The sequence below is a fragment of the Lachnoclostridium sp. An169 genome (genome assembly GCF_002160525.1).
Taxonomy (GTDB): Bacteria; Bacillota; Clostridia; order Lachnospirales; family Lachnospiraceae; genus Mediterraneibacter; species Mediterraneibacter cottocaccae.
On sequence record NZ_NFKT01000008.1, the window covers coordinates 1 to 57,671 of the forward strand.

A 57,671-nucleotide genomic window follows, 5' to 3' on the forward strand; every position below is an offset into this window, starting at 1 on the left:
AAGAACCGTCGGGCCGGCGGGGATAGCCTGTTGATACTTAGCCCGTTGGGGCTGATGAGCAGGAAGCTCCCACTTCAAACCGTCAGGTTAAGTGGCGAGAGGAGGTCACGCAATCAACTCTGTACAAAATCTGATGATAAGGCGACATTTGTACAGAGTTAATTTTCGCCGGACATTGGATTTTGTACAATTCTGTTCTGAAAAATTAAGAATCAGATTGGAGAAAATTCAATGGGAAATTTTAAAAAATACATAGTTTTATGGGTAAGTCAAAGTATCTCGCAGTTGGGCAGTTCCATGACTGCATTTGCTCTCATTTTATGGACATACGAGCAGACGGGTTCAGCTCTTTCGGTTTCGCTCATGTCATTTTGCAACTATGTGCCATATATTTTGATAAGTATATTTGTCGGTGTGTTTGTTGACAGCCATCGGAAAAAAGCCGTTATGCTTGTTTCGGACAGTATCGCTGCACTGGCTTCACTGTTCATTCTGGCATTTGCAACGACAGGAACTCTTTCAGCAGGGCACATTTATGCCTTTAATGCTGTTGCAGGAACAACTACGGCGTTTCAACAGCCGGCATCTTCCGTGGCAATAGCCAGAATTGTGCCGAAGAATAAACTGGCTAATGTAAGCGGAATGAATTCTTTTTCCGGCAATTTGACTGTTGTATTCAGTCCGATGCTGGCAGCCGTGCTTTTCTCCGCAGGTGGTCTGCCGTTGATTTTGCTGTTTGATCTGTTGAGTTTTGCAGCAGCCTTTTGTGTTCTTCTGTTTTTGATCCATATACCGGAACAGATCATAAGGGAGAAGTTCACATCTCCATTTGCGGGAATAATGGCTGGATTTCATTTTTTGAAAAATGAAACCGGGATTTTGCATATCATGCTTACCATGGCAGTGATAAACTTTTTCTCCCGGCTGACCTATGAAAATATATTATCCCCTATGATTTTGGCAAGAAGTTCAGGAAACAATGTTGTGCTGGGAATTGTAAATGCCTGCATGGGCATCGGGGGAATCATTGGCGGTCTGCTTGTTTCTGTAAAAAAAGAAAGCAGGAAAAAAGCAAATATGATCTATATTTCTGCTGCGGTATCCTTTTTACTTGGCGATCTGACAATGGCAGTTGGCAGAAATGTATTTTTCTGGTCATTTGCCGCTTTTGCCGCAAGCTTGCCGATTCCGTTTATTACGGCAGAGCAGAACGTAATACTTTACAAAAAAATCCCTGAAAAAATACAGGGAAGGGTGTTTGCTGTAAGAAATGCCGTCCAATACAGCACGATCCCTTTTGGTATTCTGTTGGGAGGATACTTAGCCGACTATATATTTGAGCCTTTTATGCGCTCTGACACAGGTATAGTGTCCTTTTTAGAAATACTTGTGGGAAACGGTGCGGGCAGCGGCATGGCTGTTATGTTTTTATGCACGGGAGTCTGTGGCTTTGCCATGAGCATTTTGTCTCTGCGCAGCAAAAAAATCCAGAAATTAAATGACTGTTGATATTTCGTATATGATGAAAATATATTGCAGATCAGAATGTTGCCGACAGACTTTCAATGGGCAGAATAAAAAAAGAGGTGAAGGATGATGCAGAAATCAGATTTGATCATGTATACTACAGAAGATGGGTTGACGAAAATTGAGGCAACTTTTGTAAACGATACGGTCTGGCTTTCATTGGATCAGATGGCGGAGCTGTTTCAGAGAGACAGAAGTGTGATAGGAAAGCATGTTCGGAATATTTTTAAAGAGGGAGAACTGATAAAAGAAGCAGTATGGGCAAAATTTGCCCATACTGCTGATGACGGAAAGACCTACCAGGTAGACTACTATAATCTTGATGTGATAATATCTGTGGGATACAGAGTAAAATCACTGCGCGGTACTCAGTTTCGTATCTGGGCTGCAAACATTTTAAAGGAATATATGCAGAAAGGATTTGCTCTGGATGATGAGCGCTTGAAACGATTAGGCGGGGGCAACTATTTTGATGAATTACTGGCCCGTATCAGAGATATACGTTCCTCAGAAAAAGTTTTTTGGAGAAAAGTACTGGAGATTTATGCAACGAGCATTGATTATGATCCCAGAGCAGAAAGTTCCATTATCTTTTTTAAACAGGTCCAGAACAAAATGCATTGGGCAGCTCATAAGCATACTGCGGCAGAAGTGATCTATCAGCGTGCTGATGCAGAAAAAGAACATATGGGACTGACATCCTGGTCGGGAGAGAAGATAAAAAGAACAGATGTAGAGATTGCTAAAAATTATCTGAGTCAGGAAGAACTGGATGCGCTAAATAAAATTGTTACGGCATATTTGGATATTGCAGAGGTGCATGCATTAAACCATGAACCGATGTATATGAAAGACTGGTTGGAGACGATAGATGATTATCTTAGAATGACAAGAAGAGACATTCTAAGGACTAAGGGGACTGTTACCCATAAGCAGGCGCTTGAAAAAGCTCATAGTGAATACGAAAAATATAAGAGAAAGCAGGACGAGCTGCTTTCCCCGGTAGAACAGCATTTTGTCGAATGTATTGAAGAATTAGAAAAACTTCAATCCAAAAAATCCGGATCCCTGTAGCGGGAGGGCGTTATGCCCTCCCATTTTTTGAATGTCGTGCAGAATCCGCTCTCACTGGAAAATCCCGTGGCAAAGGCGATCTCCCGGACTGGCAGATCGGTGGATTTGAGCAGAAAGGCTGCGGCGCGGATCCTTGTGCTGATGAGGTACTGGTGGGGCGTCAGTCCGGTGGCGCGGGCGAAGATGCGGGTAAAATGATAAGGACTGAACCCGGCTTTCTGCGCCATATCGTCAAGGGAAATCTGCTCCTGAAAGTGGTCGCTGATGTAGGCAATACAGTCCGCAATCGTGTCGCTGCAGGAGGGCAGACTGCCATCCTGAACCGTGCGGGATGTGGAAGTCAGCAGGCTGTCGAGTATGGCAGTGATCCGCCGGGACATGTCCGGCTCGGAGACTGCGAGCCCCTGGCGGAAGACATTGCAGATATCCTGAAGCGCAGTGTAAGTGGGGGAGACCGGGCGGGAGGCATCCGGGCAGGAATGCCCCGGAGCCGCCGCCATGGTCAGTACTATGCCGGAACGCTCCGTGATTTCCCGGAAATATGTCCGTGCCAGTATACCGTCGAAGTGGAGCCAGACTGCCGACCATGCTCCTTCATTTCCGTAGGAGTGGGGGCAGTAGCAGTCCAGAAGCACCGTCTGTCCCGCCGATGCGTGAAAGACTTCTCCGTCCGCAGAGATGTCACAGTTCCCCTCTGAGATGTACATGATGAGAAAGCTGTCGAAACTGCTGCGGCTGATCCGGTATCCGGGAAGATAGTGGGACTCCCCGGCAGTGAGCGGATACAGATAGAGTCTGCGGGCGAGATTTCCCGGTACATATACATAATAGTCTGATCTCGGGTCGATCTTGGAATCGTTCGGATGCATAAGGCGGGCTCCTTTCTGGAATTGCGGGGGGGGATCATGTGTTTAAATCATAGCACAGACCGCAATTTTTTTAAATAATACCGCAGAAAAAAGTAATGACCTGCATATGTTTCTGCGCTAGACTGTTAGCAGATAAAAAAGAGCTTCTGGCGAGAAAGAGAGGAAGAAAATAGTCATGGAAACGATAGGAAAAACGATCAGCGCAAAGGACAGGGAGCGATTAAGGAGTCTGGCGCACAGACAGCAGGAATATGCAAACAGCAGGCGGAATGAGGAGATCCTGGAACAGTGGAAAGCGCTGGGGGAGGGGAGAAAGGAGACGCCTACAGTCAGGCTGCTTTTTTCTAATTTCCCGCATGAAGTGATCACGCCGCGGCTGCAGTGTGAGGGGAAAGCAGCGCGAGAGATGGAGGAGCATCTGTTAAGTACGCTGGTGGGAAGAGAACTTTTTGACGATGACACGCCCATCTCCGGGACATATGATCTGACATGGGATACCTGTGTGTCGCCATTTGGGTTAAAGCCGCATATTACAAGGGCTTCCGGGGAGAATGCCATGGGGTATCACATAGACCCGGTGATCAATGACCTGGAGGAAGAGGCGGATAAGCTTCGCGGCGGAGACCTTGGCGTGGACCGCAGAAAAACAGAAGAAAAGGCAGAACTGGCGCAGGAGGTGCTGGGGGATATCCTTCCGGTGCGCATGGTGATGGGAAGTCTGCCCGGAGCGATGACGAATCCTCTGGTAGCGCTCATGGGCATGGAGAATTATTACTGCTCCATGTATGACTGTCCGGAAATGCTGCTTGAGATCATGGATATGGCGTGCAGCGTGTATGAGAGATATTATGACTTTCTGGAAAAGGAAGGTCTCCTGCTTCCGACCAACGGGATCAGCCCGATTTCCCAGGAGAGCTTTGCATTTACCACGGAACTTCCGGCAGATCATGTGACGAAGACCACACAGTGCTGGGGATTCCTGGAGTCCCAGGAGACGACTGCGGTATCGCCGGAGATGTTCGGGGAGTTCGTCTTCCCGTATCAGGACCGCCTGGCGCGGAGGTTCGGACTGCTCTCCTACGGATGCTGTGAGCGTGTGGACGCAATTTGGTCCGACTATCTGTCAAAATGGAAGAACTTGAGAAAACTCTCAGTGTCCCCGTTTAACAATGAAAGACAGGTGGGTGAGTACCTGCGGGGGACCAATGTGATCTATTACAGCAAGCCGAGAGCGGAGTACGTGACAAACCCGGGACCGCTGGATGAAGACGCGCTGAGGAAATATTTCCGGGGAGTGGCGGAAGCGTCCTCCGGATGTCTGCTCGAAGTGGCGCAGAGAGAGGTCGGAACCATATACGGGGATTATAACCGGGGAAAGGAGTATGTGCGGATCGCCAGGGAGACGATCCGTGAGTACTGGAAACCCTGATCCTGAGAATGTTAAATTGTCTTAAAATTCCCCGCTTTTTTTAACAGAAAGAATACATGGATCCAATAAAAACTAAAAGTTCGCCGGATACAATACTCTCGAATCAAAACTTTGGAGGAATATTGAATATGAAAAAGAGATTTGTACTTCTGGCGATGGCGGCTGTGATGGCGATGGGTGCCCTGACAGGCTGCGTGACAAGACAGGGAGAGGAAGCAAAGGCAGCGGGAAACGACGCCGATGAAAATGTACTGAATGTATATACTGCACTGGAAGATGAGCAGGTGACGGACTATCTGGAGGAGTTCAAAGAACTGCACCCGGATGTGACGGTAAATGTAACAAGAGAGTCAACCGGCGTTATTACTTCCAGACTTCTGGCAGAGAAGGACAACCCGGTGGCAGACGTTGTGTGGGGGCTTTCCGCGACCAGCCTTCTCGTCCTGAAGCAGGATGGGATGCTTGAGCCTTACGCACCGGAAGGTGTGGACCGGATCCTGCCTCAGTTTAAAGATACAGACGAGACTCCGTCCTGGGTGGGGATCGATGCATGGGAGACGGCATGGATTGTGAATAAGGATGTTCTGGCAGATCACGGAATTGATACGGTTCCGACTTCCTACCAGGATCTTCTTGACCCGAAATATGAAGGGCTGATCGTTATGTCCAATCCGGCTTCCTCCGGAACAGGACTTCTGACGGTAAACGGTATCCTTTCCCTGTACGGCGAGGAAGAGGGATGGAATTATCTTGACCAGCTTGACAAAAATGTAGCGGTTTACATGCACTCCGGAAGCCAGCCGGCAAAGGAGACTGCGGCAGGAGAGTACGGAATCGGTATCTCCTTCGGATACAGATGCCTGCAGTCCGCGGAGGAAGTGGGAAGTGAGATTTGCGAGGCGGTGTTCCCGGAGGAAGGTTCCGGATGGGACATGGAGGCAAATGCCCTGATTAAGAAGGACAATGAAAAACAGATTGCCAAAGATTTCCTTGACTGGGCGATTTCAGACAATATCATGAAGAAATACGCCACAAACTATCCGATCGTCGCAATCGGCGTGGGCGATGAGATCCCGGAAGGATATTCATCCAATCCGCTTGACCAGCTGATCCCGGATATCGATTTCAACAAGGCGGCACAGAACAGGGATGCGATCCTTGCAGAGTGGTCTGACCGTTACGATGCGAAGAGTGCTCCGGAGGAATAGATATGAGTGTCAGTCTGAAAATAGAAAACGTATCAAAAGTTTATGATAAAACCATCGCACTCAATAATGTGAATCTGGACATCCAGGCAGGCGAATTCGTCTGCCTGCTTGGTCCGTCCGGGTGCGGAAAATCAACGCTGCTCCGGCTGATCGCAGGTCTGGACAGGCCGACGAAGGGCAGAATCTATATCGGGGACCGGGATGTGACGAATCTTCCTCCTTCCAGGAGAAATTTCGGGATTATGTTCCAGTCTTATGCACTGTTCCCAAATCTGACGGCATATGAGAATGTAGCTTACGGACTGCGGAATAAGAAAATGAGAAACAGTGATATCGAGGAGCGGGTCAACCGCCTTTTTGAGATGATCCGTCTCTCCGGCGCCAGGAACCGTCTCCCGGCACAGCTCTCCGGAGGGGAGCAGCAGAGGGTGGCGCTGGCACGCGCCCTGGCGACGGAACCGGATTTCCTGCTCCTTGACGAGCCCCTTTCCGCGCTGGATGCGAAAGTCCGTCTGTCACTGCGCAAAGAGATCTGCAATATCCAGAGGGAAATGAATCTGACCACCATCATGGTGACACATGATCAGGACGAGGCGCTGACCATGGCGGACCGGATCGTGGTTATGAATAAAGCGGTGGTCATGCAGTCCGGAACGCCGGAACAGATCTACGAGAAGCCGGAGAATCCGTTTGTGGCGGATTTCATCGGTTCCATTAATTTCTTTAACGCGGAAAAGGGAACTCCTTACGGAGAACTGAAGGGAAAGACAGCGGCCGTGCGTCCGGAGAAGATCGAGATCACGCGGACAGGCAAAGACGAAGGCAGTACAGAAGATATCCTGAAAGGAATGATCGCCGATATCGAGTTCCGGGGATTTTACTACCGGGTTCTTGTGCAGGCGGAACATGTGCTGCACGGGGAGATTACCCTGGCGGTTGACGTGCCGTTCCAGACGGCGAAAAAACAGAAATTCAAGGTCGGCGAGGCGGTAAGCCTGCGGATTCCGCAGGAGGAAGTACTCCGGTTTGAGACCGCGTGACAGGAAGGGAACAGTGATGAATAAGATACGTGAAAGACTGCAGCGGGTCACAAAGGAGGACTTTGTCCGGGGAGCCGCAATCTACGCAGTTGTAGTTTTTTTACTTGTGTTTCTGGTCTGCCCTCTTGCCACGCTTTTTGTCAAGGCGTTTCAGGATAAGGACGGACTTTTTGTGGGCCTTGCCCAGTTCCGGGAATATTTCACAAGCCGAGCCATGGTGTATTCCATCGGAAATACTTTCGTGGTGGCGATCTGGTCCACAGTGATCTCGGTGGCGCTGGCATTTTTCTTTGCCTACGCGCTGTCGCGGAAAAATGTGCCGTGCAGGAGCTTTTTCCGTTATGTGGGGATGATCCCGATCTTTGCGCCCACTATGCTGCTCGGTATCGCCCTGATCTATCTGTTCGGAAACCAGGGGATCCTCACTTCCCTGGGGATTGAAATTCCGCTGTACGGGAAGGCTGGCATCATTATTGCGGAGAGCATCTACTGCTTTCCGGCGGCGACAACGATCCTGATGGTGGCGTTTTCCGCGGCGGACAACCGGCTTTATGAGGCGGCGGAGACGATGGGGACTTCCGCTTTCCGGAAAATGGTGACGATCACCATACCGAATGTAAAATACGGGCTGATCAATGCCATCTTTGTCTCTTTTACATACAGTTTTACAGACTTCGGAGCGCCCTCGGTTGTGGGCGGAAATTATAATGTTCTGGCAACAGACGTTTACAAACAGGTGGTGGGACAGCAGAACTTCAACATGGGTGCAGTGGTGGGAATGATCCTTCTGTTTCCGGCGATCCTCTCCTTTGTGGTGGACTGGTTTACCAACAAGAAACAGAGCGCGGCGATCAACTCGAAATCCGTGCCCTATCAGATCAAACCACATCCGGCGAGCGATTTTGCCGCTACTTTGTTCTGCATTATCGTCACCCTTGCCATGCTGCTGTTTTTCGCAGTGGCGCTTTTCGCCTCACTGATCAAACTGTGGCCGTACAACCTGACATTTACCCTGGACAATTACAACCTGGCGGAGGCAGGATCGGGAAGCGGGCTGACTGCATTCAGAAACTCCATTTTAATCTCGCTGATTTCCGCTTTCCTGGGGACGTTTATCACCTTTGTGGGGGCATATATGATAGAAAAGACGCAGCAGAAATTCGTGATCAGCAGAAAGATTGCCTACTTCCTGTCCATCACGCCGCTGGCGATCCCGGGAACGGTCGTGGGATTAAGCTTTATCATGTTTTTTAATGCGTCTTCCTTTGCGATTCCGTTTACGGAGTACGCACTTGTGAACCCGCTCCACGGGATTTACGGGACGATCTGGATTATCGTATTTGCCAACCTGATCCATTTCTTTTCCGTGCCTTTCTCTACGGCGACGACGGCGCTGAAAAGACTGGACAAGGAGTTCGAGACCGTGTCGGAATCCCTGTCGGTTCCCTTTTACCGGACCTTCCGGAAGGTGACGGTGCCGCTGTGCTTCCCGGCGATCTGCGAGATGTGGGTTTACTTTTTCGTAAATTCCCTGGTGACCGTTTCAGCAGTAGTATTCCTCTACTCACCCACCGCGCCCATCACATCCGTGATGATCGTGAGCATGCAGGGCGCGGGCCAGACAGCGCCGGCGGCTGCCATGTGTATGCTCCTGCTGTTCATCAATCTGATCGTGCGGCTTCTGTACGAAGGGCTGAGACATTACCTGGAAGCAAGGAAGAAAAGGCAGTAATCACATACGTTACTTTCCGCCTTCCATCCGGAAGATAAGAACAGCCATGACGATCAGTTCTGCCGCAATGGCCGCGGCGGAAGCGGCGGGAAGCCGGATCAGGCAGATCCCGATATCGTAGGACTGGTACGTCTGCAAAGTCGTGAACGCGCTCATGAGCTGTGCCTGGGACAGTGCCGCGATTTTTTCCCAGAGATCGAAGCACTGGTCCGAGAAGGCGAAGCTCTGATTGGGATACCCGGTGATGAGCGTGAACACCAGTCCCAGGGGGAGACTTACTCTCAGTGGCAGCAGACAGGACAGCAGGCAGACAAAGAGTCCGAAGGTTAGTGTGCCGAAATAGCTGAAAACGGTCTGGATCATGTAGTACTGCAGGTTGCTCAGCCCGTAGATGGAAGGGACAGCAAGATACATAACGGTTACATCTGCGCCTTCCAGGCCATAGGCGAGGGCTGCCGTGATCAGTATGGAGAACTGGAAAATCCCCCAGAGGATGGTTGTGATCAGCCAGGCGCGTGCCAGCTTTACGGCAGCCAGTCTGTTTCTTCCCTTTCTTGCAGTGCGCAGAAGCGGGCGCATGGAAAAAGCGCGCTCCGTGGAGAAACTGGTGCACAGAACTGCCAGGAGGGCCAGACCCAGAGTGTAGGGGAGGTTCTGCCCTGCGCAGATCAGTACATCCCACCCGCAGGAGGAACCGGTCACAGGTGTAAAATTTTCAAAAACCGAATCAGCAAGCTGCTCCCGGTCGCTTAACTGCCGCCGGGAGTATCCTGTATTTTCTTCATGTTCCCAGCGATCCCGGAGATAGGCGGGGGCATCCTGGGCGAGCGGAATATAGAAACGGAACGCTTCGTCGAAATACTCCAGACGGTTGGAATAATAGGCATCTTCGTTCAGTACGAGATAAGCATAGGAATAGTTGTAGGGATCTGCGATGACCGATTCATATTCCGGCGCATCTTCCCCTGCGGCGGGACCGCTTTCACCGTACCATTCGTCCATGAAAAGCCGGATCTCTTCGTCTGTCCTGCGGTTTTCATCGACAAAGGTATGATATTCTTCCTGAACCTTCTGTATCCAGGCGCTGTCGATGGTTTCGACTTTGCGGGACAGGACTTCTCTGCGGTATTCTTTATCATTCCAGAATGTATTCAGATTCCATTTCCACTCTGCCATCATTACGATGCCGCCAAAAGCGGACAAGAGGTATATCAATAACAGAGTCAGCACGGCAGCCGCCAGAAAGAGGCGCTGGCGCCGGAATTTGTCAAACTCAAATCGAAACATTTTTTCCTCCTTTTCTTATCCGCAGCCACACGAGAATGGCCGCGAGAGTCAGTTCGGCGGCGGCAGCCTGCCAGGGGCTTAAGCAGATAAAGCTGATCTTTATTACCCGGTAATCGTTCCACATCCAGTTGTTCTGCATCAGGCAGGGGAGAAGCAGCGCGGTCCATGTGTTTTTATAGTTCATGGAGAGGATCAGCGGAAGAACCATGGCTCCCGAGGTGATGACCAGGCTTTTCAGCGGTTGGGCAGAGGAACAGGGCAGGCAGTAAATGAGGCAGAAAATGACTGCCGCCGTGACCTGCCCGGCGGCAAGGCTTACACACAGGACTGCCGTCATTGCCTGCAGCTGGTTCCACACATGGGGAGAAGAGTTGAAAACAAAGTCCTGTATCGCACTGCCGGGGCTCCCCCATCCGCAGCGGAATGTGAGAAATGCCGCAAGGGACAGGTTCGCGGCTGCCCAGACGAGCAGGGCGGATAACTGAAATACGGCAAAGCGGGCGAGGAACAGTCTGCGGCGCCCGTGGCGGGTGACAGAGAGAAGCGGGGCTGCGGCAGAAATGTTTTCCGCTATTGCCTGGCTGCCTGCGAAATACAGCAGGAAGAGGACAAATCCCCAGTTGACCATGGCCTGGTCTCGCATTCCCTCAGCGGCGGGGGAGACGCCGAAGACAAGCTCCCCGTTTTCCGAGGCGGCGCGCAGGCGGGAGTAAGCACGGTCGATCCGGACCGCACCATACCCGGTACTGCCGGAGTGTTCGCTTATCAGGGAAGCAACATGGCTGTCGAGCATCCGGGTAAATTCTTCTGCAGGGATGCTGTCTGCATGGGCGTTGTACTGTTCTGCATATTCGCGGTAATTCGGGTCTGTATTATACGAGACATAGAAAATCTGCGCCAGGCAGACAAAGCCCAGGAAAAGCCGTGCGGTTAAAGGACTCCAGGCTTTGCGCCATTCGGAAGAAAGAAGCATGTGCTGTTCACCTCATTTCAATGACCGGTTTGTGCCGGAACCGCCGGAAAGTGCGGGCCGTTGTCTGGTTCAGCTGCGGCTGCCGGGACTTTCACCGCCGCACAGGGCAAGGTATGCGTCCTCCAGGGTCGGAGCGGCCGGAACGGCACCTCCTTCCGGCTCATCCGGGCAGACGATGCGGAGCTTCACCTGATTCCCTGCGGGCTGTACATTTGTGACCAGATACAGCTGCTGATAAGCTTCGGCCTGACCGGCAGGGACATTCAGGGTAAATACCTGGCCGGAAAAACGGCGGCAGAGTTCTTCGATTGTCTCCTGGGCGAGAATCTTACCATTCTTCATAAGGAGAACCTGGGTGGCGATATGCTCCACGTCTGATACGATATGGGTGGAAAGAAGAACCAGACGGTCCCGGGCAAATCCTGCGATCAGACTGCGGAAACGGATGCGCTCCCGGGGATCCAGTCCGGCAGTGGGTTCGTCCAGAATCAGGATCTTCGGATCGTTCAGAAGAGCCTGGGCAATGCCGATGCGCTGGAGCATGCCGCCGGAGAAGGCGCCGAGCTTCTTCTTCCTTTCCGGGGAGAGTCCTACTCTGTCCAGAAGTTCATCGATTCTGCCGGCAGCCTGTTTCTTATCGAGCCCTTTGAGGACCGCCAGATATGTCAGGTACTTTTCCGCGGTAAACCAGGGATAGAATCCGATTTTCTGGGGAACGTATCCCAGGAGATCCCGGTAGCGCTCCCCCATCAGATGAATCTCTTCTCCGTCCAGAAGAATCCGTCCCCGGTCCGGACGGAGCAGATCGCAGAGCATGCGGATCAGCGTAGTCTTGCCTGCGCCGTTGGGACCGAGAAGCCCTGTGATGCCGGGAGTGAGCTTCAGAGAAATGTGGTCCGCAGCAGCTTTGTCTCCGTAATATTTTGTCAGATCAGAAAGTGTAAGATTCATAACCGGTACTCCTTTTCATGAAAATTCCTGTTTCAAAAGTGACTGCCAGAACCGAGAGCGCGAGCAGCAGAACCACGGCCGGAAGATCCCGGGCTGTCAGATCGGACAGCTGCATCGATACCAGAACTGAGGCAATCAGATAGGCAGCTGCGGCTGAATACGGATTTCCTGCCCGGGGAATCAGACGGACGCCGAAGCCCGCTGCGCAGGAGACGGCAAGCGGCAGGAATATTCCCAGTGTACAGGAGAGCGGCAGGTCAGTGAAAATGCGGGTTATGATCCACACTGCACCGCAGAGTCCCAGAAGGAAGAGCCCCAGACAGAGACAGCGGGAAAGAATGATCCGGCTGAAATGACAGCGGCAGCACCGTTCTGTCTCTGACATACCGCAGGACTGTGCCAGGAGCAGGTGAAGGAGAATAAAAAGTCCGGCTCCCGCGAGAACCGCTCCGGAGTACAGGATGAAGTCAGAGGAAAGAGAGGAGGGCTCTGACACAGCAGCAGGGACAATCAGAAGAAAAACGGCGGCTGCGGCTGCATACATATATCCCGGAAGCATGTGCATCTGCAGGCGGAGCAGAGAGAGGAGACTCTGGCGCACCGGGGCGGCAGGCGGATCCGGCAGAGCTGCAAGACACCGGGACAGAGCACCCTCCGGAGGATTCTCGTACAGATTCTGCCGCAGCAGCGTACTCATTTTTTGGGGATATTTGTCTGTCCTGAAATATTTGTCTGCTCTGAAGTACTTGTCTTTTCTGAAATGCTTCATCATTCTTCCTCCAACCATTTTCTACAGGATTCCAGACCGCGGCGGACGCGGCTTTTTACAGTGGGCACAGGCTCGTCCAGAACCAGGGAGATTTCCCGGCAGGTGAGCCCGTGAAAATAATAGAGCAGGATACATTCTCTCTGTTCCGGCGTCAGGCGTGAGAGCATGGCTTCCACGAGCAGCTTCTCTTCCGTATGATGTGCCGGGTCCTGCAGACGCCGGGCGGATTCTGACAACGGGACGGAAAAGCTGTTTTCCGAAGCTGCCTCTTCCGGGCGGCTGTCCTTTAGCGGAACCGCTGTCCGGCAGGTGCGGTAGTAGTCAATCACCTGATTGTGGGCGATGCGGTAAAGGAAAGCAGAGAAGGAGGCAAGCGGGCGGTAGGATGAGATGCAGGCGGTCAGTTTTACAAACACATCCTGTGTCAGATCCTCCGCTGTTTCCCGGGAGCGTACCCGTTGAAAAATGTAATTGTAGATGGCGTCGTAGTATTGCCGTACAAGGCTTTCCAGAGCGCTGCGGTCGCCCTGCGCCGCCTGTATGGCAAGCAGTTTGTGTCTCATCGGGCCAGGTCCTTTCGTATTCTGGTTCTGGGCATTACAGGGATGAAAAATTACAGTATATATTTTATAACGAAACAGGCGGAAAAAAAGATGCACCGGAGGAAAATATTTTTCCTGTTCTTTTTATTTTTCCAGGAATGGAGAGTTGACAGCAGGGCAAAGAGGCGAGAAAATAAAAAGGCGGCGCAGGAAAATGGATTCCCTGCGCCGCCCTGTCAGCCCGCAAATTTTTCTGATATTTCCGCCCTTTATTTTGTCAGCACTTCAATGCCGTCCTCTTTCACAAGCACCATGTACTCGATCTGTGCGGACAGACCGTCGTCGATGGTGTACACGGTCCAGCCGTTGTCCTCGTCCACGAAGAAGTCCGGGCTTCCCTCGTTGATCATGGGTTCGATGGTGAACATCATGCCGGGTACGAGAAGCATTTCGCTGCCCTTCGGGGTAACATAGCTTACAAACGGATCCTCATGGAAGGCAAGCCCGATTCCGTGCCCGCCGATCTCTTCAACGACAGAGTACCCGTTTGCGCGTGCGTGGGTGTTGATGGCATCTGCAATATCACCCAGGTGCCCCCACGGTTTTGCCGCGGCAAGCCCCAGTTCCACACATTCTTCCGTCACCCGGATCAGGCGCTCTGCCCGGTCTGAGACTTTTCCCATCTTGAACATGCGGGAGGCATCGGAGAAGTATCCGTCCAGGATAGTGGAGACATCCACATTGATAATGTCGCCTTCTTCCAGAATGATGTCCTTATCCGGGATGCCGTGGCAGATCTCATTGTTGAGGGAAGTACACACGCTTTTCGGGAATCCCTGGTAATCCAGGGGCGCGGGAATCCCGCCGTGTTCCGTCGTAAAACGGTAGACGATCTGATCGATTTCTTCCGTACTCATTCCGATATGGATGTGTTTTGCCACTTCGTCCAGCACCGCGGTATTCAGCGCAGCGCTTTTTTTGATCATCTCTATCTGGGCAGGCGTTTTCAAAAGCTTTCTTGTGGGGACAATCTCGCCCCGCTCTGCATGCAGCAGCATTTTCTCCTCAATCGGCATGTGGCATTTCTTATATTTTTTTCCGCTGCCGCACCAACACAGATCATTTCTTTCCATGAGTTACATCTCCTCTTTTCTATTATTTTTATCTCAGTCAGAACAGGTGGATAAACAGACCGCTCCGGAGTTTCGGCTCAAACCAGGTGGACTTCGGCGGCATGAGCATACCTGCATCCGCCACGGCAAGCAGTTCGTCCATGGAAGTCGGATACATGGCAAATGCAGCGCCTCCCGCACGGTCCGCTTCTCTCTCAAGCTCCTTAAGCCCCCGGATACCGCCCACAAAACGGATGCGCGGATCATTTTTCGGGTTGGTTATCCCGAAGACCGGGGCGAGAATATTTTCCTGGAGAACAGAGACATCCAGATCACCTACCGGCGTGCCGGGATACAGACGGGAGTCTGCCCGGAGCAGATACCATTTTCCGCCTCCGTACAGCCCTATCTCTCCCTTGCGCTGCGGTCTGCAGGGACTGTCCTTTTCTGTTATCTCAAATCCATCCTTTATCTTATCAAGAAATTCGTCAAATGTATAGCCATTCATGTCAATAACAACGCGGTTGTAATCATAGATCTTAAGATCATCGGAAGCAAAGAGGACAGAAAGGAAAAAGTTGTACTCTTCCCTGCCGGAAAAGCCCGGATCTTCCGCTCTTCTTTTCAGTCCGACCTTCACTGCCGACGCTGCCCTGTGATGACCGTCGGCAATATAGAGATGCGGAATCCCGGCAAATATCTGAGAAATCTTCTCAATATAGTCCGGGCTGCCGATGCGCCACACCTGATGGCGGATACCGTCATCGCCGGTGAAATCAAAAAGAGACGCCTCTGTTTCCATGATTTCACTGAGAATCTTCTGGAGTCTTTTATCAGCGCGGTAAGCCAGAAAGATCGGTCCGGTCTGGGCGCTGCATGTGTCGATGTGACGGAAACGGTCCAGTTCTTTTTCCTCCAGAGTGTTTTCATGCCGGAGGATGACGCCGTTTTCGTAGTCGTCGATGGATGCGCACCCTACGATACCGGTCTGGGTCCTCCCGTCCATGGTGAGGGCGTAAATATAGTAGCATGGCGTTTCATCCTGGATGAAAGAGCCGTCGGCGATCATCTGGTACAGGGTGTCACGTGCTTTTTCATAGACCTGGTCAGAGTACGGATCAGTCCCTTCCGGGAACTGGGTCTCTGCCCGGTCAATCTTCAGGAAAGAAAGAGGGTTCCTGTCTGTAATCTGCCGCGCCTCGGCGCTGTCGTATACATCATAGGGAAGCGCGGCGATGGACGAAGCAAGATCTGCTGCGGGGAGGACTCCCCGGAACGGGTGTATGATACTCATGCGGATTCTCCTTTTCTGGTGAATGATTTCTTTATTATTACATTTTATTGATACAATCTTCCGTAAACAGTAAGCATTGTAGCACAAATGAGGAGGATTTGCCATGCCTGTTCGGAATCCTTATATGAAAAAATCTGATGATTTATATGTAAGAATAAAGAAAGCGGCAAACTCGGGGCGCAAAAAGGTCTCATTGCGCTACTCCTTAACGGTATCCTGCAAATCATATAAAATTGCCACCATTTGAGATGGAGTTTCCTGATAACCGCGTAAAATCCAGGCCTTGACGATCCCATACAGGGCATAAGCAGTCCACTGCTGTTTATAATAGGAAATAATATTGTCTTCCGGCTTTTCAGGGGTCAAAACTTTTAAATAGGCATCCAGAATGACATTCTGGCGGCCGACCTGATAGAGCAGATCATTAATATCTCGTATGGAAAGGAAAAATTCAAAGAACAGACGTGTACTCGTATAAATATCGCTTCGAAAATCCGTGATATGGTTTTCTTCCAAAAATCGATTCCACAGGCATAATATCTTGAAAGTCAGGACCTCATCCTTTGTTTTGAAGTAACGGAAATAGGTAGAACGTCCAACATCCGCTTTGGAGGTGAAACTGTTTGGATGCTTTAATACTTTCGTGTGGGACCGGAGGCGGACATAACGCCGCAGGGAACGCAGTCACAGAAGAACTCAGGCGTCGTGGCCATCAGGCGGCGATGTTCAATCCATATACGCTGCACAGCGAACATCTGGCTGACAGGATCGACAATTTCTATATAAAGGCCGTTCAAAAAGCGCCGGCTGCATTCGGAGCAGTTTACAGCGCCGGACAGCTATACAGACGGCTGCCGTTCCGTTCTCCTGTATATTTTGCCAATTACGGTATGGTTCCTGTCATGGAGGAGTATCTGGCACGAAACCATGTTGATGTTATCATTTCAACGCATCTGTTCCCGGCGGAGATCCTGACCTGCATGAAGCAAAAGGGAATCCATATCCCCAAGACCATTTTTATCGCCACGGATTATACCTGTATCCCTTTTACAGAGGAAACAGACTGCGATGCCTATGTCATTCCATCTGAACAACTGAAGCAGGAGTTTATAAACCGGGGTATGCCGGGCGAAAAACTATATGCGCTCGGCATACCGGTAAGCCGGCGCTTCTCTCAAAAGGAGACCAGGCAGGACGCCTGCAGGCGGCAGGGGCTTGACCCGGATAAGAGATATATCCTGGCGGCCGGTGGCAGCATGGGCGGTGGGAGTATAAAAAAAGTCATTCAGACACTTGCCAACGAAGCTGCGAAACGCAGGAATACGGAACTGATCGTCATATGCGGTTCCAATAAAAAGCTGTATGATGAAGTGAAAAGGTATAATCTGCCTGCTGTTACGGTTGTCGGCTTTACCTCAGATATGGCAGGGTATATGAAAGCAGCGGATCTGTTTGTCACAAAACCCGGCGGTCTTTCATCCACAGAGGCAGCGGTATATGGAATCCCGATCGTGCATGTGGCTGCCATTCCGGGGTGTGAAACATACAACGCCAGATTCTTCAGCGGCTATGGTATGAGCCGGTTCTGCCACACATCAAACAGTGAATTGGCGGATGCATTAAAAATACTGGACAGCGAAACAGAGTGTGAGACGATGATCAGGAACCAGCGGAAACTGATCCGCCCGGATGCAGCCGAACAGATCAGTGCCCTTGCAGAAAGGATGGTTTTATCTTCTCAGAAAGCTGCTGTTATGAATATGGGGGTCTGCACCGGATGCGGAGGGGCTTGCAAGGGCTGCTCTGGAGAAGAGTCCGGATCTGATACTTCTGGATGTGAACCTGCCCGGGGTGAGCGGGCTGAAAGTCTGCGAGAAGATCCGGGAGACTTCCGATGTGCCGGTGATCTTTGTGACGGGAAACAACACGCCCATGGACGAGCTGAACGGCATCCTTCGGGGCGGCGACGACTATGTTACAAAACCATACCAGCTTCCTGTTCTGACCGCGCGGATCGGTGCGGTGCTCAGGCGGACTCTGGGGAGAGGACAGGAGAGGGAGTCGTCTGCGCGGCAGGAATATAGGGGTGTTGTGCTGGATACGGCGGCCGCCCGGATTTCAAAAGGAGAGAATTTGTGTGAACTGACGAAAAATGAACTGAAGATACTCTACTGCCTGTTCCGGCATCCGGGGGAGATTGTCTCCAGGGCAGATATGATTGATTATCTGTGGGATAACGAGGTGTTTATCGATGACAATACATTAAGCGTCAATATTACGCGCATCCGCAGTAAATTAAAGGAGATTGGCGCAGAGAATTTTATTGAGACCAAACGCGGAATGGGCTACCGGATATAGGGAGAGAGGTGAGCGTTACGTGAGTTTCTGGGATTACTGTAAGGGAAAGGCCGAGGTGCTGCTGATCAACGCGGGAGCGCTGCTGGTTCTGTGCGTGTATTTACTGATGCTGAATAATTCGGAGACTTCTGTATTTCTGATCGCTGTGGTGTGGATCGCGGTGCTTCTGATATACCTTCTGGTGCAGTACATTTCCCGGAGAAAATATTTCCGGGAGCTGATGAGCGTCCTTGACGGGCTGGACCGGAAATATCTGATTGCCGAAGTTATGAAACCGGGGCATGGTGTGGAAGATAAACTCTACTGGGAAGTCCTGCGCAGGTCGAACAAATCGATGATAGAGAAGACCCATGAACTGGAGGACGCCCAGAGAGAGTACAAGGAGTATATCGAGAGCTGGATTCATGAGGTCAAGGTCCCTATCACCGCGGCACATCTGATCTGTGAAAATAACCGGAACGAGTATACAAGACGGATCCTTACGGAACTGGATGAGATTGAAAATGAGGTGGAGAAGGTTCTGTATTTTGCAAGAATGGAGCATGCCAGGATGTAGTGGCCAGTAATGCTCCGGCGTTCAGGATGTAGTGTCCTGAATCACTCTGATGTTCCGTTGCTTGCCCGGAAGTGTAAGGGAAAGCAGGGGAAAAGTTTCAAAAATGAAAGATTGCTGTAAGGAAATCTCATACAAGGAAAAGCACCCGACTGCTAAGATATATGTATCGGGTATGCCGCCCGCCAGGTAACAGGTTCAACGAAACAGGTTCAGCAGAACAGGCTCAACGGCATACCGGGGCATAAGATGCAGAAAGGATGATAAAGAATGGGTGAACAGATCAGAGTCTGTGATGTGGAAAAATATTACGGCACAAAAGATAATATCACAAAAGCGGTCAACCGGGTCAGCTTTACGGTGGACGAGGGTGAATTCCTCGGGATTATGGGCGCTTCCGGATCCGGTAAGACAACACTTCTGAACATGATCTCCACCATTGACCGGGTGACGGCGGGACATATTTTTTACGGGGATACAGATATCACAGAGTTAAATGAGGATGCGCTCTCGGATTTCCGCAAGGAGAATCTGGGATTTGTGTTTCAGGACTTTAATCTGCTGGATACACTGACCATTGAGGAAAATATTATTCTCGCCATGAGCCTGCACGGGAAAGGGAAGAAGGAGACGGACCGGCGGGTGGACGAAGTGCTGAAAGGTCTGGGAATAGAGGGCATCCGCACAAAATTTCCGAACCAGGTATCAGGAGGGCAGAAGCAGCGCTGTGCATGTGCAAGGGCGCTGGTCAATAATCCCAGGCTGATCCTGGCCGACGAACCGACGGGAGCATTGGATTCCCGGTCGGCGCAGATGCTTCTCTCCACGTTCTGCCAGATGAACCGGGAGATGAAGGCCACGATCCTGATGGTTACCCACGATGCATTTTCCGCAAGCTACTGCGGACGCATTCTGTTTCTGAAAGACGGGGAGATCTTCAATGAACTGGTGCGGGGAAAGAAAAGCAGACGGGAATTTTTAAATGAGATCCTGGATGTGCTTGCCCTGACGGGAGGTGACAGTGATTATGCTGAATAAACTGGCACTTCGCAACGTAAGACGTTCCATGAAGGATTACCTTGTCTACCTGATCACTATGATTGCTGTGGCGGCGATGATGTTTGCTTTCAATTCCCTGATCTTTTCGGAGGATATCCGGAATATGTGCTCCGAGTCAATGATCCTTGGCTGGATGCTCGGAATTGCCACCTTTTTCATCATCCTTATTGTGGCATGGCTGATCAACTATATGGCCCGGTTTATGCTGGAGAAGCGCAGCCGGGAGTTCGCCACCTATCTTCTGATCGGTCTGAAGCGGAAGGTGATTTCACGCCTCTACATGAAAGAGAATCTGCTGATCGGCACAGTGGCACTGTTTCTGGGGATCGGTGTGGGCATACTGCTTCAGCAGATTATCATGAATGTATTCTATTCTGTTTTCAGCGAAGATTATCAGCTTCATATTCAGATGAGCCGGAGCTGTCTGATCATGACAGTGTGCTGCTATTTTGTCTGCTATCTCTTTGCCCTGCGGCGTAACCGGAAAATGTTCCGAAAGATGGCCATTGCCGAACTTCTGCAGATGGAGAAGAAAAATGACGAGATCAAAACAGGGCACGAGCGGCTGCGCCAGTGGCTGTTTATTCTGTCTGCCGCCTATATTGTTTTTGTCTATGTGATGATGGTGAGAGGCTGTCCCATGCTGGTGGGCGGGCTCCTGATGGCAGGGCTCGTCGCGGCAGTCTATGCACTGTTTGCGGGATTCTCGGCATTTCTTGTGTGCAGGATACAGAAACGGGGAAAATGGATGTACCGGAAGGAGAGGATCTTTCTGTACCGTCAGCTCGCCTCAAAAGTCCGAACCATGCGCTTTACCATGGGGACGCTGACAGTCCTGCTTGTGTGTGCGCTGCTCGGAAGTTCCTTTTCTCTTATGTTCGCAAAATATCAGAATCAGGCGATCGACTACAGTGTGCCTTTCGATGTGATCGTGTACAGTCCGGATCCCGGTGATGATTTCGCCGGGGAGAGAGTACTATACCTATGACACGTATATGAAACTGAGCGATTATAATGCGCTGCGGCAAATGCTTGGCAAAGAGCCCGTTACTCTTGGGGAAAACGAATATGCGCTTCAGACAAAAGTACGGATCGCACGGGAGTTCGGCGATGATATTTACAACCAGAAAGTGGAGACCGGTAAAGAGACGCTGTCCCTGTCCCGGGTATACACGGAGGCTTTTTCCCAGAACGGTATCAATGGAGCGGACTATCTGATTATCGTTCCGGACAAACTCTGCGATGAAATGACGCCGTACTACTCCGTTTATGCCGCGGAGCTTGCGGACCGGGGAAGCCAGGCGCTTTCGGATGACCTGGATGAAGTTTACCGGCACAAACACGGGATTCTGACATATGATGAGTACGAGGCGGCCATGGAGGAGGGAGAAACCGGTGAGGATGACTGGCAGGAAGACCTTCTTGCAGCGAACGGGACGGATGAGATTGTGGTTATGATCGCCGATCTGTTCGTGCGGGATGTGGACGCTGCGGAGATGAAGTTTGTCATTACGTCTGTGACATTCCCTCTGGAATACATTGCCCTGATCTTTATCTGTGTGGCGGTTACGATCCTGGCAGTCCAACAGCTCTCCGATTCCGGCAGATACCGGTTCCGCTACGACGTGCTTCGGAAACTGGGAATGAAGAAAAAAGAGATGAACCGGGTGATTTTCCGGCAGCTTGCCCTGTTTTACCTGGCGCCCGCGGCGGCAGCCGCCGCTATCAGTGCGGTGATCGTGATCTATACGGGAAACACGTTCGTGCGGTATACGGGCGCCGACGGGAGCGGACTCACTTATTTCGGAGCGGCGCTGCTGATCGCCGGCGGGGTCTATCTGCTGTATTTCGGGGCGACTTATCTGGGATTCAGGAGAAATGTGGAGGAGTAGGAGATACTTGAATCTCAATATAAAATGCGATATCCGTTTCCCGGTTATAGCCGGTGAACCGTCGCACTTCGCTGCCATCTGCGGTTATTTTTACTGTTTTTTCTGACAGAACCAGGTCACTGCCAGAGGACCCCGGCAGAGACTGCCACATCTGATATACCCCATTGGCTTCGGGCTCATCCATCAGCCGTGTCGTTGTATGCCGATGCTGTTCGATTACGTTTCCGTTCTGGTCACGGATTTCTTCTGTTAAATAAGGTTCTGCAAGAACCCCGCCATTGACAGCGGCACTGACCATACGCAGAGACTTCAGGGCTTCCTTCCAGTCGGGGTGAAATGCGGTATCTCCGGATGAAAAGGTAGTTGCGGACAGAACGGCTCCGGTGCCGGTTTTCATGAGCACCGCCATGCCGGATCTGTTTTCCGGCCCGGCATCATGGAGATCGGTGCCTTCCGGTTCTGCGTTTTGAGACTGTGCATTTTTTGAAAACGGATTCTGCAGGTACTCGTAAACCTGCCGGTTTATTTCCGGATCGATGGTGAGAAACAGATCCTGTCCGGAATTCTTCATGGAACGAGCTCCTTCGGAGAAGCGGTAAGACCCGCTCCCCGTGAGCCGGGAACTGTACAGGGAAAGGACCGTGCTCTTATCAAAAGCGTAATCCCCGGTTGCCCCCAGCAGGCTCTCCAGATCTTCGGATACCGGAGCTCCGAATCCCCACAGTCTACTGCCATCAGAACCATAGACGGATCCGAAAGAATCTGCAGTTTCTGTTCCCCATTCATAGCCGGTCCGGTATCCAAGCAGTCCGACGGCTGTTCCTGCGTTTTGAGACAGCTGCCAGAAGCCGGTGGAGGAAATCAGGAGAAACAAGACTCCCGCGGCAGCTGTCCACCGGACATATACCGCGTGTCTGACGTGCACTGCGTAAAACTGCTCCTGCCGGTCCGTCAGGGTTCTCGCAACGATGCCGAATATAAGAAAACCGAAGATCATACCGGAAATATCCGAGCTGATAAACGGTGCAGTCATCTGAAAGGGCAGACAGTTCAGGTTTCCGCCGACATGAAACGTATACTGAAGGAACAGAGCCGTAAGACCGAGAACGCTGTACATATGCAGGCGGTTTTTCCGGACTGCCAGCCGGGGGATGAGGAGGAGCATGAGGATGACTGCGGCGCTGAGCGCGGTCAGTGCGTGGAAACCGTAAATGGCAGTCAGAATATTAAATGCATCTGTGATATTGTAATACTGCCCGTCCACGGCTTCCGCAATATCCCGCATCTCCATATGTCCGGCGCTCAGCCCGTACAGACCGCCTTCCAGGACAGCAGTAAGCGAAGTGGATTTCCACTGGATGCTTCCTGTCAGGATACGCCCGCATTCCCGGAGAGAATCTCTGGCGTCCGGCAGCAGGAAGAAAGCAAGGCAAATCCCTCCGGCAGAGAGAAACGCAGTCTTCCAGGCAGTCTGTTTCCCGTACAGCCATGCACTGCTGATCACGGTAAGGATCAGGATGATCACGGCATTTCCGGTATCTCCGAACAGAGCCAGCGACGCGGCGGACAGGGCGGAAAGTATAAAGTAAATGATACTTCCCGCCGAATGTTTCAGCAAATGGTGCCGTTTTTTTATCTTGTCTCCTGCAAGAAGGATCAGCAGCAGTTTCAGGATATCGCCGGGATATACGGAGGCAGTTCCCAGGGAAGTCCGGATAGTGATTCCTCCGCCATTGATCAGGAAAGAGGAAAGGAACATCTGATCAGATACCAGGCGGAACACAACCAGGAAAATGAGTACAAAAATAGTGCATCCTGTGGAAAAGATCAGAATTTTTGATCCGACAGGTGGAAAATTGTCCCGAAGCCAGCTTCTGCTCCAAGTGCAGAACAGGACTGACAGGAGCAAGCCGGTTCCTGCCAGTATGAGATGGAGCAGAAGCGCCCGGCCGTTATGATAAAATACCTGGAGCAGTGCTCCGGAAAGCAGCAGGATCCCGAGAGAGACGGCGGCAGGGATGACGTACCTCTGTCTGTAAATGCCATACAATACGGCAGTGTCTGAAATCCTCTTTTCATACATAAAATTCCACCCCGCTTTCCAGACACAGGCAGGCCAGCCTGCCCCCTGCTTCCCGCCGGTCATTGCCGGTATCGATATCAATGTAGTTCCGCGAATAAAAGATCCGGGGCTCTCCAAAGTCGGGCAGAAGTAATGTGGGACGGTGGCCCACGATGATCTTCCGGTCAAAGCAGAGCGATGCAGGGATGAGATGAATATCGTCAGAAAAAAGGTACTTTTCCTGATCGGTCTCGGCGGCCTTTCTGACGGAGTTTTCGATATCGATCAGACCGGTTTCCGGATTTGTAACGCAGCAGTCCGCATCATAGCCGGAATGTGTGAGAAAATACCGCTCTCCCCGTATCTCGATGTTTGCATACAGAGGCAGACGCCTCAGATAATCCAGAAGCCTGAATCTTTCCGTGGACGTCAGGCGGTCAACTTCCCGGCGTGTCAGCGCTCCTCCGCAGGCATCCCACAGTTCCGAAGATATGACTCCGGCCAGATAGCGCTCGCAGAGATATTCATGGTTCCCTTTGAGCAGAAATATATTGTTCTGCTCTTTTATGAAGCTGAGCAGGCAGAGATTCTCCGCCTCTCTGCCCTTATCGAGCGCATCCCCCAGAATATACAGCCTGTCGCCGGCGGAAAAGTTGATCTTTATAAGAAGCTTATAAAATAAAGAAAATGTACCGTGTATATCACTCGTGACATAGATCATAGACTCACCTCATAGTTTAAATTTGCTGTCATGACTCGTGCAAGATCATGCTGACTGCACATTCTGATCCTGCCTGCCGGGCAGGGAATACCAGGAACGGCTTCCGTCGTCATTCAGTCCGTAGATGGATGACAGGGAATCGCGGATGTTCAGCAGATCTTCCGTGAAAAGGATCGGATCTTCGACTTTCCACAGTCCCTGTTCTTTTAAGAAAGCGGCGATTTTTCGGTTGTGTTCAAAGGACTCTCCGCAGATGATGAGCTGGGGCCAGGCATGATCTCCGTGGAAATTGCCGCGGAGATACTCTTCATTATGGACCAGGCGGTAATAACGGGAGACTTTGTCAGCCAGTTTCTCATATGTTTTGGGCAGATCCCGCACGACCTCATAGGCCAGAATGGAATCTGCATTGAGCCGGACATTGGCTGCGGTCCGGATCATGCATCCCTTATCTGTCAGTTCCGGATCGTCCGGGCGAAGTGTTTCCATGATGCCGAACCGCTGCATCCGGGCGCCGCTTTTTAACAAGCCGAGGACGATCTGATTGCCGACCAGGATCCGTTTTACATCGCAGGGAGTATCGATTTCCCCTGTCTGTGTGCGTCTGGTATAGGAAACATAGCGGTTGCCCATGTGAAACGGAACCCCGTGGAGCATCGCATACTGATATCCAAGGGAGTTCAGCTGGTAGTATTTCATGCCCCGGCAGGCAGAAGGAGAATGAAGCTCCTTCTCCTGGATAACGCGGAACCGCATAAGTTTCAGGAGCCGTTTACGGAGACGCGGACGAGTGACGTCGCAGCCTCTTAATGTGATGTATTCATAAATCTGCAGAGAGGTAAGATATTTTGAGAGTGCAACAGCTTCAAGAACCGTCCGGTCTGTATCGTCCAGCGCCGCTTCAAGCTCTTCGGTATTCATGAGCCAGTAGGGAATGAAGGTAGGGACGATCGTTTCTTCCGGCCTGACTGCAAAGGCAGGGATTTCCGGAAGGCGTGTATTCAGCAGTTCAGCGGTTATGTGTGAATAGTTTCCCGGATCGTTCAGTGCGGAATATGTGATCATCTCAGTCCCTCCTTTCCTGCGGCAGGTCGTTTTCCAGCATACCTGCTTCTGCGATAATTTTTCCAGGAACGCGCGCACAACCCGGCAGATGGCCAGTTCCTCCACTGCGCCGGGGACAGCATCCGTCCCGTCGGAACAGCGAATCACGATGTCCTGACATCCCCGTGCTACCGCATCCGGTGCCTGCGGTTTCCCTTTGATAAGTGTTAATGCATTTGCTTTGATCATGGTAAGACCTCCCTTTGATTATTGTAAAAACTGTTCTTTCCGGCAGAAATTCAGTCGACAGGATCAGACCGGAATCTTTTTCTTACTTGCGCACAACAGCGTGGAACGCTTCAATGCGATAATCGGTCAGTGTCTGTCTGTGCCCGATATAAAACAGACAGTTCCCGGCGGCTGCTCTGATATCGCCTGAAATTTCATTCGCTACAAGACCTGCGCCATCAGATACACCCCGCAGAGTATCTTCTCCATCTCCCAGATAACGGTACAGCTCGCCTGATGTGATCTCTCCGTCGGAATTTTTGTAAGAGACCGAATAGTAGAAATTATTCCGGTATTCCGAGTCAGGTACATATTTGATATTGGTTCCGCTTTTTACTGTTTCAAGGCGGGCCTCCTCCAGATTCCAGAAGAAGAGAGTGACATAATTCCCGTCATATTTTTGAAAATAAATACCCCTGTGGTCTGCCGTGACGATGGAACCGAGTTCTCCTGCGGATTCCTCGCGGAAGATTTCAGAAACTTTTCCGGTCTCTGCATCATATTTTTTCACGATCAGAGGATTGGGATAATAGTTCGCCGATTCGGATGCTGTGTAATAGAGATTGCCATATTCGTCATAAACCATACCCACAGCAAAATCGTCGATCTTTTTTACTCCATATGTCTCGGTATCGACCTCATAGAGCGGCTGCGCGCTGATATCTGTGCGCCCTCCGATATAGAAGAAATATTTCCCTCCGATCAGTGCGTCCACATTTCCCTGGAGATCATCTGCGTTGATGGTCTGCTGCGTTCCGGATTTAATATCATAGCAGGCCAGACGGGTTGTCGCTACATCCATCTCCGGTCCGGCGTATTTGTAGTAGATCCGGTTCCCGATCCTGCCGATCAGTTCGCCGTAAGAGACACCGGATAAAAGAAGCTCTTCCGTACCGCCGTAAGTGTACCGGTACAGACAGTTGTCCATGATAAAATAAGCGGTGTCATCACTGCATACGAGAACATTGGAAATATCCCCTTCCACGGAATATTCCAGAGTCGCTCCCGGCGTCAGGACATTTTCAAAAAACGTGCATTCCTGTACAGAACCCGGCTGTGCATATACGGGAGAGTATATCACTGCATTGTCTCCTCTTTTTGCCATCCCGGCAGTGCTGTCCCCTACGGAAAGACTTGCCTGGGTACGGTTTGGATTTTCCTGTGTATCCTCACCTGACGTATCGGAAGAATTACGGTCGGAACTGTCGTCAGAGTGATTGCCGGATGAGCTGTCCGCAGAAGCGTTCCCATCTGTGCTGATTTTGATGATGGATGAAGGAATCCGTTCCCTTATTCCTCCCTCGTCCATATCGTCGTTGTAAAGGTTGCTGTAATCAGAGCAGAGAATCAGGGTATTGTCATATTTTTCGGAAGCAGTCATCCGCACCGACAGGGCATAGGCATAATCTTTCAGATTTTTCAGTGCTGCAGAGTCAGATTTGTGATAAACGGCGTCCCGCTCATTTACGGAGAGCATTTTATCCCAGGAATGCAGGTAGGAGCGGATCATCAGGATATATGCCGCCCGGGCTTCGGACAGTTTTTCTTTTGTGGTTTCGGCCTGATCTATCAGGGCATTCAGCCGGTCAGAACAGTTATTGGTGGCAAGGGTGGAGATGTCGATCAGACATTTCCCGAGAAAAGCATCATCTCCCATGGTCAGACCTGAGGCAAATCCCGGTGAAACTTCGCCGGCGATGCGCGCTGCGGTGCTGATCAGCGATACGACTCCGCCAAGAGGATACTTCTCAAAGAGAATCTCAAGTGTCACATCAGCGCTGGAAGAGATGTATTTCTCGAGGACAGCACCGGGCATATCCTGATTCAGACTGTACAGATCCCCCGCTATATCCCGGATCCGCGCAGCAGTTTCCTTCCCGGACGTCACCCAGCTTATATCTGCCCGCCTTAATGAATTAAGCTGTGCAGTGAAACTTTCACTCCATGCCTCCACGGTTGCAAGCTGATCGGCCACATTAAAACCGGCGTCGATAATGGAAAGTCCGTCTCCGATTGCGGACCAGACCTTTTCACCGGAAATGATCTCCGCCACTGCCGGGTCTTTGATGTCTTCCCAGCGGTTGAACGGACGCTCTGCTATCTCGGAGAAAAATCCGCTCACATCGGAGACTGTCTGCGGCAGGGAATATGCGGCGGACATGTTCTCCGCACCATCCCGAAGTACGGAGACGGCATTACCGAGCTGCGCTGCCACACGGGATTCATCCTCGATCAGATCTGCGGTCTCATCGCCAAGCAGATAAAAGGCGTCGCTGTATTTCTCATTTTCGATCAGGGTATCTCCAATAAACGGAACAAATAAGCGGTAGTCTATTTCATCTGCCAGCGACCAGATGGCATACCGTTCACTGTTCATAAACTGTAATCCGTTGCTGCCGACCAGATCGGATACGAGCGGTCTGCAGGAAATCAGTCTCTCATATTCGTTTGCAAGATTCCAGAATGTCTCCGGGGGCGTCTCGATGAGGATTTTGTCGCCGCTCACCTGCCATCCTTCATTGAGCAGGTACATGGTCTTCTCCAGAGGAAGCCACAGGGTTCCATCGGAATCCTTATTTCCGGAAAGAGGAAAAGTCTCTTCGCAGATGCGTCCCACATTGTTCGAGAGAACAGCTTCCCCGTCGGTGAGGTTAATGTTGACATAATATCCGTTCCGGTCAAAGGTGATCCTTCCCCCTTCCGGAGGTCTGCTGACTTTGGCTCCGCACAGGGAGGCAATGTCATCTGCCTGTGCATAGATTTCTTTCTCCGCGTCTTTGCCTTCCCCGCTGTCTGTGGAGAGGAGCTTTACGGTCAGTTCCTTTTCTTCGCCGGAGTAAACATCCTGTACAGTCAGGGTACCAGAACTCTCTGCACCCAGAACGGGGACACCAGCCTGGAAAAAGACGGAACCTGCGGTTACTGCTGTCAGGATAAGACTCAGCAGTCTTTTAGTTATTTTTGTTTTCATTTGCAAGCACCTCCATAAATTCATCAGTCATCTCCTGGTAAAACGTGACATACCCTCCGAGCAGTGCGTCAGAGAGAGAATTATCCATCCGCACCTTCCAGTTCTCATTTTCCCGGATCAGTTGGACCTGTACTTCGTAGGTTTTCTCCGGTGCGGAGCCCTCCGCAATTACTTCCTGCAGTGCTGTGAGGACATCGCTCTGTGCGGTCCGTGTGAGAAAACTCTCATCCCCTGCCAGGGTGGGCAAATCAAGTGATGTAATCTCCGCCTGAACGTAATAGCGGGGCTGATCGGATTCTGCTTCCTCTGCTTTCGTGACCTCGCCGAGCTGCCAGGTCATCTCTTTCCCTGCGATCTCCGGATATCCGCTCAGGCTGATATCACTTCCGTAAGATGCATCAGCCAGAAGTTCTGTTACTGTGGATGCGTCGCTCTGGCAAAAGGCAGAGAGAAAGTCTTCGCATGCATTTTGCACCTGCTCCGGTTCGGATAAGCCGGAAACGGTTCCCTCGCTGCTGTCATCGGATGGTTCGAGAAGAAGGAGGGCAATGATTACTGCCAGGATAAAGAGAAGCAGGCCGATCTTTTTCCAGTTTAGTTTGTTGTTTTCGGTGTTTCCATTCTGTGTGTTGCCCATGTTACAACCTCCTTTGGTGAAATGGTTTTGGTGCCCTGATGAATGGGCGTACTTTGGGGACAGGTAGATTGTAGCGTAGGACAGGGGTAAAAAAGGGTATAAAAAACAGAAAGAACCGGATTTGGGGACGGCTCTTTCTGTGTGGGGATGTGATGGGGAGGAAAAAGGGTGTTGGTGATTAAGTGGGGGGAAGAAAATAGTGGTATATGGTTCTTTGCCTTTTTCAGAGGAGTAATGTCTTGCATGGATTTTCTCATTTCCATGTAACCCAATATAGTGATGATAAAAACAGTGTGTTAATACCCTAAACGGATTTTCCTCATTTCCACGGACGAACTTAAGCTATATTTGGAGTTTGAAAGGTGTTAATACCCTAAACGGATTTTTCTCATTTCCACAGTACCCGCCGAAACCTCTTGCAAATATAGGCGTTCCAGACAACTTTTTGCAGGTATTTGTCTGAATATTCTGAAAAAATGTGCTTTCTCATTATTTTCTGGCATATTCATAGTTTGTTCATATTTGTGCTACTTACTCAATCACCAACATAAGCTTATTATATCGTACTTCGTAATCTGCATAAAGCGTCTTCGGACAAAATATTGTAATTGTATAAACTGACAAAAATAAAATCATATTAAAATTGTAAGGTACAACAATGCCAAAATCATTTTAATTCGCCATGTTTATGCTCATGTTGTGCGATTGCCTGGCGGATCAAGTAGAGAATCTCACCGTTCATAGAGCGCCCGTCGAATTCTGCAAGGCTTTTCAGCTTTTTATGCGTTTCTGCGTCAATGCGTAAACCGATATGCTTATCTTTTTCCATAATGCCTCCTACTGTCTGATACGTTAAGTACAGAATAAGTTTGTTAAAGTAAGTACATTTTAAGTACGTACAGTGGTATAATGTGACAAATGGACTTGTTTTAAGTACACTAAATTTTGGAAAGGAACGCAGGATGTGGGCGAAGAGAGAAAAGAAGTATTACCGGATCAGGGCGAGCCTCTTCTGGCTGATGACCAGTGGATTTATATTATTGGTTTTGGGGGCATATTTTAAGGATGAGCTATATGAAAAATGGATCAGAAGCGGCGGTATGGAAGATGTTGTTTATGAGGGCATTCAATCCAGATTGGAGGATCAAGGAACCTGCTACATCTGTGGAAGCAGCGATGATAGCCTGGCGGACTATTACCGGACATTTGATACGATAGGATTGATATCACTCAATGATTGGTATGTTTTGGAGTTTCCTCTGAAATGCTATGGTGAAAACGGAAATGAGGCAAGTGGAGATGGCTGTAATAATTCTACTTCTGGGAACACGGGAGAGTTTATTTATTCCATAGAAAGTAATTTTCATGGTTCAATGGTATCTGTAAAAGTAACATTGCCAGAGAATTATCAGTTGAAAATGGAAAACATCCGGGAACATCTCTGCCAGAAATGCCTGGATAAAGTACTGGAATCTCTGGAGTTCCGCAAATGGAGACACGAAAAGAAAGAAGCGGTTCCACTCTGTCTGATAGATTTTAAAACACAGGAAATCTACTCTCTTCAGGATTGGCACCAGGGATGTCTGATACGGGATTACTGGATGGAGATAGAGTTGGATGGGAATGAAATCACAGTGGAGGCGAAACGAATCGAATAATTGAAAAGGAACGTTAAGAATAAGGGGCTGTCCGGAAAACATAAATTAGCGATATCGCCTAAACAAGCATACTAAAAGGTAGTGGCGCAGATATTTTACTCTTTTGACTATGGACAGCTTCTTTCTATGATTTTATGTTTCCGTATTGGCATATTATGAAGAAAACGGCAAGGAATATTCCGAAATGGGAATATTTTCTGCCGTTTTCTTAAAATGTTCTGAAATAGAAGCAAAGAAAAGAGTGACGCAAGTATACTAATGCCCTGTATAGAGGGACTTATTTCTCTTACTTCAAGATGTGGTATATAAGCATTTTGAGTGTAAATATCCTAAACGGATTTTTTTCATTTCCACGGAAAAAAATCTTTGTAATTGCTAGTATTGACATGTGTTAATACCCTGAACGGATTTTTCTCATTTCCACAGTACTCGACGAAACCTCTTGCAAATACAGGCTTTCCAGACAACTTTTTGCAGGCATTTGTCTGAATATTCTGAAAAAATGTTCTTTTCCATCATTTTCTGGCATGTTCATAGTTTGTTCATATTTTTACTACTTACTCAATCACCAACATAAACTTATTATAGCGTACTTTTTAATCTACTTAAAGTATTTTTCCAAAAACTTATCGCAAAGATTTCTCCCGCCTTCCTGATTTTTTATATCTTCCCTTGCATTCCATCCATTACTTTTCTCTGGCCGAACTGTAAATACATTCCCCCGTATCAAAACAGTACATCCCCAGATTCTGCCATCCATGTAGTTGTTGTTCGCAGTTATTTCTTAAATATATGTTTATCTGTCGGGCTCTTTTCCTGAATAAATTTTAAGCTGTCTACTTGATATAAAAGGGCTTACTCTAGGGACGGTAGATTGAAGCTCAGGAAAGGAGAAAAATGGGATAAAAACAGAAAGAACCGGATTTGGAATGGTTCTTTCTAAGTGGGGGGGGATGGGGAAGGAGTAAGTTGTGTTTATGACTAAATGTGGGAGGCTGCTAATGCTATATGGTTGTTTGCTTTTTTTAGAAGAATAATATCTTGTATGGATTTTTCTCATTTTTTATATAAAACAAGGATGGGCGAAGGAACAAGATTATAAATTGTGTTAATACCCTAAACGGATTTTTTTATTTCCACAGTACCCGCTGAAACTCCTTGAAAAACACTGATTTACCAGACAACTTTTTGTAGATATTTATCTGAATTTTCTGAAAAAAGTGTTTCTCATCATTTTCTGGCACATTCATAACCTGTTTGTATTTTACTGCTTCCTCAATCACCAACACAAGCTTATTATATCGTACTTCTTAATCTACTTAAAGTATTTTTCCAAAAAACTTATTGTAAAGATTACTTTTGTCTTTCTGATTCATCCAATAGTCCCATGCACTTCATGGCATACTTTTGTCTGCTGAACTGTAAATACATTCCCCTGTATCAAAACAGTACATCCCCAGATTCTTCCACCCATGTATTTGTTGTTCGCAGTTATTTCTCAAATATATGTTTATCTGTTGAACCTTTTTTTGCATAAATTTTATGTCATTTGCTTGATAAAAGGACTACTTTGGGGACTGGCAGCTTGTAGGGCAGGAAAGAGGGGAAGGAAATAGTGGTATAAGGTTCTTTGCCTTTTTGAGGAATAAGATCCTGTATGGATTTTTCTTATTTTCACTGTACCAACTGGGGACGGAGAGACAGTATAATATCCTAACCTAACCCGACTTTTTCTCATTTCCACGGAAGCTTTATGCCGGAAGTTGTTAACAAATCACCTGTGTTAATACCCTAAACGGATTTTTCTCATTTCCACAGTACCCGCCGAAACCTCTTGCAAATACAAACTTTCCAGAAAACTTATTGCAAAAATTACTCCCGCCTTCTGATCTTTTATATCTTCTCTTGCCTATCATACCTTACTTTTCTCTTGCCGAACTGTAAATACATTCTCCCGTATCAAAGCAATACATCCCCAGATCCTTCCCCCACACGCAGCCGCAGTCGATTGCGATATGTCTGTTTTTCCGGTATATCTTCCCGGCATATTCCATATCGATCTTGAACGTAGGGGTATGCCCGGTTACAAGATAATAGGAACTGCTGTATATCTTACTGTAGTCCGCCTGGGTAAAGATAAGATCCTCAATACCACAGTTTTCAAGTGGTCGGTCTTTCTCTTCTCCTGCAATATCCGCATGTACCAGAACATACTTTTCCCCATTCAGAGTAAATTCATTATACAGTTGGAACTCTTCCAGATAGTCCAACAGAAATGCTCTATCATCCGGATTCAGTTTCCGGAACTGATCCAGTGTGACCTGCCCTCCGCTGGAGAGCCAGTACTGATAACTTTTCATAAAGTTCTGATTCAGGACTTTATCATAATTATCTTCTGTGATCTCTTTCATCAGGCTTTTTAAGACAGAGAGAGCCATGTATTCATGATTGCCGATGAGCGGGATGACGTTATATCTGCCTGCCATATCCGCCAGGATCTGGATAGGCTCGGGTCCTCTGTCCAGTACGTCTCCAAGGACATACAGAGTATCGTTGCCGGAAAAGCCGGTTTTATTAAGAAGCTCCTTGTATTGCTCATAACATCCGTGTATATCACTGACTGCGTAGATCATGGATATTCCCTCCTGGAGTTATTTCGTCTTTTCTGTTCCGATCAGTACTTTCTTTCCGCAAAATGCAAAACCATATTTCCGGATTCTGTCAGTCGGGATGCCGCGCGCAGTTAATGCAGACGCATATTTTTTCTCTTCAATCTGCCTTAGAGCCGAGCTTACAGTTTCCGAAAGATCCGTTTCTTCTGATTCCTGAACCTTGAACTCAATGATGATCGCAGGATCGGCAGTATCCTTTGGCTCGATCAGTACGTCATAACGCCCGAAACCGCTCTCCCTGTTCGAGGTGATGCGGTATTTATCTTCGAGTTCAACGATCAGACCAAGGACAAAGCCGTGATAAAAGCAGACACTTGGGTCTGGTCCTGTCAGACCCTTAGTGGTCGCTTTCACAGCGTGCAAGCGTTCCGGTTCTGTGGACTCCGAAGGCTTGTTCCCTGTATCAAAATAACTGAATACGGATGAGGCAATCCGGTTCATATAGACATTCATGGCTTTTGTATCACCCTGCAAAAGTGCATGAATAAAATCGTTATAATTAGATGCTGTGGATGCGAACCAGCCACGCACCAGTTTTTTGAGCATAATAAGTACTTCAAAATTTGTAACGCACAGCTCGTAGAGCGCCTCCCAGTCGCTTGCGGTTTCGCGGACGCTTTTACTTTTCACTTTCAGGTATCCGCCTGCAAGCATCAGGCTCCAGACAGCATTTTCGTCCAGATCCAGCTGATCATATACAATCTGTTCATCAATCTCGGTATAAATAGATTCCCGGTTCAACAGTTTTTCGAAAGATTCTTTTATCCGCCGGTCGCCTTCCTGAAGAAGTTTCCCGATCAGATGATTACTGCTCGTATTTACCCAGTATGGCGCAGCTTTCTTTTTATCCAGATAGTTCAGGATAGACCAGGGGTTATAGATATCTTTGTAAACGCCGAAACAGAAACCATCATACCATTTCTTTACCTCAGCTAATCGGTTTTCCAGTCCGTATTCTTTTAATGCATCTGTCACTTCCTTTTCTGTAAATCCGAAGCAGTCTGCATATTTATCCGAGGTAGTTGTTACAACTTCCAGATGGTTTAAATCTGAAAAAATAGATTCTTTACTGATCCGGGTAATCCCTGTCATAATCCCTCTTTCCAGATAAGGATTGTCTTTAAAAGAGGCGTTCAGAAGATTCCTGACAAAGTCTGCAAGTGCCTGCCAGTAGCCTTTCACATAAGCCTCCTGCATGGGGGTGTCATATTCATCTAACAGAAGTATGACCTCCCTGCCATAATAGCGGTAAAGAAAACACGATAATTTCTGAAGGGTAAGTGATGCTTCATACTCCCTCATGCCGGAAGACACCTGATTGAATTCAGATTTTTCCTTTTCGCTCAGAGTATCTCCTTCGAGAAGAAAGCGGTAGTTCTGATACAGCATCTGGATCGTAGAACAAATCTTTTCCCTGGCCTCTTCATAATTTTTCTCTTTGATTGAAGAGAAGGTAAGTGAGATGACCGGGAAACTTCCCTGAAGTTCCCGGTATGCCGGATCTTTCCAGACGTCCGTTTCTCTAAAATTTTCATTCCCCGCATATGCAGTAGAAAAGAACTGTTCGACCATGCTCATGGTCAGTGTCTTTCCGAAACGCCGTGGTCTGGTGATAAGAGTCACCTTATCTCTGGATTCCCACCATTCTTTGATAAAACGTGTTTTATCTATATAAAAGAGATTATCTTTCCGGATTTCTGAAAAATCCTGTAAACCGATACCGATAATTCTTGCCATGATCTTTCACCTGCCTTTTACAGTTCATTATACGTTATTTTTCCTGCAAATAAAAGCGGTCCTGCTCCAAATAATACTTCCCAAACCCGAAACTGCTGCATTTCCCCATGTGAGTCAGCTCCCCGGCGATCAGATAATTCAGACATTCCTCCGGCATATCCTGAAAGAACACCTGCCCGGAAATACCGCGCAGAGTGACCGGACCGCCCTGGGTATGGGAATACCGTTTTACAGATTCTTTTCTCACAGTCTGGGAACGGATCACGGGATACCTGGAAAATTCCGGAAGATCAGCGTCGTTTCCGATATAATAGTTCAGCATCTGCACCCTGCGGGCAGCCCCTTTTACAAGGGCTTCCGCGTAGAAGCGGTTCATGTATTCTTTCTGGTATTTCATGGCCAGGGGAGCGGTGAAAGTAAGGCGGTATTTCCCATCGCAGAAACCGAGTTCTGCCTTCCTTCTCTTTATATAGTCGCTGACCAGAGAATACCGGTATTTTCCCATGTCAACATGATTCCCGCTGACGATCTTCCCGCCTTCCGTATTACGGACTTCCGCGATCCGGAACTGTGTACGGGCGCTCCCAAGACCGCTCATGCCCAGGAGGGCGAATGCCTGCAGATACAGATTGAAGTAGACGATGCTCTCGCCGAAGAGGACCAGGTGGAATACAAGGCGGTCCCCTTTTCTCATAAATTCAGAGCGGTCGCTGCACTCGAGCAGGTAACCGACGCTTTCCTGACCGGTTACATAGCGGGGCTTTGGGTCCATGGGAGTGTAGAGCGTGCGGTAGACAGGACATGCCTGATGGAACATGCATCCGTCGCATTTCCTGTCGTTGACACAGTTCTGCCGGAGCAGCATTTCCCCCATTCCGCCGCGCAGGGCAGATACTTTTGAGGCGGGGAGCCGTGTGTCTGCGAGCATCTCCGCGTAAAATCCCAGGCGGATATAGGGAATATCGAAAGTCATTTTTTTCTGTTCCATAAGGGCTCCTTTTCTGATCTGTTTCTGATCCCCGTTCATTCTGTTCGGGGAACTGCGTTCATTCTGCTCCGGAACTGGGATTATTCTGCTCTTGATCTGCGGGCAGGGAAACGTCATCTTCGCCAAGTGTCGGAAGAGATGATCTGAACCTCATTTTATCCCGGGTTTCGATACGTCCGCCCCGGTTCAGTGTCCACCATCTGAAGCCTTCGTCCAGCGGCTTTCCGCTCTGAACATCCTGCAGCTGTTCCCCGGTGGCGGGATAGGTTACGGTAAATCCGTCTGCGGCATGGAAATCGGAAATCTTCAGGAGAAGCTTCACATTCTCCTCCTCGAAACGCATATTCCGGAGCGCACCGGCGCCTGCGTCAAAGGATGGGATCTCCTCATCCATGAACTCTTTATATGACTGTTCCAGATAGGAGATGGAGCGTTCCGCCTCATTCAGCCGGATCGTCCGGATCCGGCATTCGGAAACGTTCATGGAGATGCTGCCGAGTCCCAGCGGTTTCCCGGTTCCCAATTTATATCCCCGTTCCCCGGTACTGCTGATATTCAGGATCGTGATGAGCTGCCGGAGCTGGGTTTTTGTAATGTTGTCAAAATAAATGTCTTCTGTAAATACGGTTCCCGGCTTTACGGGGCGAACCGTCCTGTTTCTCTCCCCGGGCAGAACCTTGGGAAAGAATTTCCCGGGTGCTTTTTCGGCGTCGATATCCAGTTTTGAATGCCAGTAGAATTTCCGTCCGGCGATCTCGATCTCGTGCGGGCAGAGTTCCAGGTGTCCATCTTCTGTCACCTTATAGTCATAGGTCCAGAACCGGGCATTCTCCGGCTTCTTCAGATAGAATTCTGCCGAGGAGATCTTAGGTTGGGAGAGCTCCTGGAGCGTGACCGGCTCCATATAGCAGTCAGGACTCTCCCGGTCGGTATCCCGGCGGACGGACGCCCCGTCATCCGGCATGCTGTCATCTGAACCGGCTGTCCCGGGCGCGACGTACCGTGCATCTGCAAAACGAACGGAGGAGGCGCGTCCGCCGTTTTGCCCGATCATTCCGAACAGAGTGCAGGCGGGACACAGATCTGAGGGATCGGAGCAGGGCTTAAGATTTCCATGTCTCTGAAGAATCTTTCCCACAGTATTCCGGTAAGCTTCTTTGGTGATACATGCAGGGGAGAGATAGTAAATGGAGGCGGAATCTCCGCGGATTCTGGAGTAATATACCGGCATATATTCCCCTGCATTTCCGGTTTTAAATGCCTCCCAGGCTGCTCGGTACTCCTGATAGCCGTGGTGGCCTTTCTCCCGGTTCTGATTGATCTTTTCATCTGCATAGGTCTTCAGGACCTGATCCAGGGAAGCCAGGTCTTCCCGGGAGAGAAAGACGGGCTCCTCTGTCTGCGGCATCCCGTCCGGGGGCTGTTTTTTCAGCTCGATGATTCGGCCTTTGGATTTGGGGCGGGGCATTTCGGAAGGACCGACTTCGCCTTTGATCACATAGCCTTCTCTGTCAGTATCCGCTGTCTGTTCTGTGCTGATACCGGTGATCCTGTATTGCGTGATCTCCTGGAATCCTCTGTTTTTGGCGGGAACCTGTTTCTTTACTGCTTCGGTCTGCAAATATACTTTCTGCCCGTCAGAGAGTCCACGGATGCGGTTCAGCATGTTCAGGCTGACTTTATGGACATTCACCCTGGTCACAAGTTCAAATTTCCCGTCAGCCGTTCTGCGGATCAACGCCGGAGTATAATGGTCGCTGGTCCGTTTGTAGAGGGGCTCGCCGTCGGTGACGGAACTGTAACAGGAATCTGTGAGTGCTTCGTAGATACTGCGGATCATTCCGCGGATCTCGCTCCCGGGGATGACAGGCTCTTTCGTGTTCGGCTCTCCCAGGGGCATATCTTCTCTGGCGCTGCTGTATGTAAAGAAGTCATAGCTTTTATGCTCCTCGGGGGCGTCCGGCACGCGGAAGGCATGGTCGGTCCCGGAGTTGGGGATAAAGAGTGGTGTTTCCGTGCGGATCACGGTGGTGATCTTCCCGCTTACTCTTTCTTCTCCCGCATCGGAATATGCAGGTTCCCTGCTTGAGGTCGGGTAAAAAATATAGGGGTTGATAAACCGGCCGGTATGTGGTTGATTTTTTCTGTTTTCAGCCATTTTTGGTCCCCCTTTCTTTTCCCCTCTCTTTTCCGGCAGTCTCACTTTCTGCCGGAGACAGACGGTAGTTGGTGATCTCAAGCATCCCCTCGTCGGTATAGCTGATATAGTTGACTACGCGGAGCTTCCGGCAGACGGATGCATACGGTTTCTCAAGGTACATCTCTTCGGTATAGAGATCTTTCCCGGCCTGGTCTGTGTCGGACACCACATCCTGGGCGTATTTCCCGTCCGCGTCCCGGAACAGGCGGTATTCCCTCTCTTCGTCGAACAGATGCAGTTCCAGGAGCGGATCCTCCTCCCGGTGGAGATGGTCTGCCCATTCCGGTGAGACTTCGATCATTTCCCCTGTTTTTCTATAAGGAGAAAACACGATCCCCATGCGGAAGTAAGCCAGCAGGATCCCTTCCGGCGGGACCAGGTCATAATGTATCTGACATTCCATAGCTGTTTTTCCTTTCCATGACAAATTCGGCAAGAGCGTGCAGGTATCCGTCCTCTTCCCCTTCGAAGAGCCGGTTTTCGCGTCCGGCGGATGCAAAGATCCCTCTTCCGACAGCGGTCTGACCACCTGCGGGAAGATAGCCGTTTTCAATATCCTTTATGACAAGGATCAGCAGTCCGCAGACAGCCTGCCAGTCGGGACAGGATCTCCGGACTCTGAGAGACAGGGAAAGGGTTCCCCGGAAATAAGCCCGCTCATGATAGAGATGCCCTTTCACCGTTCCTCCGGAAAAGCGGTCGATGCGGTTCCGCACGACGTCCAGTTCTTCACCGCCCCGGATCCGGCTTTCGCTGACCGTGACCACAGAGCGTCTGGCAGTATGGTTCACTTCATCCACATAACCGAACCATTCCCGGAGGAGGCAGGTGACTTCCGGCACGCCAAGCCCTGTCAGGATTTCACCTGCGCGGGAGCGGATCACGCCGGCCCAGCTGCTTCCGGGGATCACGGCGTTTACCGTTCCATCCGGTGTCTTCATGGTCAGTGTCTCATAATCTGCTTCTTCTGTTTGGGCGGAGTATCTGCGGATGCTGATCCCGCCGGTCAGTTCAAGGGGGATCACCGCGCTCGCGAAAAGCTCCGGCTTTGCGGCTCCTTCTGTGCCCGGAGTGTTCAAAGAATCCGGATCAATGGAGGAAAATCCGGATCTGTCCCCGGGAGTGTAGTCCAGCCATTCTTTCAGATTGTCCCTGGAAAAGGTCCTGCGCCGGATACCGGTCAGAGACAGCTTCCCGAACCCGCGTGTCTTCTTTGCGCCAAGGAGAATCTCTCCGCTGTGGAGCCCGGAGAGGATCAGGGAGATCTGCTGTTCCCAGACGGCGCCCTTCCCGTTCCCGTCATTTTTCCGGATGTTCAGTTCGAGCTCCAAGCTGCCGGAAGTTCCTGCTTTTACGATTTCCATGTCGAACTTGCCCCCGTCTTTGGCCTGCTTGTTCTCAAGGCAGACGCCGTCTCTCTCTTCCAGGATATTTCCCTCTGTGTCAAAAGTGACGTCCGAGATAAAAAGCGGACTCATACGGCTGTTATCGCCGGAACCTTCGCCGAAAAGGCAGGTATCGCCGCCGCATTCCTCCAGATAATGCCGGAAGGCACCAGCAAGCGAGCTTCCGGGGATGAAGGGATGTCCGTCGAAATCCTTGATCACGTCCATATCTGTGGCAACACTGCCTCCTACGGAAACGCATAATGGCTCTTCCAGGCGGAGCTGTATCTGCCAGATGATCTTTTCTATGATCGGATTAACGCTCATCTTTGTCTGCCTCCTTTTCTTGTGTGCTCCTTCGCAGATGTCTTACCTTATATTTCAGCTGTGTGAGCAGGGCGTCAAAATACCATCTGAAGATCTCCTCGTCTTCCACCTGGATGGGAAGAGAGGGAGGAAGTATTTCACGGATCCTGGCAGCGGAAAACATACAGATTTCCCGGGCAGTCAGGAGTTTTTCCTGCTTGCTGTCAAGACGCCGGTTATACCGGGCTTCCATGGCGCTGTGGAAAGCGGGATAACTGCCGGATTCTTTCAGCATCAGCGCCAGCTGGTTTACCACAGTGTTTATGTTTCCCCTGTAACTTAAAGATGGCCATATCTTTTCCGCGCAGGCCAGGGCAGACGCGCGGACGGTCTCCTCTGCATAGCTCCGGTTCAGGTATATCATCATGTCTGACGAACCATTGTCGGGACGGGATGGCGCAGACGGTATTCCCCGGACAGCCGCGATCTCAAAGCAGTACTGCTCCGGGACCGGTACTGCGCGGAGTTCCCCGTATCCTTCCATCGTGCGTTCGCCCAGCCAGATCCGGTTGATCATGGAGAGACAGAGCGGACGGCTGCTTTTTATCAGGAAAGCGGTGCCTTTGTCGAACACCGGGAGCGTGGGCTTCCTTGCATGCCATGTGACGTTATAACCACCGATCTCTGTAAATTTCAGAAAACGCTTTTCTACAGAAAGCGTGAGATCCGCGTTCCCGTTTCCCGGTTCATTTTCTTCTGCGAGAGCTGATCTCAGCTTTTCTGTCAGCTGATCCAGCAATACCCTTTCATCCGGAGCGGCCATGCCGTTTTTCCTGCGCAGGATCACAGGGGAGACAAGACGCAGCAGGAACCGGCCGGCCGGCAGGGCTGCATCCGGGGCTGTATCCGCGCATTCCCCGGCTCCGCCTTTTACGGGTTCCTCAGACAGACCGGTGATCCGGACGGAGACGTCTCCATATTCTGCGGAGCGGTTGTAGCCGATCCGGTACCGTGTTTTTCTGTGAAACAGTTCATATATCTGCCGGATCTGCCGGGGCGTCCCGAGGACATATCCGGCAAACATCTGCCCGGCGCAGATACTTTCGATCTGATACATCTGATTTTCCGGGTCGGCGGATGTGACATGTCCGATGGACTTGTCCTCCGGCCGGGAATGGTGATAGCGGATCTCCATATCTACATTTTTGACAGAAGCCTTATATCCGTCATAGTGGATATATTTTCCGTCAAGGGGCGTAAGCTTTTCGATCCCGATGTTTTCCGTCATCCCGGGCTCGACGGCACGGCACCTGCCCTGATCCGGATGATCCTTTACTGTGAACAGGGAGCCGTCGGAAGGCTCAAACCGGAGAAGACCGTCGGATATGTAGGCGTTGGAACAGATCAGGGAACTGTCTGCTGTGAGAGCAAGAAATCCGTCGTTCCCCTCCGGTTCTTCCCTGCATGCCTCTGCGATCATGCCCAGGATCTTTGCTCCTTCGATATAGGGACAGCTTACAGTCTGTCCGCCGGCAACACTTTTACACAATACGGGAGCGTGCAGGTATATCATATAGTCCAGGCGCCGGTATTCTTTGCCGGGATCATATTCCGCTTCTGCAATATCCGGTACGCCTCCGGCAAACAGTTCCGAAGCGGCAGTTTCAAAACTGACCTTTACACTTCCCATTCCTCTGGTGCGGTTCAGTCCCATATGCCGCAGAGCCTTGCAGATCAGCCCCATTTGTTCCATGTACAGCCGCTTTTTTGCCCCGGAGCACCGGAATTCCACTGGTGCGAAGAACACCATGCCTTTTTTGAGCACCCGGACCGAGCGGAGAGAGCTCTCTTTTGCGATGCCATCCTCATCGACGGCGGTCTGTGTGCGGACACAGGTGAACGCGCTTAATACTCTGCCGGGACTGGTCAGCATGGGATCTGCTGTTTCTGACAGTTCAGCCAGATATCGATCGTATTTTTCCGGTTTCGCATCGGAGATGAACAGGGCGGAAGTTCCATCCCGGCGTGATCCGAAGATCCCTTCCACATCGATTTCCGCACCCCAGTCCTTCAGCTCCCCGGCCGCTTCGCGGAGACAGCCTTTGATCCGTTTTCCGCGGATGACCGGAAGGCCCAGAGCGTCATGGCAGACGTCCTGATCCACCATGCTGTTATAGATTTCTCCGGATGAAAAGCAGGTATCGCTGAGCAGTTCGATCCGGATATAATTTACTCTTGATGCTCTCTTTTCAGCTCTGGCCAGTTTCTGCTGTTTATTCTTCTGCTTCTTCTGCTTTTTCATCGTATTCCTCCATGTCTGTATAGAGATCGAGCATTTCCAGGGCGTCATACCACTTGGCACAGCCGTCCGGAGCAAATGCTTCCTGCGTGCCGTCGGGCATGGGTCTTAATCTGGACACTTCAAACGCAGTCAGCCGCTGCATGGCCTGTTCCCCGAGAATATAGGTGTTGCGCATGTTCTTGAGAGAGGAACGGGGGAATTTCAGGCGGGGGCTTTTGAAATAGGCCAGATCCTTTTTAAAAGCCACCAGAGAGTATCCGCTGTTCTTCCGGTTCATTTCCTGCTGCGTTTCAGTCCGCATGCTTTCCAACCGGAAATCTACATAGTAAGGCCGTTTCAGAAGCGAGTGCCCTTCTGCCGTACGGAAATACCGCTTCCGGTATTCGCTCAGACTGACGAGCTGAACATTACTGCAGAGCTGAAAATCAAGCCAGTTCCCGATCATGCCGTCTGCGCAGTGCCGCTCTTCTTTAGCCCTCTCCTTGGCGCTCTTACAGCAGGCCTCGGCAATTTCATATCCGATGCTGAACGGAAAATGGCTGTGTATGAAGGCAATTCCGGCACAGGCGCTGATATTGTATGATATACCGGGCAAATCTGATTCCTTGCCGGAACTGTGCCCGTCTTCCCGGCTATATCCGCCTTTCCGGCTGTGTTCGTTTTCCCGGCTGTGTACGGTAATTGATTTTGCCGATACGTCCCGGAGAAAGAATTCTGTAAGAGCAAGGGCGAGTCTGGCATTTACGACGAATGTGATGTCATCGCCGGCGACGATGATCTTCCGCAGGTATGTTCCGTTCGGGTCAAGATCTTTATTGCGGTCCGATTTCAGCCAGTCGGACAGATATTCTTCCATAGCCCGGTAAGTGCCCTCGAAGCTGTTTTTGATGGAAAGGGAGATCTCACGCATGACGGCAATGGAACGGGAATAAGAAGCCCGGTCTGTCTCGCTTAAGGACTGCATCGCCGTGCGGATCATATCGCCCATGCTGTTGCCGTCGATATGTACGATGGCCAGGAGAGACTCTTCCCCTTTCTCGGTGATCAGATTATCAAACTGTTTGGAATCCTTGTCTTCCCGGGGAAGATGCCGTCTCTTTCTCTCGGATTCCGTGCTGATGAGTTCCCCACTGTCTGCTTTGGATGTCAGCGGATATCCCGTCACGTCATCCACTGCGGTGACAGGAAGTGCACCGAGCGGTTTTGACCAGGGCATGGAAGCTTTCACATCGCCTATTTTTGCACTGACATTCAGATAATCTTCAAAATAATTTCCGGTAACGGAGACTTTCGATACGGCAAGCTGGAGGGAATAGGTCACGTCCAGAATATATCTTGCCATCCGTTTATTCACTTCGACGCAGTCTGTTTCGCTGCGGTAGAGGATATAGGCATTTCCGCCTCCGATCAGCAGGATCTGGGCAAGGACTGTCTCATTTGCATTATCCTGAAAAAAGCGGATCTCTCCACCTTCTTCTTTTTCCCATTCTGTGATCACGATCCCCGCTCTGCCGGCAAACACTTCTGCTGCGGACGCCGTGAAAGCGTCGCGGATAATATCCTCCACGAGCCGGGAGGCACCGATGATATCTTTTACTTTGTTCGTCCGGAAGATATATGCCTGGATCCCGCGGACGTCGTACATTGCAAGCACACACATGGTCTGCTCCTCCTTTCTGTTCCCGGATGCTTCGGGATTATTTCAGGAAACTACATTTTGCGGGAAATAAGACTCCCGGTCCATATTCCAGTGCATGCACTCTACACAGAATCCCAGTTTCCGCGCTTCATTTACAGCGATGACAGTCAGCGGTTTCAGACCGCAGAGATAAAACCGTACCGCATGTTTCCCGTTCTGACCTGCACTGGCCTGTATCCTCTGCAGGGAAGCGGAGGCTGTCTCGGACAGAAACCTGAAATCAAACATCCTGTCATCCGGGATATTTTCCCCGGTAAGGCCGTCGCCGGAAAAAATGATATTTCCATCTGTGACGGCAGTGTTCAGTTCGGAGCAGGTCCCGATGTTGTGCCGGTTCAGCAGGACACAGGGGATTGCTTCACTCTCCGGGCAGAAGCCGGATGCACAATGGCAGTCTGCGGGAAAGCAACAGTCCGTGGCAGGATGACAGTCAGCCTGCCCGGTCAGAAATTCAGTTCCCCGGTATATTTCTTCTTCCCGGTCCCAGAAGTATACGGTCAGACTCCGGCTTACCCATATCAGACAGTTCAGGACAGCGATCAGGGAGAAGTCGGTAGTCTTTCTTGTGACATAAAACTCGGAGTCGATATTTTCGCAGTGCTTCATACATTCCCGGATCTTCTGGGAAAAATATCTTTCCAGAAGTCCGACGTCCTCAAAATTTTCACGGCTGTATCCGTCAATATTGTAAAGGTCATATCTTCCGTCTTTTTCCGGAAGAAGAGCGACCATGGAGTCCACGTTCCAGTCCGGGACCATTCCAAATCTTATGGTTTCATTTTTTACAGATTCACTCATCTCTTTTCTTAATATCCTCCTTCAAATGTTATGCATCTCTGATTCAGTATTACACAGAGTGCGGCCTGTGTGCTGAGAATAAGATACTCCATTTCAGAAGAAAAAGGGGTATAAAATTTCAAAAATTGCATGCGGACAGTAATTCCCTGTTTCTCTCTTTCCCTTCTATCCGGGCACGCAGAACTTCCGCGGTTTCCCTCGGGCTGATCGTGTCGAAGTCGATGATCGATGAAAGCGCGAGCATGATCTGGTGGATCCTGCGGAACTCGAACCTCGGAAATTCCACGGAGAAAAGGACGTCATTTTCTTCTTTCAGATACTGTCCGAAACAGTTGAACTCCCGGAAGTAGTTGTAGAGAAGATCAATGTTCTTTTCATGGAATGTTCCGGGAAGGAGCCGAAACCGCACCAGGCATTTTTTCAGCTCGTTGCTGTAGACGGCTTCGTTTACCGGCTGTTCAGCAGAGCCTGAAACCGCACTTAGTTTATCCGCAAGGAGTTTGGCCGGCGGTGTCTGTACCAGTTCAGGGTACGCGCAGAAACGGCCGCTTCCGGTGAGAAAATCTGTGATATCTTCTTCCGGAATATCCATAAGCTCTCTCTGAAAATCGGGGAAACTGAAATCCTTTGTCAGATGTTCTCTCATCAATTTTAAAATTTCTGACTTATACCAGATCTCAGCCTCCTGGAAGAGGGAAACTCCGTTTAAAAGGCGCTCGTTTTCATTGGGAGAACAGCCGGAAGCGGATTCCGCAATATACTCATAAATATACTGAAAGCTTCCCAGGAGCAGGTCTTCCATATCTTGTTTTATATCAGATGAAAGGACGCGGGAAGCCTTCACGGTTTTGCGCAGATCCTCGTAACGCCTGATAAAAGATTGTGTATGGTCTGCAGTACCGGGTCTGCGGTTCTGCCTGCGGATGATATATGCACAGAGGTAATAATATCTGTCGGAGAGAGAAAATATGGAGTCTCTGCTGTGCCGGACCGAATTTTTTACATTAAAGTCTGCATATTTCACGGCGCAGCTTCTTTTTTCCTTCAGATCATATACCATAATCGTAAAAGGTTCCGGATGGTCCTCTGCCATGAACTGGCTGTAGTTCATATCAAGAATGTAGGGGATACAGAGGTGTACCTTCTTTCCGGATGGCGATGCTTCCCGCGTTTCGGTGATACAGCATGCCCTGTACCGGATCTTTTTTATGATCTCGCGGTATTTTTCTGCCTGGACAGGGGATTCCAGGTCGGGAAAGATCCCGTCGAAACAGCTTTTCCCGGAGGATCTGTCGAGAAAGAGATTTTTTTCGCCGACGATCTCCGCGAGTGAATTTGTCCATTCCTCATATTGTTTTTGATCGGAAAGATCAAGAAAAATCCGGCAGAAATTCGGAAACTTCCTTACTGCCCATTCAAACCAACAGAGTTCTTCCTGTGTCGGGCAGGTCTTCAGTTCAGGATCTGAAGCCATGCTGTTGTAATAGCTGAACAGGTAAGGCGTTTTCAGCCCGCTTGTTTCCAGATCCTCCTCATTGTATGTAAACAGAGGAGCGGCAGGCACTTTAAAGAAATCACAGTGGCTGTGATCTTTCCGAAGCGGAGGAAGTGAAGGAACTGCTGCAAAATCTCCGAATGAATCGCACCAGCGGGAAAACTCTTCCAGTTCGTCCTCACGTATTTTGTACACGCATTGAATGACATTCCACGTTTCTGCTCCTGTTTCTCTGTAGTAGGGACTGGAATAGTGAAAGCCCTTTTTTAGCAAAAGAGTTTTACGCAGGGGAATCCAGATCTCAGCCCATCTGTTTTCGAGATAGCCGGTTACTTTGTTGAGCAGAAAATATACCGGTATTTCATATTCTTTTACCTCCTGAAAAGAAGATATGTTTTTAACTTCCTGACCTTCGACAGGATAAAACTGACCTTTCAGAAATACTTCTTCATTTTTCCCCATGAATCCCCGGCCGCCAAAATCGATCCCGGGTTTCGTTATTTCATATTTTGTATTGCTGCCCGCGTCGGTTTTCTGAATCCGTATTCCTGCATCCTGTGCTTTTATGATCCGGTAAATGTTCTCAAACTGGAGTCCGCGCAGGGGCGGGATTCCGCGGATAATGACAGGTAGTGTGTCAGGTTCTGCTTCCCGGAAAGTTTTCAGCCGTCTCTGGAGAATATATCCCAGTGCCGATAGGGGAAGAAATTTGTCAAAAAAACCAAGCATGGTGAGGACATTCCTGCAATTTCCGGTTTCCTGAAAAGGATTCCGGACAGAAGAGGCTCCGGAGCAAAAAAGAGAATAAATCTGTTTCTGCCGGGCATTAAATTTTACTTTTGATTTCCCTTTTGTATCAGCATATCCGCTCTCTGTCAGTTCTTTCCTTGCACTGCCGACTCCCGTATATCCGCCGGGGGCATTTCCGAAAAGAGTCTGCCATAATTTTTTTGTCTCTTTCAGCTGCTTCCGCTCCTGGTATGCTTTTACCGAGTTGTTGCCGGAGGCATCCGATATGTCGCTGACATACTCATAGCCCTTCCCTTTCAGTGTATACAGATAATTCTGCCAGGATTCTTCTCCGGGCTGATAAGTGGTTTTTTCAATATAATGCCTTCCGGCTTCTTTTTTGGAATCAGCACCGATCAGACTGGCGTCCGCCTGTTTCAGATGAAAGTTCTCATGATTAAGAACGATCTTCAGGCAGTCGGACATCTTGGTATATTCCAGATATCCGGCGGATTTTTCCAACATCTTTTTTAAAATTACCTCCTGGACAGCCATGTCGTATACGAAAAAATATTTCAGTTTATCCGATTTTGACTGCTCCAGAGTATTGAGATAGTAAGTGTTATCATTCGACATTTTCCGCGCCTCCTGAACGTTTATCTTCTGCAGGGAGTGGAAACACCACTCTGAATGTATGAAACACAGCTATTATACCATGTTTTGGCGGCATGTATATCATTGAAGAGAAAAACGATGGGTTTTATACCCGTTTTTTTCATCCGGGGAAGTTATCCTGTAATTACAGAAATCAATGGATAACTGTGAGAAAAAGAAGGAGAGGAGAATGAGTATGGATCAGATACTTGAAAAACTGGTAACCGGAGTATTCACATATGAAGGATACCTCAATGATGGGCTGTTCGGAGATAAAATTAACAGCGTATTAGTAACGGAGAGTGGAGAATTTCACTGGTGGGCGCTTCTGATACTGATTGTCCTTGGGCTGCTTCTGGCAGGAGTGATGATGGATTCTGACGAGGACATTGAAATCCGGCTGAGAATTGTTATATCAGTGGTGCTTTTCGCTGCGGTTCTGGCAGGGGTAAGAGGAGCGCTGTGCATAGGAGTGATCGCATCTTTCGCAATTTGGGGTGTGATTTTAGCCGGAATCAGATGTTGGGAATATTTTAAATGAGAAAAACAGCAGGAGGAAAAGAATATGAACCAGATGCTTTACAGACTTTTTGAATCCAACAAATTTATTTTCTTTGCTATAATTATTGTGGGAACTTTCTCGTTTTTGTTATATCCTGTCAGAGAGAATGAGGAAGGAGACACTTCTTTCCTGTGGATAACTCCGGTGTCGATCTGGCTTTTAGTGGAAAACATCTGTAAAACACTGGAGATTTCCATACCGGAAATATGGAGCAAAATCGCAGTGATTGTATGTTTCCTTTTTATTCTGGTGATGATTGCCCATTCGATAATGTGCGACCGCACAATCTTTTCGCTGTTCAATATCCTGGGAAATCTGACTGTTATGTATGCGGTGCCGACAATCGTGTATATGGCGGTAATAGCTGCCCTGTACTTTATCGGATGGGCAGCGATCATAGTCGTCGGGATACCGGCATTGATTTTTGCCGCTGCGCTGGCGGAAGAGAGAGTATATGACTGAAAAATAAAGGGGAAGGAGAACGGAACGATGAAAAAATTATTATTTACCGTGGCTTCGCTTGTAGCAGCTTTTGCAATCGGCTGGGAGTTTGGAAAGCGATGGATGCCGGGATTCTTTTACAATTTTTTGCATACCCATCAAAGCATGGAGCGTGTGCTGTTGATTGGAGAATGGACGGGCGCGATTGCCGCTTTTGTGATCATGGCAGTTTACATTGTTCTGGCTGTGGATAAGTACCGGATCCGGGATTTCCTGTTGGGAATCGTGATTCTGGTGATTGCCGGCGGCGTGCTGGCGGTCGCGGCTAAGATATTTATGACAGGAGTATATATCCTTGTGGTAGTTCTGCTTATCGTTGGCTGGATTCTTTATTCGTGGTTGAGTGACTGAAAAATGGAGATAAGACAGTTGGAAAATAATATTTCTGAAAACAATACATGCCGCTTGACACATACCTCCCTACAGTTGTAGTATAATTATACACTACAACTGTAGGGAGGTGTTTTTGTATGGCAGATTTATCCGATCGTGAATGGACGGTTCTTGAAGCGCTCTGGGACTCGGATGGCGCGGAGCTTGGTGTGCTCTCCCGGATGCTCCGCCCGGAGACCGGATGGAGCGCCAACACGCTTCACACCTATCTCACCCGTATGGAGAAGAAAGGTCTGGTGAGTATCGATAAGACCTGTTCGCCCCACATTTACCGGGCTGCGGTGGAGAGAGAGGCGTGCAGGGCAAAGGAGAGAAAGAGTTTCCTGGACAGAGTCTATCAGGGTTCTGCAGGGGATCTGATTGCCGCGTTCCTGAAAGAGGAGAGAATTTCTCCGGAGGAGAAAGAGAAGCTCCGGCGGATGCTCGACGACATGGAAGTCTAAAGGAGCATAGCGGATATCAGGAGGCGGCGATGCAGAAAATGAAAAAGGACTGAGAGAAAAGGGGGTGTTCTTATGCGTGACATATGGGGATTTCTGATGCAGACACTGACGGCCTCCGGCGTGGCAGTGCTTCTGCTGGTCATAAAGGCGATGTTCCGGGATAAGCTTTCGCCGAAATGGCAGTTCGCAGTGTGGGGAGTGCTCGGCTGCGTCCTGCTGATTCCGGCGGGTGCTTTCGGGAGATATGTCCTGGTCAACTGGCAGGCAGCGGTGGAGACGCTCAAGACGCTGCTGACCGGGGAGTATACGCTGACGCAGGTGATCCTGCCGTTCCCGCTTCCGGTGACAAAGCTGCCGGCAAATGCAGCTGAGTGGATTTTTGTGATCTATGAACTGGGAGTGCTGGTCTTTCTCATGAAGTATCTCGTTTCCTATGTCCGTCTTGGGAGCGTATTGAGAAAAAGAGAGAATGAATCGGAAGGAGCCGGGACGGATAATAATTATAAGGAAGCGGAAAAAGTCCGGGATACTGCTGAAAAATACAGCCTGCCTGTGTGTCCTGTTGTGCCGGTGGCAGGGATTCATTCCGCCTTTATCTTCGGGATTTTCCGTCCGGTTCTGGTTCTGCCGGCAGGGGAGATGCCTGACGAAAAGGTGATTCTCCACGAGCTTCTTCATCTGAAATCAAAAGATACGCTCTGGGGCGTGTTGATCTGCATTTTCCGGTGCATCCACTGGTGCAATCCGCTGCTCTGGCACTGTGCCGATCTGGCGGGAAATGATATCGAAGCCCGCTGTGATTACCGTGTTCTGGAACTTCTTGAAGGGGAAGAACGCCGGGATTACGGGAGAATTTTGCTTTCCATGGCAAACGAGAAATATGCCCGTATGCCGGGAACGTCTTCCATGGCGAACGGCGGCAGGAACATCAGCCGGCGCATCGAATCGATTGTGCGGTTTAAGAAATATCCCCCCGGCATGGCGCTTGTTTCGGTCTGTATCGTGATGGTGCTTGCGTTTCCAGTTCTGGCAGGGACGAAAGCGGAAGTTTACACAGAAAAATGGTCGGAAGGGTATACAGGAGCGGATACAGGAAACATCATGACGGCTTATGCCATGGCGTCTGCGCGGACGCGCTGGTGTACGACTCCGGCAGGAGCGCTGGATACTTACGGAAAATCGCTGCTGAAAGAGAACGGGATCTACCGCGCCATGTGCGCGCCCCTTGCGATGCAGGAAGATATTGCGGAGGAGATGAAGAACTCTTCCGGATGGAGTTCAGAGCTCGGCGGGACGGCAAATGCTGAGCGGGGGTATTATGTATATAATCTGGAGAGCCTGGACAGTGACAGGTATACTGCGGTTATGATCATTCCGCTCCTGAACGCGGCAGAAGATGCGGGGCGCGGAGGAGATATGTCCTCTGCGGAGAAACTGTCCTATGGGGACGATCTGTCTTCTGCAGAGGCGTTGTCCGGTGGGAAAAATCTCTACCCTGAGGAGGGAAAACTTCTGGCAGCAGTCCAGCAGGTGCGTGTGGAGCGGGAAGGGAGCAGATGGGTGGTAACGCCCCTTGACACCACGGAGATTGTGGAGACCAGTGACATGGCGCCCGAGTGGGGAAGCCGTGCCTTCCCGTCATACCTCTATACGGCAACAGCGGCAGATTTCCGGGTGGACATCCAGTATCAGCAGTCCTTTGCGGTTGATAATACGATCGTGAATGACGGGCAGCAGAGCTTGTTTTTCGGAAACACAGTTACGTTTGATACCGTACCCAAACCGGATGCAGAGTTTGCCCGGGTATACCAGAGCAGCCTTGTGACCTGCACTTATATCGGAGATGACGCGGGTAAGGCAGATATTACGGAGCTTGGTATTACGGCAGTACCCATGGATGATCCGGAAAACAGACCGGAGCTCCCGTCTGTGTCGAATGGCTTTTACAGCAGCAGTGACGGAACCATAAGCAACAGCGGCTATTTAGACGGTGAAACAGACTGGGATCCGGTGATTGACATGGGCGGCAGCGGAGGCACAGCTGTGTATGAGAAACCGGCAAACAAACTTCCTGCATGCTTTGCAGCCGAGCTGTATATCAACGGTGAGCCGGTGGCCGAGCTGACTCTGGAGAGAGTTCGGGAAAAGTGAGAGGAGGGGACAGGATGAATAAGACAGACCGCCTTTATATCGGAATCACCCGGGCGGCGTGGGGATATTTTTTCCTGTATTTCAATGTGGATATCAATATGGGCGGCAATACAGTCGGTCTGCTTCCCGCCTTTGTGGGGATGGCGCTGTTTCTGTCCGCCATAGAGCTTCTGAAGGAGGAACGGCGGAATCTGGCGCTCCTGCGTCCGTTTGCCGTTGCGCTTCTGGTATGGTATCTGGCAGGCTGGGCAGCTGACATATTCGGCGTCTCCCTGGATACACGGCTGCCAGTGATTTCTCTTCTGACCAGTCTGGCAGGAATGTATTTCCAGTTTCAGCTGATGACAGATTTCGCCGCCCTTGCCCGCATATATGTGCCTGATAATCCGGATCTGGAGCGCCGGCTGCTCAGATGGCGGACGATCCAGACAGTTATGCTGACGATTCTGACAGTCCTGGTGTATGTCTTTGACATTGTGCCGGAAGGTGGATACGGAAACCTGGTACTTATGTACACAATGCTGGGTGCGGGAATTATACAGATCATAGTGGGCATATGTCTGATGGCGGCTCTGTTTGCGCTGCGCAGGGCGATTGGTACAGAGAATACCGGGACAGAACAGTAGGAAGCGGACAGAGTCTACTCTCTTACCGATTTGCTCAGGCGGTATTCCCGCGGCGTCATATGATAGTACTTTTTGAATTCCTTATAGAACTGGGTGAAATTGTGAAAGCCTACGGATTCAGCAATATCATTGATATTCAGGCTGCCGGACGTCAAAAGACCGGCAGCTTTTCTGATGCAGATATAAGAACCGTAGTCATTGATGCTGAGTCCCGTGTAATGCCGGATTACCCTGTAGATACTGTCCCCGGAATAGTTAAAGCGGTTCTCCAGATCAGAACGGGTTATCTTCCGGTCGGAAGAGAGCATATAGTCACGGATACTGCAGAACAGTTCCTGCTCTCTCGGAGTACCTGACGCGGCAGGCGTGTTGCTGAACATGACATCGTCAAAAAGCTCCGTTATAAGCTGGTCTGTAAAGAGCGCCAGTTTCAGTGTGGCGCTGCCGGAGGGAGAGGAAAGTTCATAAATTATTTTTTCAAAAATCCTGTGTACATGGTTCTGTACCCATTCATAACCGTTGGCGGGAATAAAATCGATAAAATTCCGTCCGGAGCCGAGATATTCCCGGAGTCTTTTATAAGCGGTATTCTTTTCTGAGGGAAAATACCTGGAGAAGTTTATGATTTCCTCCATAAACTCTCTGCTGACTTTAAAAAACAGCACACGGCATTCGGTATCATATTCTTCTGTATGCAGGACGTAGGGATTCACCAGGCAGCATCCGCCGGCGGGATAGTAATGCCGGTCGTGCTCGATATTCTGATAGATTTCCCCGTCTATGACAAACATAAACTCGTAGTATTCGTGGGAATGCAGATAGCCGAAGCTGTCTCCTTTTGAGGAGAAATTTGACAGATTTTCAGTATCTGCGGGAATAAAGCTGGCATAAAATGTGCCGGATACATTTGTTTCAAAAATGACGAAGGTATCCTTCTTTTTGTCCGCAGGATTTCTGAGCTGCAGTATTTCGGCAGGACCGGTCATGTCATGCGCATTGGCCCTGGCAAGCGCCGGCATTTCCGTCAGTGTCACAGAGCGCGGTCCGGAATTTTCCCGGGGAGTATTTGTGTTCAGAGAAAACATTGGAGCAACCCTTTCTTAAAAATGATATAAAATCTGTAATAAATCTATTGATAAAGATATTTTATATTAAATTTAAATCCATTATCATGAGTATAGCAGAATAAACAGATGTATTCAATACCATAGCAGGAAAGGAGCAGCATTATGAAAAAACAACTCTTTAATCACGGGTGGACGGTTCAGGCAGGTGACGGGAGTTCGCTGACGGCACTATTCGGCGCTTCGGGAAATGCGCCCAGACAGGTAACGATTCCCCATGACCATCTGGTGGAAATCCCCCGGAACCCGCAGGAGCCCAACGGTCCGGGAAATGGATTTTTCCACGAGGAGGATATGGTATATAATACCACGTTAAACCTGGACGAAAATGCAGAAGGAAAGCGGATCTGGCTGGAATTTGAGGCGGTTTACCAGAATGCGTTTGTCTATGTGAACAATGCGTTCGCCGGGAAATGCGCTTACGGATACAGCAATTTCTATCTGGATATCACAGATTATGTGAAAGCCGGGCAGCCGAATGCGGTAAAAGTTATCGTAAAGAACGGCGTGCCCAGCGGACGGTGGTACACGGGCGGCGGCATTTACAGGGATGTAAATCTTATGATTGCGGATCCTCTCCACATCATGCCGGACGGCGTATTTGTCACGACGGAAAATGTGGACGACAGTATCGCCGAGATCGCAGTATGCACAGAGGCTGCAAATGAGACGGCAGTTATGAAAAATATTGTCCTGGAGGCAAAAATCTATGACCGGGACGGCAGCGTGGCAGCCGAAGGAAACATGCCGGTGACGGTCAGGGGCGGTGTCACGGATACATATAAGCTGCGGCTTTTTGTGAAGAATCCGAAGCTCTGGGACGCGGAGAATCCGAATCTGTATACCTATGAGGTATCTTTATGTGAAGATGGCGCTGTGCTTGACACAGAGAGCGGCACATTCGGTATCCGGAAAATGCAGCTGGATCCGGTAAACGGACTGCGCATTAACGGCAGGACGGTAAAGCTCAGAGGCGGCTGCATCCATCACGATAACGGAATTATCGGGACAAAAGAGTTTGCCTTTGCGGCAGAGGAGCGGGTGAAGACCTTAAAGAATGCAGGATTTAACGCAATCCGGAGTTCTCATTATCCGATGAGCCGGAAACTTCTCGACGCCTGCGATAAATACGGAATGTATGTCATGGATGAGTATGCAGACGTATGGACGACTTCAAAGGTCGCGTATGACTACAGCATGCATATGACGGAGTGGTGGGAACACGATATCGCAAATCTTGTGAGAAAGGATAAAAATCATCCGTGTGTGATCATGTATTCCATCGGTAATGAAATTCCGGAAGTAGGAAATAAGATCGATACCGGATGGGGGAAAAAGCTTGCCGACCGGATCCGGGAACTGGATCCGACGAGATATGTGACCAATTCCATGAATCTGCTGCTTGCGGGAATGGATATGCTTAGAGAGATGGCTTCCGGTGCCCCGGGGCAGGGCGCACAGGAACAGGGCGCTTCAGGACAGGACGCGCAGGGACAGAGTGCAGAAGAGGGGCAGCCGACAGGCGAGATCAATTCCATGATGAGCGGCATGGGAGAGATGATGGCACAGTTAATGCAAAGCCCCATGCTCGCAAAGGTTACAGAGGAAGCAGCTTCCCAGGTGGATATTGTGGGTTACAATTACGCCCTGGGAAGGTATGAGCCGGAAGGAAAAGAGTATCCCAACCGGATACTGGTAGGATCAGAGACAAATCCGCCGGATCTGGATAAGAACTGGGACGCGGTGGAGCGGCTTCCCTATGTGATCGGAGATTTCGACTGGACTGCCTGGGATTATCTCGGTGAAAACGGTATCGGCGGATATACCTATGGCGACGACGCCGCGAATCCGATGGGGGCGATGTATTCACCATACCCGTGGAAAGCAGCCTACTGCGGCGATGTGAACCTGCTCGGGGACAGACGTCCTGTAAGTTACTGGAGAGAAATGATCTGGGGATTCCGCACAGAACCGTATATTGCCGTGCAGCCGCCGGAGCATTACGGGGAAACAAAGCACGGATCACAGTGGTGCTTTTCCGATGCATACAGAAGCTGGAACCATAAGGAATATACGGGCAGGGGAATCACAGTCGAAGTTTATGCGCCGGCTGATGAAGTAGAGCTGTTTGTAAACGGCAGAACGGCAGGCCGAAAAGCGACAGGAAATCCGCATAAGTATATGGCAGTGTTTGACACGGTATACGAGCCGGGTAAGATCGAGGCAGTGGCGTACAGAAATGGTGTTGAAACCGGGCGTGATGTACTGGTTACAGCCGGTGACGATGTTGAGCTCGCCTTAACCGTCAGGACCGCAGCCGGGACAGATGCCGGAGCAAAGATACCGGCAGACGGGACGGACATCGCCTATGTGGATGCGGCTGTAGTTGACGCAGACGGAAACCTCAATATGGAAAAGAAAATGAAAGTAGCTGTATCAGTGGAAGGCCCGGGAGAAATCATCGGGTACGGCTCCGCAGATCCGAAGAGTGAAGAAAATTATTATGACACGGAAGCAATGACTTACGAAGGGCGTATCCGCGCCGCTGTAAGAGCATCCGGAAAAGGTGTGGTGAAAGTGACTCTCCGGGCGGAAGAGAAAGAGTACAGTGTGCTGATTACAGCAGAATAACAGGGGAATAGCAGGGGAATACCAGGAGAATATAAAGATGGGCTGCAGCGCACCAGACGAAAGGTGTACGGCAGCCCATTTTTAGAATTATTTCTCTTCTCCCGGCGTTGCAGCCGGTTTTTCCTCCGGCGTTGTAGCCGGTTCTTCCCCCGGCGTTGCAGGCGTTTCTTCCCGCAGCGGCACAGGTGTATTTCCCTGTGAGATGCCGCGGCGCTTTGCGCGGACGTCCTTCTGGATCAGTTTATAGACGGTGGCAGTGACGGGAACGGCAAAGAGCATGCCGATAATTCCGCTGAGCCCGCCGCCGACTGTGACAGCGCAGAGAACCCAGATGCCCGGGAGCCCCACAGAAGAGCCGACTACACGGGGATAGATCAGGTTCCCTTCGATCTGCTGCAGGATGACGATAAATATCAGGAAGCCGACTGCCTTGACCGGATCTACGGTAAAGATCATAAATGCGCCGATAAATGCGCCCAGATATGCTCCGACTACAGGAAGCAGGGCGGTAGCGCCGATCAGCGTTCCCACCATGGCGGCATACGGAAAGCGGAAAAGGAACATTCCTAGCGTACAGAGCACGCCGAGAATCACAGCCTCTGTACACTGTCCGACAATGAACTTCGTAAACGTATCATGGGCGGTGCGCAGGAACAGGGCTGCCGGTCCGTAATATTTTTCCTTCAGATAAGTCCGGGCAACAGATTTTACCTGTGCGAAAAGCTTCTCTTTTCCGGCGAGAAGGTAGAAGGAAAAGATCAGGGCCACTACAAATGTCACGATAAAAGAGCCGATGGTCCCGATCAGATATACGGTCGAGGAGAAAATATTGCTGATGCCGCTGGTCAGCTGTGAGACCGCCCGCTGAAAAAGCTGGGCCCAGTTCAGGTTCAGCGACTCCAGCAGTTCCTGAAGCCTGGGCCAGTCCCTGTCGGAGGAGGAAATCCACACGATCAGGGCGGAGATCGCCTGGGGAATCTCATCCGTCAGCACTCCGACAGCCTGGATCAGCTGCGGGATCACGATCAGGATAATCAGGGCGATGATGGTGATAATGATCAGGATGGCGCCGCATATGCTGACAGGACGCCTTACCCTGTGCAGCGGCGATGATTCATTCCGGAACACAGGGATCTTTTCGATCATGGATACCAGGATGTTGAGTATATAGGCTATGATGCAGCCGATCAGAAGCGGCTGGATTACGGTACCGATCAGGGAAAGG

Annotated in this window: 46 protein-coding genes and 2 pseudogenes (1 of these 48 running past the window's edge); 21 read left to right on the forward strand and 27 right to left on the reverse strand. The window is 50.0% G+C overall.

Annotated features, from left to right (window positions below):
* Positions 1-231: 231 nt before the first annotated feature.
* Positions 232-1,509, forward strand: coding sequence for an MFS transporter (locus B5F07_RS07600; RefSeq protein ID WP_087160677.1), 1,278 nt, complete (start codon positions 232-234; stop codon positions 1,507-1,509).
* An 84-nt stretch (positions 1,510-1,593) separates the two neighbouring features.
* Positions 1,594-2,601: a virulence RhuM family protein gene (locus tag B5F07_RS07605; protein ID WP_087160678.1), complete on the forward strand. Its 1,008-nt coding sequence runs from the start codon at positions 1,594-1,596 to the stop codon at positions 2,599-2,601.
* Here the strand turns inward: B5F07_RS07605 and B5F07_RS07610 are convergent.
* A complete protein-coding gene (locus B5F07_RS07610) occupies positions 2,574-3,470 on the reverse strand; it encodes an AraC family transcriptional regulator (RefSeq protein ID WP_087160679.1) in 897 nt (298 codons plus the stop codon). The two genes, B5F07_RS07605 and B5F07_RS07610, sit on opposite strands and share 28 nt — an antisense overlap.
* 175 nt (positions 3,471-3,645) lie before the next feature.
* On the opposite strand from B5F07_RS07610, the gene B5F07_RS07615 reads away from it, so the two are divergent.
* From B5F07_RS07615 to B5F07_RS07630, 4 genes are all read left to right on the forward strand, one after another.
* Positions 3,646-4,899: a hypothetical protein gene (locus B5F07_RS07615; protein ID WP_087160680.1), complete on the forward strand. Its 1,254-nt coding sequence runs from the start codon at positions 3,646-3,648 to the stop codon at positions 4,897-4,899.
* A 128-nt stretch (positions 4,900-5,027) separates the two neighbouring features.
* On the forward strand, positions 5,028-6,107 hold the full coding sequence (locus B5F07_RS07620) for an extracellular solute-binding protein (RefSeq protein ID WP_087160681.1): 1,080 nt from the start codon (positions 5,028-5,030) through the stop codon (positions 6,105-6,107).
* 2 nt (positions 6,108-6,109) lie between these two features.
* Positions 6,110-7,147, forward strand: a complete 1,038-nt coding sequence (locus B5F07_RS07625) for an ABC transporter ATP-binding protein (protein WP_087160682.1) — start codon at positions 6,110-6,112, stop codon at positions 7,145-7,147.
* 16 nt (positions 7,148-7,163) lie between these two features.
* The gene (locus B5F07_RS07630; RefSeq protein ID WP_087160683.1) at positions 7,164-8,879 is read left to right on the forward strand and encodes a putative 2-aminoethylphosphonate ABC transporter permease subunit; all 1,716 of its coding nucleotides are present in this window, start codon (positions 7,164-7,166) and stop codon (positions 8,877-8,879) included.
* Positions 8,880-8,888: 9 nt separating this feature from the next.
* Here the strand turns inward: B5F07_RS07630 and B5F07_RS07635 are convergent, their stop codons facing one another.
* From B5F07_RS07635 to B5F07_RS07670, 8 genes are all read right to left on the reverse strand, one after another.
* Positions 8,889-10,166: a hypothetical protein gene (locus B5F07_RS07635; RefSeq protein ID WP_087160684.1), complete on the reverse strand. Its 1,278-nt coding sequence runs from the start codon at positions 10,164-10,166 to the stop codon at positions 8,889-8,891.
* The gene (locus tag B5F07_RS07640) at positions 10,153-11,139 is read right to left on the reverse strand and encodes a hypothetical protein (RefSeq protein ID WP_087160685.1); all 987 of its coding nucleotides are present in this window, start codon (positions 11,137-11,139) and stop codon (positions 10,153-10,155) included. The genes B5F07_RS07635 and B5F07_RS07640 overlap by 14 nt, the downstream gene beginning before the upstream one ends.
* Positions 11,140-11,208: 69 nt before the next feature.
* The gene (locus B5F07_RS07645) at positions 11,209-12,090 is read right to left on the reverse strand and encodes an ABC transporter ATP-binding protein (RefSeq protein WP_087160686.1); all 882 of its coding nucleotides are present in this window, start codon (positions 12,088-12,090) and stop codon (positions 11,209-11,211) included.
* The gene (locus tag B5F07_RS07650; protein WP_087160687.1) at positions 12,071-12,859 is read right to left on the reverse strand and encodes a hypothetical protein; all 789 of its coding nucleotides are present in this window, start codon (positions 12,857-12,859) and stop codon (positions 12,071-12,073) included. The genes B5F07_RS07645 and B5F07_RS07650 overlap by 20 nt, the downstream gene beginning before the upstream one ends.
* The gene (locus B5F07_RS07655) at positions 12,859-13,422 is read right to left on the reverse strand and encodes an RNA polymerase sigma factor (protein WP_140397987.1); all 564 of its coding nucleotides are present in this window, start codon (positions 13,420-13,422) and stop codon (positions 12,859-12,861) included. The genes B5F07_RS07650 and B5F07_RS07655 overlap by 1 nt, the downstream gene beginning before the upstream one ends.
* Before the next feature lie 248 nt (positions 13,423-13,670).
* Positions 13,671-14,534 (reverse strand): methionyl aminopeptidase, encoded by an 864-nt coding sequence (locus B5F07_RS07660; RefSeq protein ID WP_087160689.1) that lies wholly within the window; start codon positions 14,532-14,534, stop codon positions 13,671-13,673.
* Positions 14,535-14,571: 37 nt separating this feature from the next.
* The gene (locus B5F07_RS07665; protein ID WP_087160690.1) at positions 14,572-15,807 is read right to left on the reverse strand and encodes a DUF1015 domain-containing protein; all 1,236 of its coding nucleotides are present in this window, start codon (positions 15,805-15,807) and stop codon (positions 14,572-14,574) included.
* Between the two features lie 198 nt (positions 15,808-16,005).
* On the reverse strand, positions 16,006-16,323 hold the full coding sequence (locus B5F07_RS07670) for a TetR-like C-terminal domain-containing protein (protein ID WP_087160691.1): 318 nt from the start codon (positions 16,321-16,323) through the stop codon (positions 16,006-16,008).
* Positions 16,324-16,430: 107 nt separating this feature from the next.
* Here B5F07_RS07670 and B5F07_RS23025 point away from each other — a divergent pair.
* The 7 genes and pseudogenes from B5F07_RS23025 to B5F07_RS07700 form a co-directional block, all read left to right on the forward strand.
* Positions 16,431-17,498, forward strand: a pseudogene (locus B5F07_RS23025) (MGDG synthase family glycosyltransferase); the annotation flags it as partial.
* Between the two features lie 133 nt (positions 17,499-17,631).
* A pseudogene (locus tag B5F07_RS23550) lies at positions 17,632-17,763 on the forward strand (response regulator); the annotation flags it as partial.
* A 177-nt stretch (positions 17,764-17,940) separates the two neighbouring features.
* Entirely contained in the window at positions 17,941-18,165 is a 225-nt protein-coding gene (locus B5F07_RS22825; protein WP_191404547.1) for a winged helix-turn-helix domain-containing protein, read from the forward strand.
* 19 nt (positions 18,166-18,184) lie between these two features.
* Positions 18,185-18,721 carry a HAMP domain-containing histidine kinase gene (locus tag B5F07_RS07685; RefSeq protein ID WP_087160694.1) on the forward strand — a complete coding sequence of 179 codons (537 nt, stop codon included), beginning with the start codon at positions 18,185-18,187 and terminating at the stop codon, positions 18,719-18,721.
* A gap of 267 nt (positions 18,722-18,988) precedes the next feature.
* Positions 18,989-19,756: an ABC transporter ATP-binding protein gene (locus B5F07_RS07690; protein WP_087160695.1), complete on the forward strand. Its 768-nt coding sequence runs from the start codon at positions 18,989-18,991 to the stop codon at positions 19,754-19,756.
* Positions 19,746-20,765 (forward strand): FtsX-like permease family protein, encoded by a 1,020-nt coding sequence (locus tag B5F07_RS07695; protein WP_087160696.1) that lies wholly within the window; start codon positions 19,746-19,748, stop codon positions 20,763-20,765. Before B5F07_RS07690 ends, B5F07_RS07695 begins: the two co-directional genes overlap by 11 nt.
* On the forward strand, positions 20,731-21,669 hold the full coding sequence (locus B5F07_RS07700; protein ID WP_140397988.1) for a hypothetical protein: 939 nt from the start codon (positions 20,731-20,733) through the stop codon (positions 21,667-21,669). The genes B5F07_RS07695 and B5F07_RS07700 overlap by 35 nt, the downstream gene beginning before the upstream one ends.
* On the opposite strand, the gene B5F07_RS07705 is transcribed toward B5F07_RS07700, so the two are convergent.
* The 6 genes from B5F07_RS07705 to B5F07_RS07730 all read right to left on the reverse strand — a co-directional run bounded on the left by B5F07_RS07705 (position 21,647) and on the right by B5F07_RS07730 (position 30,221).
* Positions 21,647-23,752, reverse strand: coding sequence for a hypothetical protein (locus B5F07_RS07705; protein WP_087160698.1), 2,106 nt, complete (start codon positions 23,750-23,752; stop codon positions 21,647-21,649). The two genes, B5F07_RS07700 and B5F07_RS07705, sit on opposite strands and share 23 nt — an antisense overlap.
* Complete coding sequence (locus B5F07_RS07710) at positions 23,745-24,452, reverse strand: metallophosphoesterase (protein WP_087160699.1); 708 nt, start codon at positions 24,450-24,452, stop codon at positions 23,745-23,747. The genes B5F07_RS07705 and B5F07_RS07710 overlap by 8 nt, the downstream gene beginning before the upstream one ends.
* Positions 24,453-24,497: 45 nt before the next feature.
* Positions 24,498-25,745, reverse strand: a complete 1,248-nt coding sequence (locus B5F07_RS07715; RefSeq protein ID WP_087160700.1) for a hypothetical protein — start codon at positions 25,743-25,745, stop codon at positions 24,498-24,500.
* A gap of 82 nt (positions 25,746-25,827) precedes the next feature.
* Complete coding sequence (locus B5F07_RS07720) at positions 25,828-28,755, reverse strand: hypothetical protein (RefSeq protein ID WP_087160701.1); 2,928 nt, start codon at positions 28,753-28,755, stop codon at positions 25,828-25,830.
* Positions 28,736-29,392 (reverse strand): hypothetical protein, encoded by a 657-nt coding sequence (locus B5F07_RS07725; protein WP_087160702.1) that lies wholly within the window; start codon positions 29,390-29,392, stop codon positions 28,736-28,738. Before B5F07_RS07725 ends, B5F07_RS07720 begins: the two co-directional genes overlap by 20 nt.
* A gap of 667 nt (positions 29,393-30,059) precedes the next feature.
* A complete protein-coding gene (locus B5F07_RS07730) occupies positions 30,060-30,221 on the reverse strand; it encodes an Arc family DNA-binding protein (RefSeq protein WP_087160703.1) in 162 nt (53 codons plus the stop codon).
* Between the two features lie 133 nt (positions 30,222-30,354).
* On the opposite strand from B5F07_RS07730, the gene B5F07_RS07735 reads away from it, so the two are divergent.
* Positions 30,355-31,050: a hypothetical protein gene (locus tag B5F07_RS07735; protein WP_087160704.1), complete on the forward strand. Its 696-nt coding sequence runs from the start codon at positions 30,355-30,357 to the stop codon at positions 31,048-31,050.
* 1,919 nt (positions 31,051-32,969) lie between these two features.
* Here the strand turns inward: B5F07_RS07735 and B5F07_RS07740 are convergent.
* From B5F07_RS07740 to B5F07_RS07785, 10 genes are all read right to left on the reverse strand, one after another.
* Positions 32,970-33,683, reverse strand: coding sequence for a metallophosphoesterase (locus tag B5F07_RS07740; RefSeq protein WP_087160705.1), 714 nt, complete (start codon positions 33,681-33,683; stop codon positions 32,970-32,972).
* A gap of 18 nt (positions 33,684-33,701) precedes the next feature.
* Entirely contained in the window at positions 33,702-35,459 is a 1,758-nt protein-coding gene (locus B5F07_RS07745; RefSeq protein WP_087160706.1) for an AAA family ATPase, read from the reverse strand.
* Between the two features lie 34 nt (positions 35,460-35,493).
* Positions 35,494-36,447, reverse strand: coding sequence for a CRISPR system precrRNA processing endoribonuclease RAMP protein Cas6 (gene cas6, locus B5F07_RS07750; RefSeq protein WP_162613068.1), 954 nt, complete (start codon positions 36,445-36,447; stop codon positions 35,494-35,496).
* Positions 36,448-36,505: 58 nt separating this feature from the next.
* Complete coding sequence (locus B5F07_RS07755) at positions 36,506-38,605, reverse strand: TIGR03986 family type III CRISPR-associated RAMP protein (RefSeq protein WP_087160708.1); 2,100 nt, start codon at positions 38,603-38,605, stop codon at positions 36,506-36,508.
* Positions 38,598-39,050 (reverse strand): hypothetical protein, encoded by a 453-nt coding sequence (locus tag B5F07_RS07760; RefSeq protein WP_087160709.1) that lies wholly within the window; start codon positions 39,048-39,050, stop codon positions 38,598-38,600. Before B5F07_RS07760 ends, B5F07_RS07755 begins: the two co-directional genes overlap by 8 nt.
* Complete coding sequence (locus tag B5F07_RS07765; protein WP_087160710.1) at positions 39,028-40,359, reverse strand: RAMP superfamily CRISPR-associated protein; 1,332 nt, start codon at positions 40,357-40,359, stop codon at positions 39,028-39,030. Before B5F07_RS07765 ends, B5F07_RS07760 begins: the two co-directional genes overlap by 23 nt.
* On the reverse strand, positions 40,349-42,640 hold the full coding sequence (locus tag B5F07_RS07770) for an RAMP superfamily CRISPR-associated protein (protein WP_162613069.1): 2,292 nt from the start codon (positions 42,638-42,640) through the stop codon (positions 40,349-40,351). Before B5F07_RS07770 ends, B5F07_RS07765 begins: the two co-directional genes overlap by 11 nt.
* Entirely contained in the window at positions 42,612-44,300 is a 1,689-nt protein-coding gene (locus B5F07_RS07775) for a hypothetical protein (protein WP_087160712.1), read from the reverse strand. Before B5F07_RS07775 ends, B5F07_RS07770 begins: the two co-directional genes overlap by 29 nt.
* 42 nt (positions 44,301-44,342) lie before the next feature.
* Positions 44,343-45,137, reverse strand: coding sequence for a hypothetical protein (locus tag B5F07_RS07780; protein ID WP_087160713.1), 795 nt, complete (start codon positions 45,135-45,137; stop codon positions 44,343-44,345).
* 118 nt (positions 45,138-45,255) lie between these two features.
* The gene (locus B5F07_RS07785; RefSeq protein WP_087160714.1) at positions 45,256-47,997 is read right to left on the reverse strand and encodes a hypothetical protein; all 2,742 of its coding nucleotides are present in this window, start codon (positions 47,995-47,997) and stop codon (positions 45,256-45,258) included.
* Between the two features lie 214 nt (positions 47,998-48,211).
* On the opposite strand from B5F07_RS07785, the gene B5F07_RS07790 reads away from it, so the two are divergent.
* The 6 genes from B5F07_RS07790 (at position 48,212) to B5F07_RS07815 (ending at position 52,691) form a co-directional block, all read left to right on the forward strand.
* On the forward strand, positions 48,212-48,556 hold the full coding sequence (locus B5F07_RS07790) for a hypothetical protein (protein ID WP_087160715.1): 345 nt from the start codon (positions 48,212-48,214) through the stop codon (positions 48,554-48,556).
* Positions 48,557-48,580: 24 nt separating this feature from the next.
* Positions 48,581-49,039: a hypothetical protein gene (locus tag B5F07_RS07795; protein WP_087160716.1), complete on the forward strand. Its 459-nt coding sequence runs from the start codon at positions 48,581-48,583 to the stop codon at positions 49,037-49,039.
* A gap of 27 nt (positions 49,040-49,066) precedes the next feature.
* Entirely contained in the window at positions 49,067-49,429 is a 363-nt protein-coding gene (locus tag B5F07_RS07800) for a hypothetical protein (protein ID WP_087160717.1), read from the forward strand.
* Between the two features lie 119 nt (positions 49,430-49,548).
* Positions 49,549-49,914: a BlaI/MecI/CopY family transcriptional regulator gene (locus B5F07_RS07805; RefSeq protein WP_087160718.1), complete on the forward strand. Its 366-nt coding sequence runs from the start codon at positions 49,549-49,551 to the stop codon at positions 49,912-49,914.
* A gap of 72 nt (positions 49,915-49,986) precedes the next feature.
* Positions 49,987-52,065 (forward strand): M56 family metallopeptidase, encoded by a 2,079-nt coding sequence (locus B5F07_RS07810; RefSeq protein WP_087160719.1) that lies wholly within the window; start codon positions 49,987-49,989, stop codon positions 52,063-52,065.
* Positions 52,066-52,079: 14 nt separating this feature from the next.
* On the forward strand, positions 52,080-52,691 hold the full coding sequence (locus B5F07_RS07815; RefSeq protein ID WP_087160720.1) for a hypothetical protein: 612 nt from the start codon (positions 52,080-52,082) through the stop codon (positions 52,689-52,691).
* A gap of 14 nt (positions 52,692-52,705) precedes the next feature.
* Here B5F07_RS07815 and B5F07_RS07820 read toward each other — a convergent pair whose 3' ends face one another.
* On the reverse strand, positions 52,706-53,725 hold the full coding sequence (locus B5F07_RS07820) for an AraC family transcriptional regulator (RefSeq protein ID WP_162613070.1): 1,020 nt from the start codon (positions 53,723-53,725) through the stop codon (positions 52,706-52,708).
* 195 nt (positions 53,726-53,920) lie between these two features.
* Here B5F07_RS07820 and B5F07_RS07825 point away from each other — a divergent pair, with 195 nt between their 5' ends.
* The gene (locus B5F07_RS07825) at positions 53,921-56,446 is read left to right on the forward strand and encodes a glycoside hydrolase family 2 TIM barrel-domain containing protein (protein WP_087160722.1); all 2,526 of its coding nucleotides are present in this window, start codon (positions 53,921-53,923) and stop codon (positions 56,444-56,446) included.
* Between the two features lie 87 nt (positions 56,447-56,533).
* Here the strand turns inward: B5F07_RS07825 and B5F07_RS07830 are convergent, their stop codons facing one another.
* Positions 56,534-57,671, reverse strand: partial view of an AI-2E family transporter gene (locus tag B5F07_RS07830; protein WP_162613071.1) — the 3' portion only. Its footprint extends 86 nt past the window's final position; only the last 1,138 of its 1,224 coding nucleotides appear in the window; its start codon lies off the right edge, out of view; the stop codon is at positions 56,534-56,536.

Excerpts from the sequence above, each read along its gene's own strand:
- B5F07_RS07650 (WP_087160687.1), bottom strand. The coding sequence starts at position 12,859 with ATGAAGCATTTCAGAAAAGACAAGTACTTCAGAGCAGACAAATATTTC.
- B5F07_RS07745 (WP_087160706.1), bottom strand. The coding sequence starts at position 35,459 with ATGGCAAGAATTATCGGTATCGGTTTACAGGATTTTTCAGAAATCCGG.
- B5F07_RS07625 (WP_087160682.1), top strand. The coding sequence starts at position 6,110 with ATGAGTGTCAGTCTGAAAATAGAAAACGTATCAAAAGTTTATGATAAA.
- B5F07_RS07695 (WP_087160696.1), top strand. The coding sequence starts at position 19,746 with ATGCTGAATAAACTGGCACTTCGCAACGTAAGACGTTCCATGAAGGAT.
- B5F07_RS07730 (WP_087160703.1), bottom strand. The coding sequence starts at position 30,221 with ATGGAAAAAGATAAGCATATCGGTTTACGCATTGACGCAGAAACGCAT.
- B5F07_RS07815 (WP_087160720.1), top strand. The coding sequence starts at position 52,080 with ATGAATAAGACAGACCGCCTTTATATCGGAATCACCCGGGCGGCGTGG.
- B5F07_RS07645 (WP_087160686.1), bottom strand. The coding sequence starts at position 12,090 with ATGAATCTTACACTTTCTGATCTGACAAAATATTACGGAGACAAAGCT.
- B5F07_RS07600 (WP_087160677.1), top strand. The coding sequence starts at position 232 with ATGGGAAATTTTAAAAAATACATAGTTTTATGGGTAAGTCAAAGTATC.
- B5F07_RS07765 (WP_087160710.1), bottom strand. The coding sequence starts at position 40,359 with ATGAGCGTTAATCCGATCATAGAAAAGATCATCTGGCAGATACAGCTC.
- B5F07_RS07705 (WP_087160698.1), bottom strand. The coding sequence starts at position 23,752 with ATGTATGAAAAGAGGATTTCAGACACTGCCGTATTGTATGGCATTTAC.
- B5F07_RS07665 (WP_087160690.1), bottom strand. The coding sequence starts at position 15,807 with ATGAGTATCATACACCCGTTCCGGGGAGTCCTCCCCGCAGCAGATCTT.
- B5F07_RS07690 (WP_087160695.1), top strand. The coding sequence starts at position 18,989 with ATGGGTGAACAGATCAGAGTCTGTGATGTGGAAAAATATTACGGCACA.
- B5F07_RS07795 (WP_087160716.1), top strand. The coding sequence starts at position 48,581 with ATGAACCAGATGCTTTACAGACTTTTTGAATCCAACAAATTTATTTTC.
- B5F07_RS07725 (WP_087160702.1), bottom strand. The coding sequence starts at position 29,392 with ATGGGCAACACACAGAATGGAAACACCGAAAACAACAAACTAAACTGG.
- B5F07_RS07615 (WP_087160680.1), top strand. The coding sequence starts at position 3,646 with ATGGAAACGATAGGAAAAACGATCAGCGCAAAGGACAGGGAGCGATTA.
- B5F07_RS07710 (WP_087160699.1), bottom strand. The coding sequence starts at position 24,452 with ATGATCTATGTCACGAGTGATATACACGGTACATTTTCTTTATTTTAT.
- B5F07_RS07700 (WP_140397988.1), top strand. The coding sequence starts at position 20,731 with ATGATTTCGCCGGGGAGAGAGTACTATACCTATGACACGTATATGAAA.
- B5F07_RS07715 (WP_087160700.1), bottom strand. The coding sequence starts at position 25,745 with ATGATCAAAGCAAATGCATTAACACTTATCAAAGGGAAACCGCAGGCA.
- B5F07_RS07760 (WP_087160709.1), bottom strand. The coding sequence starts at position 39,050 with ATGGAATGTCAGATACATTATGACCTGGTCCCGCCGGAAGGGATCCTG.
- B5F07_RS07740 (WP_087160705.1), bottom strand. The coding sequence starts at position 33,683 with ATGATCTACGCAGTCAGTGATATACACGGATGTTATGAGCAATACAAG.
- B5F07_RS07805 (WP_087160718.1), top strand. The coding sequence starts at position 49,549 with ATGGCAGATTTATCCGATCGTGAATGGACGGTTCTTGAAGCGCTCTGG.
- B5F07_RS07735 (WP_087160704.1), top strand. The coding sequence starts at position 30,355 with ATGTGGGCGAAGAGAGAAAAGAAGTATTACCGGATCAGGGCGAGCCTC.
- B5F07_RS07755 (WP_087160708.1), bottom strand. The coding sequence starts at position 38,605 with ATGGCTGAAAACAGAAAAAATCAACCACATACCGGCCGGTTTATCAAC.
- B5F07_RS07780 (WP_087160713.1), bottom strand. The coding sequence starts at position 45,137 with ATGAGTGAATCTGTAAAAAATGAAACCATAAGATTTGGAATGGTCCCG.
- B5F07_RS07610 (WP_087160679.1), bottom strand. The coding sequence starts at position 3,470 with ATGCATCCGAACGATTCCAAGATCGACCCGAGATCAGACTATTATGTA.
- B5F07_RS07800 (WP_087160717.1), top strand. The coding sequence starts at position 49,067 with ATGAAAAAATTATTATTTACCGTGGCTTCGCTTGTAGCAGCTTTTGCA.
- B5F07_RS07775 (WP_087160712.1), bottom strand. The coding sequence starts at position 44,300 with ATGTGTGTGCTTGCAATGTACGACGTCCGCGGGATCCAGGCATATATC.
- B5F07_RS07640 (WP_087160685.1), bottom strand. The coding sequence starts at position 11,139 with ATGCTTCTTTCTTCCGAATGGCGCAAAGCCTGGAGTCCTTTAACCGCA.
- B5F07_RS07825 (WP_087160722.1), top strand. The coding sequence starts at position 53,921 with ATGAAAAAACAACTCTTTAATCACGGGTGGACGGTTCAGGCAGGTGAC.
- B5F07_RS07605 (WP_087160678.1), top strand. The coding sequence starts at position 1,594 with ATGATGCAGAAATCAGATTTGATCATGTATACTACAGAAGATGGGTTG.
- B5F07_RS07635 (WP_087160684.1), bottom strand. The coding sequence starts at position 10,166 with ATGTTTCGATTTGAGTTTGACAAATTCCGGCGCCAGCGCCTCTTTCTG.
- B5F07_RS07790 (WP_087160715.1), top strand. The coding sequence starts at position 48,212 with ATGGATCAGATACTTGAAAAACTGGTAACCGGAGTATTCACATATGAA.
- B5F07_RS07660 (WP_087160689.1), bottom strand. The coding sequence starts at position 14,534 with ATGGAAAGAAATGATCTGTGTTGGTGCGGCAGCGGAAAAAAATATAAG.
- B5F07_RS07785 (WP_087160714.1), bottom strand. The coding sequence starts at position 47,997 with ATGTCGAATGATAACACTTACTATCTCAATACTCTGGAGCAGTCAAAA.
- B5F07_RS07630 (WP_087160683.1), top strand. The coding sequence starts at position 7,164 with ATGAATAAGATACGTGAAAGACTGCAGCGGGTCACAAAGGAGGACTTT.
- B5F07_RS07655 (WP_140397987.1), bottom strand. The coding sequence starts at position 13,422 with ATGAGACACAAACTGCTTGCCATACAGGCGGCGCAGGGCGACCGCAGC.
- B5F07_RS07620 (WP_087160681.1), top strand. The coding sequence starts at position 5,028 with ATGAAAAAGAGATTTGTACTTCTGGCGATGGCGGCTGTGATGGCGATG.
- B5F07_RS07770 (WP_162613069.1), bottom strand. The coding sequence starts at position 42,640 with ATGAAAAAGCAGAAGAAGCAGAAGAATAAACAGCAGAAACTGGCCAGA.
- B5F07_RS07810 (WP_087160719.1), top strand. The coding sequence starts at position 49,987 with ATGCGTGACATATGGGGATTTCTGATGCAGACACTGACGGCCTCCGGC.
- B5F07_RS07720 (WP_087160701.1), bottom strand. The coding sequence starts at position 28,755 with ATGAAAACAAAAATAACTAAAAGACTGCTGAGTCTTATCCTGACAGCA.
- cas6 (WP_162613068.1), bottom strand. The coding sequence starts at position 36,447 with ATGGAACAGAAAAAAATGACTTTCGATATTCCCTATATCCGCCTGGGA.